46 protein-coding genes and 12 pseudogenes (1 of these 58 running past the window's edge) are annotated in these 57671 nt (G+C 58.7%); 20 read left to right on the forward strand and 38 right to left on the reverse strand.

The window, feature by feature from the left end:
- From RI103_RS38340 to RI103_RS38360, 5 genes and pseudogenes are all read right to left on the reverse strand, one after another.
- Positions 1–376, reverse strand: partial view of a hypothetical protein gene (locus RI103_RS38340; protein ID WP_310819421.1) — the 5' portion only. 362 nt of this gene lie to the left of the window's left edge; only the first 376 of its 738 coding nucleotides appear in the window; the start codon lies at positions 374–376; its stop codon lies off the left edge, out of view.
- A 283-nt stretch (positions 377–659) separates the two neighbouring features.
- A complete protein-coding gene (locus RI103_RS38345) occupies positions 660–1433 on the reverse strand; it encodes a 3-oxoacyl-ACP reductase family protein (RefSeq protein WP_310819422.1) in 774 nt (257 codons plus the stop codon).
- 103 nt (positions 1434–1536) lie between these two features.
- The gene (locus RI103_RS38350) at positions 1537–1977 is read right to left on the reverse strand and encodes a hypothetical protein (RefSeq protein ID WP_310819423.1); all 441 of its coding nucleotides are present in this window, start codon (positions 1975–1977) and stop codon (positions 1537–1539) included.
- Positions 1978–1985: 8 nt separating this feature from the next.
- The gene (locus RI103_RS38355) at positions 1986–2435 is read right to left on the reverse strand and encodes a DUF3331 domain-containing protein (protein WP_310819424.1); all 450 of its coding nucleotides are present in this window, start codon (positions 2433–2435) and stop codon (positions 1986–1988) included.
- A gap of 1165 nt (positions 2436–3600) precedes the next feature.
- Positions 3601–3993: pseudogene (locus tag RI103_RS38360) on the reverse strand (IS30 family transposase); the annotation flags it as partial.
- Positions 3994–4024: 31 nt separating this feature from the next.
- On the opposite strand from RI103_RS38360, the gene RI103_RS38365 reads away from it, so the two are divergent.
- Positions 4025–5566, forward strand: coding sequence for an IS3 family transposase (locus RI103_RS38365; protein WP_310819425.1), 1542 nt, complete (start codon positions 4025–4027; stop codon positions 5564–5566).
- Between the two features lie 52 nt (positions 5567–5618).
- Here RI103_RS38365 and RI103_RS38370 read toward each other — a convergent pair.
- The 4 genes and pseudogenes from RI103_RS38370 to RI103_RS38380 form a co-directional block, all read right to left on the reverse strand.
- A pseudogene (locus RI103_RS38370) lies at positions 5619–5960 on the reverse strand (transposase); the annotation flags it as partial.
- A 47-nt stretch (positions 5961–6007) separates the two neighbouring features.
- The gene (locus RI103_RS39885) at positions 6008–6334 is read right to left on the reverse strand and encodes a twin-arginine translocation signal domain-containing protein (protein ID WP_409077077.1); all 327 of its coding nucleotides are present in this window, start codon (positions 6332–6334) and stop codon (positions 6008–6010) included.
- Positions 6335–6402: 68 nt separating this feature from the next.
- Complete coding sequence (locus tag RI103_RS38375; protein WP_310819426.1) at positions 6403–7005, reverse strand: ankyrin repeat domain-containing protein; 603 nt, start codon at positions 7003–7005, stop codon at positions 6403–6405.
- Positions 7006–7121: 116 nt separating this feature from the next.
- Complete coding sequence (locus RI103_RS38380; RefSeq protein WP_310819783.1) at positions 7122–8615, reverse strand: catalase; 1494 nt, start codon at positions 8613–8615, stop codon at positions 7122–7124.
- A gap of 210 nt (positions 8616–8825) precedes the next feature.
- Between RI103_RS38380 and RI103_RS38385 the strand changes: the two are divergent.
- Positions 8826–8995, forward strand: a pseudogene (locus RI103_RS38385) (IS110 family transposase); the annotation flags it as partial.
- Positions 8996–9020: 25 nt separating this feature from the next.
- Positions 9021–9208 (forward strand): annotated as a pseudogene (locus RI103_RS38390) (IS3 family transposase); the annotation flags it as partial.
- A gap of 418 nt (positions 9209–9626) precedes the next feature.
- Here RI103_RS38390 and RI103_RS38395 read toward each other — a convergent pair.
- The 5 genes from RI103_RS38395 to RI103_RS38415 all read right to left on the reverse strand — a co-directional run bounded on the left by RI103_RS38395 (position 9627) and on the right by RI103_RS38415 (position 16568).
- Entirely contained in the window at positions 9627–11072 is a 1446-nt protein-coding gene (locus RI103_RS38395; protein ID WP_310819427.1) for a catalase, read from the reverse strand.
- A 39-nt stretch (positions 11073–11111) separates the two neighbouring features.
- On the reverse strand, positions 11112–11822 hold the full coding sequence (locus tag RI103_RS38400) for an HD domain-containing protein (RefSeq protein WP_310819428.1): 711 nt from the start codon (positions 11820–11822) through the stop codon (positions 11112–11114).
- 405 nt (positions 11823–12227) lie between these two features.
- Entirely contained in the window at positions 12228–15164 is a 2937-nt protein-coding gene (locus RI103_RS38405) for a winged helix-turn-helix domain-containing protein (protein WP_310819429.1), read from the reverse strand.
- Between the two features lie 119 nt (positions 15165–15283).
- Positions 15284–15421 carry a hypothetical protein gene (locus tag RI103_RS38410; RefSeq protein WP_310819430.1) on the reverse strand — a complete coding sequence of 46 codons (138 nt, stop codon included), beginning with the start codon at positions 15419–15421 and terminating at the stop codon, positions 15284–15286.
- Between the two features lie 418 nt (positions 15422–15839).
- The gene (locus RI103_RS38415; RefSeq protein ID WP_310819431.1) at positions 15840–16568 is read right to left on the reverse strand and encodes a nuclear transport factor 2 family protein; all 729 of its coding nucleotides are present in this window, start codon (positions 16566–16568) and stop codon (positions 15840–15842) included.
- 318 nt (positions 16569–16886) lie between these two features.
- Here RI103_RS38415 and RI103_RS38420 point away from each other — a divergent pair, with 318 nt between their 5' ends.
- Positions 16887–17861, forward strand: a complete 975-nt coding sequence (locus RI103_RS38420) for an IS5 family transposase (protein ID WP_310819784.1) — start codon at positions 16887–16889, stop codon at positions 17859–17861.
- A 124-nt stretch (positions 17862–17985) separates the two neighbouring features.
- On the opposite strand, the gene RI103_RS38425 is transcribed toward RI103_RS38420, so the two are convergent.
- Both RI103_RS38425 and RI103_RS38430 read right to left on the reverse strand, forming a co-directional pair.
- Entirely contained in the window at positions 17986–21132 is a 3147-nt protein-coding gene (locus tag RI103_RS38425; protein ID WP_310819432.1) for a winged helix-turn-helix domain-containing protein, read from the reverse strand.
- Positions 21133–21174: 42 nt separating this feature from the next.
- The gene (locus tag RI103_RS38430) at positions 21175–21894 is read right to left on the reverse strand and encodes an IS6 family transposase (RefSeq protein ID WP_310819433.1); all 720 of its coding nucleotides are present in this window, start codon (positions 21892–21894) and stop codon (positions 21175–21177) included.
- A gap of 240 nt (positions 21895–22134) precedes the next feature.
- Between RI103_RS38430 and RI103_RS38435 the strand changes: the two genes are divergently transcribed.
- Complete coding sequence (locus tag RI103_RS38435; RefSeq protein WP_310819434.1) at positions 22135–22599, forward strand: ATP-binding protein; 465 nt, start codon at positions 22135–22137, stop codon at positions 22597–22599.
- A gap of 19 nt (positions 22600–22618) precedes the next feature.
- Here the strand turns inward: RI103_RS38435 and RI103_RS38440 are convergent, their stop codons facing one another.
- On the reverse strand, positions 22619–23920 hold the full coding sequence (locus tag RI103_RS38440) for an MFS transporter (RefSeq protein ID WP_310819435.1): 1302 nt from the start codon (positions 23918–23920) through the stop codon (positions 22619–22621).
- 86 nt (positions 23921–24006) lie between these two features.
- A pseudogene (locus RI103_RS38445) lies at positions 24007–24200 on the reverse strand (MFS transporter); the annotation flags it as partial.
- A gap of 1077 nt (positions 24201–25277) precedes the next feature.
- Between RI103_RS38445 and RI103_RS38450 the strand changes: the two are divergent.
- The 5 genes and pseudogenes from RI103_RS38450 to RI103_RS38470 all read left to right on the forward strand — a co-directional run.
- Positions 25278–25693, forward strand: a pseudogene (locus RI103_RS38450) (transposase); the annotation flags it as partial.
- A 726-nt stretch (positions 25694–26419) separates the two neighbouring features.
- On the forward strand, positions 26420–26869 hold the full coding sequence (locus tag RI103_RS38455) for a DUF3331 domain-containing protein (protein WP_310819424.1): 450 nt from the start codon (positions 26420–26422) through the stop codon (positions 26867–26869).
- 8 nt (positions 26870–26877) lie between these two features.
- A complete protein-coding gene (locus RI103_RS38460; protein WP_310819423.1) occupies positions 26878–27318 on the forward strand; it encodes a hypothetical protein in 441 nt (146 codons plus the stop codon).
- A gap of 103 nt (positions 27319–27421) precedes the next feature.
- Positions 27422–28195 carry a 3-oxoacyl-ACP reductase family protein gene (locus tag RI103_RS38465; RefSeq protein WP_310819422.1) on the forward strand — a complete coding sequence of 258 codons (774 nt, stop codon included), beginning with the start codon at positions 27422–27424 and terminating at the stop codon, positions 28193–28195.
- A gap of 283 nt (positions 28196–28478) precedes the next feature.
- Positions 28479–29216, forward strand: coding sequence for a hypothetical protein (locus RI103_RS38470; protein WP_310819437.1), 738 nt, complete (start codon positions 28479–28481; stop codon positions 29214–29216).
- Positions 29217–29403: 187 nt separating this feature from the next.
- Here the strand turns inward: RI103_RS38470 and RI103_RS38475 are convergent.
- Positions 29404–30596: pseudogene (locus RI103_RS38475) on the reverse strand (IS701 family transposase).
- A 108-nt stretch (positions 30597–30704) separates the two neighbouring features.
- Between RI103_RS38475 and RI103_RS38480 the strand changes: the two are divergent.
- Positions 30705–31088: pseudogene (locus RI103_RS38480) on the forward strand (transposase); the annotation flags it as partial.
- 260 nt (positions 31089–31348) lie between these two features.
- Here RI103_RS38480 and RI103_RS38485 read toward each other — a convergent pair.
- Positions 31349–33094, reverse strand: coding sequence for an alkaline phosphatase family protein (locus tag RI103_RS38485; RefSeq protein ID WP_310819438.1), 1746 nt, complete (start codon positions 33092–33094; stop codon positions 31349–31351).
- Between the two features lie 105 nt (positions 33095–33199).
- Between RI103_RS38485 and RI103_RS38490 the strand changes: the two genes are divergently transcribed.
- Both RI103_RS38490 and RI103_RS38495 read left to right on the forward strand, forming a co-directional pair.
- Complete coding sequence (locus RI103_RS38490) at positions 33200–33436, forward strand: hypothetical protein (protein ID WP_310819439.1); 237 nt, start codon at positions 33200–33202, stop codon at positions 33434–33436.
- Positions 33437–33463: 27 nt separating this feature from the next.
- A complete protein-coding gene (locus RI103_RS38495) occupies positions 33464–33817 on the forward strand; it encodes a hypothetical protein (protein ID WP_310819440.1) in 354 nt (117 codons plus the stop codon).
- A gap of 727 nt (positions 33818–34544) precedes the next feature.
- Here the strand turns inward: RI103_RS38495 and RI103_RS39890 are convergent.
- From RI103_RS39890 to RI103_RS38520, 6 genes and pseudogenes are all read right to left on the reverse strand, one after another.
- Positions 34545–35102, reverse strand: a complete 558-nt coding sequence (locus RI103_RS39890; protein ID WP_409077078.1) for an HNH endonuclease — start codon at positions 35100–35102, stop codon at positions 34545–34547.
- Between the two features lie 13 nt (positions 35103–35115).
- A complete protein-coding gene (locus RI103_RS38500; protein WP_310819441.1) occupies positions 35116–35406 on the reverse strand; it encodes a DUF2471 family protein in 291 nt (96 codons plus the stop codon).
- Positions 35407–35938: 532 nt separating this feature from the next.
- Positions 35939–36598, reverse strand: a complete 660-nt coding sequence (locus RI103_RS38505) for a hypothetical protein (RefSeq protein WP_310819442.1) — start codon at positions 36596–36598, stop codon at positions 35939–35941.
- A gap of 51 nt (positions 36599–36649) precedes the next feature.
- Positions 36650–36712 carry a hypothetical protein gene (locus tag RI103_RS39895; protein ID WP_409077098.1) on the reverse strand — a complete coding sequence of 21 codons (63 nt, stop codon included), beginning with the start codon at positions 36710–36712 and terminating at the stop codon, positions 36650–36652.
- Between the two features lie 118 nt (positions 36713–36830).
- Positions 36831–37180 (reverse strand): annotated as a pseudogene (locus RI103_RS38515) (hypothetical protein); the annotation flags it as partial.
- 309 nt (positions 37181–37489) lie between these two features.
- Positions 37490–37900 (reverse strand): hypothetical protein, encoded by a 411-nt coding sequence (locus tag RI103_RS38520; RefSeq protein WP_310819443.1) that lies wholly within the window; start codon positions 37898–37900, stop codon positions 37490–37492.
- Positions 37901–38142: 242 nt separating this feature from the next.
- On the opposite strand from RI103_RS38520, the gene RI103_RS38525 reads away from it, so the two are divergent.
- Entirely contained in the window at positions 38143–38622 is a 480-nt protein-coding gene (locus tag RI103_RS38525) for a hypothetical protein (RefSeq protein ID WP_310819444.1), read from the forward strand.
- Positions 38571–39164 carry a hypothetical protein gene (locus RI103_RS38530; RefSeq protein ID WP_310819445.1) on the forward strand — a complete coding sequence of 198 codons (594 nt, stop codon included), beginning with the start codon at positions 38571–38573 and terminating at the stop codon, positions 39162–39164. Before RI103_RS38525 ends, RI103_RS38530 begins: the two co-directional genes overlap by 52 nt.
- 91 nt (positions 39165–39255) lie before the next feature.
- On the opposite strand, the gene RI103_RS38535 is transcribed toward RI103_RS38530, so the two are convergent.
- The 5 genes from RI103_RS38535 to RI103_RS38555 form a co-directional block, all read right to left on the reverse strand.
- Complete coding sequence (locus RI103_RS38535) at positions 39256–39909, reverse strand: energy transducer TonB (protein WP_310819446.1); 654 nt, start codon at positions 39907–39909, stop codon at positions 39256–39258.
- 96 nt (positions 39910–40005) lie between these two features.
- On the reverse strand, positions 40006–40416 hold the full coding sequence (locus RI103_RS38540) for a biopolymer transporter ExbD (protein WP_310819447.1): 411 nt from the start codon (positions 40414–40416) through the stop codon (positions 40006–40008).
- Positions 40417–40446: 30 nt separating this feature from the next.
- Complete coding sequence (locus RI103_RS38545) at positions 40447–41058, reverse strand: MotA/TolQ/ExbB proton channel family protein (protein ID WP_310819448.1); 612 nt, start codon at positions 41056–41058, stop codon at positions 40447–40449.
- A gap of 95 nt (positions 41059–41153) precedes the next feature.
- Positions 41154–42230, reverse strand: a complete 1077-nt coding sequence (locus RI103_RS38550) for a hypothetical protein (RefSeq protein ID WP_310819449.1) — start codon at positions 42228–42230, stop codon at positions 41154–41156.
- A 21-nt stretch (positions 42231–42251) separates the two neighbouring features.
- The gene (locus tag RI103_RS38555; protein WP_310819450.1) at positions 42252–45056 is read right to left on the reverse strand and encodes a TonB-dependent receptor; all 2805 of its coding nucleotides are present in this window, start codon (positions 45054–45056) and stop codon (positions 42252–42254) included.
- A 549-nt stretch (positions 45057–45605) separates the two neighbouring features.
- On the opposite strand from RI103_RS38555, the gene RI103_RS38560 reads away from it, so the two are divergent.
- A complete protein-coding gene (locus RI103_RS38560; RefSeq protein ID WP_409077099.1) occupies positions 45606–46313 on the forward strand; it encodes an IS6 family transposase in 708 nt (235 codons plus the stop codon).
- Between the two features lie 623 nt (positions 46314–46936).
- Here RI103_RS38560 and acpA read toward each other — a convergent pair.
- Positions 46937–48676 (reverse strand): acid phosphatase, encoded by a 1740-nt coding sequence (acpA, locus tag RI103_RS38565; RefSeq protein WP_310819452.1) that lies wholly within the window; start codon positions 48674–48676, stop codon positions 46937–46939.
- A gap of 366 nt (positions 48677–49042) precedes the next feature.
- Here acpA and RI103_RS38570 point away from each other — a divergent pair.
- A pseudogene (locus RI103_RS38570) lies at positions 49043–49729 on the forward strand (IS630 family transposase); the annotation flags it as partial.
- A gap of 222 nt (positions 49730–49951) precedes the next feature.
- Here RI103_RS38570 and tnpC read toward each other — a convergent pair.
- From tnpC to tnpA, 3 genes are all read right to left on the reverse strand, one after another.
- Positions 49952–51592 (reverse strand): IS66 family transposase, encoded by a 1641-nt coding sequence (tnpC, locus tag RI103_RS38575; protein ID WP_310819453.1) that lies wholly within the window; start codon positions 51590–51592, stop codon positions 49952–49954.
- Positions 51593–51681: 89 nt separating this feature from the next.
- Entirely contained in the window at positions 51682–52035 is a 354-nt protein-coding gene (gene tnpB / locus RI103_RS38580; protein WP_310819454.1) for an IS66 family insertion sequence element accessory protein TnpB, read from the reverse strand.
- Entirely contained in the window at positions 52035–52526 is a 492-nt protein-coding gene (gene tnpA, locus RI103_RS38585; RefSeq protein WP_310819455.1) for an IS66-like element accessory protein TnpA, read from the reverse strand. Before tnpA ends, tnpB begins: the two co-directional genes overlap by 1 nt.
- Before the next feature lie 111 nt (positions 52527–52637).
- Between tnpA and RI103_RS38590 the strand changes: the two are divergent.
- Both RI103_RS38590 and RI103_RS38595 read left to right on the forward strand, forming a co-directional pair.
- Positions 52638–53135, forward strand: a pseudogene (locus tag RI103_RS38590) (IS6 family transposase); the annotation flags it as partial.
- 122 nt (positions 53136–53257) lie between these two features.
- Complete coding sequence (locus RI103_RS38595; protein ID WP_310819456.1) at positions 53258–53755, forward strand: hypothetical protein; 498 nt, start codon at positions 53258–53260, stop codon at positions 53753–53755.
- 324 nt (positions 53756–54079) lie between these two features.
- Here the strand turns inward: RI103_RS38595 and RI103_RS38600 are convergent, their stop codons facing one another.
- The 3 genes and pseudogenes from RI103_RS38600 to RI103_RS38610 all read right to left on the reverse strand — a co-directional run.
- A complete protein-coding gene (locus RI103_RS38600; RefSeq protein ID WP_310819457.1) occupies positions 54080–54661 on the reverse strand; it encodes a helix-turn-helix domain-containing protein in 582 nt (193 codons plus the stop codon).
- Positions 54662–54955: 294 nt separating this feature from the next.
- Complete coding sequence (locus RI103_RS38605) at positions 54956–55663, reverse strand: IS6 family transposase (protein ID WP_409077100.1); 708 nt, start codon at positions 55661–55663, stop codon at positions 54956–54958.
- A gap of 583 nt (positions 55664–56246) precedes the next feature.
- A pseudogene (locus RI103_RS38610) lies at positions 56247–56432 on the reverse strand (LuxR C-terminal-related transcriptional regulator); the annotation flags it as partial.
- A gap of 95 nt (positions 56433–56527) precedes the next feature.
- Here RI103_RS38610 and RI103_RS38615 point away from each other — a divergent pair.
- Positions 56528–57247, forward strand: a complete 720-nt coding sequence (locus tag RI103_RS38615; protein WP_310819459.1) for an IS6 family transposase — start codon at positions 56528–56530, stop codon at positions 57245–57247.
- Positions 57248–57671: the final 424 nt, after the last annotated feature.

Consider the following 57671-nt stretch of genomic DNA (forward strand, 5'->3'; position numbering starts at 1 on the left):
CCTGAAAACTCAGATCTTCCTTGGAGCCAGCAAACGGCGCTCCTGTCGGGTGCACGCCTTCGTCTTGCGCATGCGCGGACGATGGTTGCCACCATCGAACAAAGTCGTCCGCGGATTCACCGTGAAGATCAACTGACGATGCGAGCAATTGCGACGCCTGATATACGCGTCGCTCGGTTAGTGTCGCGCTGTCACACGCCTCGTCGAGCGCGGAAGCTACTTTGCTGCCCAGCTCGCTGTGAAGCTCGGTCCAGTCTCTATAGCCGAAGACTTCCGAGGTCACCTGTCGCGCGTGGGATTCCTTTAGCGAAAGGCGATATTTGAGCCGATTGGCGGCCCGCGTCGGGATAGACGCGTTCTGAAAGCAGATACGCATGGCTTGGGTCCGAGTTTCCGTGCCAACGAGCCTCCACAGCCGGCACGGAATCGAAATGAACTGTGAGGCGGCGCAGGGGGCGTGATGCCCCGTCAAAAATACCGTCGGTTTCTCAGGCAGTCAATCCCCGTTCCAAGAGAGGGTGTTTTGCGCGATAACGCCAAATCTAAGCGCCAAGCGGTCTCCAAGGTAGAGTTTGGCACCTCGGATTTGCGATTGTCCATGAGCCTCCGCGTGATTCGTTCACGATACGGAGTGCCGCCCCTGGGCCCGCGGCCATCGGTCAAGCACTTGTGCCCCCATCGACCTTCAGACTGGTGCCGGTTATGAACGCCGCATCGGGGCTTGCCAGCCAGGCGACAAGTCCCGCAATATCGTCGCCTGATCCGTACCGGCCCAGTGCAATTGAACCCCGGATCTGGTCGGCCATCGGACCGTCGGCCGGATTCATCACCGTATCGATCCGTCCGGGCTGGACGTTATTGATCGTAATTTCCCGACTGCCAAGATCCCTTGCCAGCGCCCGCGTCATGCTGGTTACCGCGCCTTTCGTCGCGGCGTAGACGGACACACCCGAAATCGGCATGTAGTCGCTGCTGATGCTGCCGATATTGATGATCCTCCCGCCTTTTTCCATGAAGCGGAGCGATTCCTGAATGGCGACAAGCAGGCTCCTAACGTTGATGGCCAGCATCCGGTCGATGTCTTCCAGTGGGAAGTCGTCGATCAGACCGCGGCGGAACATCGCGGCGTTGTTCACGAGAATATCCAGTCCCCCGAAGCGTTTCGAGGTCGATCCAACCGCGGTTCTTACCGCTTCCGCGTCGGCACAATCCGCGCGAATTGCCACGCCTCGTCCCCCGGCGCGTTCGATGTCCTCAATGACGCGATGCGCGTCGGCACTCGAGTTCGAATAGGTTATCGACACGGCCGCGCCATCGCTTGCGAGCCGTCTTGCGATGGCCGCGCCTATCCCGCGCGAGCCCCCGGTCACGAGCGCCACTTTGCCAGTCAGCTGTCCCTCAGAAAAAGTCACGTTTGCTCCTTTCAATTGCATTCTCTGGTCGTTTCAGATCGGCTACGCTTGACTCGTATATCAGCAAGCGGGAAGCGTGTTCGAGCGGCGCAAAACTTCGGGCGAGAATTGCACTCCGACGCGCCTAGCGCCCACGCATTGGTGGCCCCAACACGCAGATAAACAATGCAAAGAACTTGATCAGGACTTCACCGGTCGATAAAGTAGCGCCAACTGGAGAGAAATGAAACTCGGTGGGTAGCATCGGCGTAATCCCCAGCACACTTGTCGCACAGATACCAACAAAAACGACAGTTGCCCACGCAGCGCCGCGTGCCATCGCCAGCACCACCGCCAAAAGTAACAGTTTGGCGCACGACAACGCCACAGCTTCTCGCCATGTTGTCGACACCCAAAGTTCCACAGGTAGCTCGATCAGCGCCCAACAAAACACCAGCCAAGCGGAGAGACTGGACCAGATGTGGTATCTACGTCCGATCTGAGCGCCAGATGTCAAAGACGAAGAATCCTGCGGTGTTTCTGCCCGCTCGCCCGCTGAAGCTTCACTCCGTAACGTAGCTTTCATTTGTCATGTCACTCGGCCTCGGTAGCAGCACATTGCAGCGCATGCGTGAGAATCATTGCGTCGGCGTTGGCCGCGACTCCGCGGATGCGAGCCGGATGAAAGACGTCGGCGCCGACCGGGATCTGGGCGCCGGTCATGGCACAAACACCTCCGTGCCGCGCCTTGAAGCGACACCAGTGCTGGTCCTCATAGCGGCAACACGTCGGGTCGTACCACCCAATGGTCGCGGACGATTCCGTCAGTTCACGCACGTTAATCGTCACACAAGCCTGGAAACCTGGCGTATCCAAAGAGGCCGGACCGTACCGCCTTCCGGTGTGGGCTCCTTGAGATCGCTGTGCGCTGATCATCTTTGTAATGGGCGACGCATGGCTCTCCGCATTTCCGCACGCGCTACATAGGTTCAGCAAGTCGAGAATCTTCGGCCAGGGGTCGGCTTTGGCGCTACCAGGATTCATAATTGTGGCTCCCTGAAGATGCGTCCGACGACATTGAAAGGCAGATGAAGCATGCCGCACTGTAAATGCACGTTGAACCTACACGCTGCCTCGGCCGTGCATGGTGCCACGCGTTGCACTACCGTCGAACAGCGTCTGTCCCGCATGCCTGAATGTCATGCCGCTTGGCTTCGGAGTGGTCACGATGGTATGAACGTCATGGCCAATCTTTGACGCAACTTCCAGCGAAACCGTTTCGTCACATTTCCAGCGTAAAGGTGGAACATGCGAGACCTGTTCGTTAAGACCTCCGACTGGACAATCCACTTGGGGCGGTTGCGTTTCCATACGGATGTACTACTCACCCGCGGGGCGGCGCAGGTTTTGTACACTGCCTGCGTAAAGCTGCTTTGCTGTGCTTCCGCCTGTGCGGGGACTGCGTTGATCAACTGCTTTCCAAGAACAGGCGTATCGTCAACATTGAGACAATTGCGGTTGGCTAAACCAACAGCAAAGCCCCGTCCCCGTTTTTCACGTCAAGTTCAGGATATTCGACGCGAGTTGAGGGGCGATCAGTCCGGCACTGCCGCGAAGCAGTGTTTCTTTTGACTGGAGTGATTATCTCCGCCCGACGTTATCGCGGACAAGTTAAGCGGTGTGAAGCAATGCTATTTGTTGTTGCAGACAGAGGAGCAGCGGATGGCGAACCCGTGCGCGCAGAATTTGGCATGTACACGCGGCGCACTAGACACTATAAGAGGGAAAGCCCGCGGGAGTTAAACGGGATTTCCAAACTTGTTTTCTCAGAAGGAGCGCGCAAAATGGATGCGACTTACACAGCCCTTCATGGGCAGAATACGACGGTGGGTGGCCGGCTGTACACGGCATTTGGACTGGGCGAGAAGAACTGGAAGCTCTCACTGGGTGGTGGCCGGCGCGCGCCGAGCCGGATTACGGTCGCCGCAGGTGATACCACGGCGGTCCTCACCGCCATCGCCAGGGCGCGCTGCCACCTCACCGCCGACACACCCGTCTACAGCTGTTATGAGGCCAGCCGCCGGCGAGTCCCTCATGCAATACGTCCAGTTCATGTTCCCACGCTTTAGCGATTTCATTCATAGCGTCCGTATTACAAAGTAGCAGTACTAACTTAGTATAGGAAAAAATAGCTACGGCTGTAGTGTTAAGGCAGATATTGACGAAGCAATCCGTTGGTGTTTTCGCAGGTCCCGCGCTGCCAAGGGCTGTGCGGGTAGCAGAAGTAAGCGCGCACGCCAGTGGCAGCAGCGAGTTCTTGATGCCGCGACATTTCTTTGCCCTGGTCGTAGGTGAAGGTTTGTCGCAACGGCGCGGCAATCGAGTTAAGTTTGGCAGAGAAGCCCGCTAACGCGGAGGCGGCGGTGGCGTCATCCATCTTGGCGAGCAGCACCAGGCGGCTGGTTCGTTCGACCACCACGCCGACAGTAGATTGGTTGGCGGCGCCCTTGATGAAGTCACCTTCCCAGTGACCAGGCAGCAGTCGGTCTTCGATTTCGGGCGGCCGCACATGAATACTGACCATGTCGGGAATGGGGGTGCGGACAAAATCCTGGACTACCTGGAGGTAGTTCATGTTTTCATACGAAGATCGCATTCGAGCGGTTCGACTGTACTTGAAGCTGGGCAAGCGCATCGGAGCTACCATCCGGCAGTTGGGCTACCCGACCAAGAATTCTCTCAAAGCCTGGCATCGCGAATACGAGGAGTGCCGTGATCTACGGGCTGGCTATGTCCGTTCTAGGCCCAGGTATTCGGCTGAACAGAAGAAGGTGGCCGTCGATCATTATTTGAGCCATGGCCGCTGTGCTGCCGCAACCTTGAGGGCTTTGGGTTATCCGAGTCGCGAGACGCTGGCGGTCTGGATCGAAGAGCTGTGTCCTGAAATAAGAAGACGTATTGTTGGCCGAGCCGTTGATAGCGTTCCAAAATCACGAAAGGTGAAGCAGGCGGCAGTCATCGAGCTGTGCACCAGAGAGCAAAGCGCGCGCGAGGTTGCCGAGAAAACAGGCGTGAGTCGGCCAACGCTGTATAACTGGAAGAATCAGCTACTCGGTCGAGAGGTTCCAGCATCCATGAACCGCAAAAAGAAGCCAGCGCCGGACCATGAGCGTGCGGAACTGGAACAACAGGTCGAATCGCTTCGACGCGACATCCGACAGTTGCAGCTTGAACACGATATTCTGAAGAAGGCGAACGAACTGATAAAAAAAGGAATGGGCATCAACCCGCAACTCCTGAGCAACCGGGAGAAGACGATGCTGGTTGATGCCCTGAAACAGACCTATACGTTGCCAGAGCTGTTAACCGCCCTGGGTCTTCCCCGCAGTTCTTACTTCTATCACCGTGCACGGCTGTTGGTTGCTGACAGGCATGCTGATGCGCGTCGCGTCATCGCGGACATCTTCGAACTCAATCACCGTTGCTACGGTTATCGTCGGATTCGCGCGGCATTGATCAGGCAACAGGTCGTCGTCTCGGAGAAGGTAGTGCGTCGTTTGATGCGACAGGAAGGTCTGGCCGCTGCCACGACCAGGCGACGTCGCTACGGCTCCTATCGTGGAGAAATAAGCCCTGCGCCGGAGAACATCATCAATCGCGACTTCTGTGCCGCCGCTCTTAATCAGAAATGGCTAACGGACCTTACCGAATTCCAGATCCCGGCCGGCAAAGTGTATCTGTCGCCGGTTATCGACTGCTTCGACGGTCTCGTTGTAAGCTGGTCGATCGGCACGCGGCCGGACGCCGAACTCGTCAATACCATGCTCGATTCGGCGATTGAGTCAGTGGCCGGCTGCAAGGAGCGGCCTGTCGTTCACTCGGATCGTGGTGCGCACTATCGCTGGCCAGGATGGCTGTCGCGAATGCAGAAGGCCAGACTGACTCGCTCGATGTCGCGCAAAGGATGTTCGCCGGATAATGCAGCCTGCGAGGGTTTCTTTGGGCGCCTCAAGACAGAGCTATTCTATCCTCGTGACTGGCGGGCCACGACCGTTGATCAATTCATCGAAGTCGTTGACTCTTACATCCGCTGGTACAACGCAAAGCGAATCAAGATCTCGCTCGGCTCTCTTAGCCCGATCGAATACCGGCAGAGTCTTGGAATCGCGGCATAAATCAGTCCAAGAATTTAGCCGCACCCCCTTCTGGGGAAATTACGGGCGGTATTGACACGCCCACCGAATGCTTTCCCTTCTTCGGAAAACCCGTATCGTCAATGATCCAATACAGCCCGCTTGACGGATTCATGTGCGGTAATACCCAGCGCCGAACCTGTTCGATCAATGCGGCGTCAGACCATTCGGACTTTGAAACGAAGTGATGCAGCGACTGGTGCCGCGCGCTCGCCCGATGCGGCTCGAGATGGGCCGCCAGCGGCTCAACACTTTTACGTGCAATCGGCAGCATCAACCCCTGGCAATAGCCCACCAGACCGGCGCGACGATCACTGTGTCCAATCGTTTCGCATAGGTGTTCAAGGTACTCGTCGAAAGATGTATCCCAGTCCATCGCTTCCTCATGCAAAGGATGAAGAAGCTCCTATAATGCCGTGAATTTTATGACACAGTAGTAATAGCCCAGAAGAAAACGCGATGCGAGTGGTTAAACAGTAAAGGCGTGCTGAACTCCCGGAGCATTCCCGTAGCTTCGCGAGTAATCTTACTGTCGGGAACTCCAGGTTGCACATGTTGAGTCTGCAGCGAGGGAGTCGGTACGGGCAAAATTACCTTGGGGCGTCTGAAGGTTGGTTCGGCACCGGACTCCTGCGCGAATGCGCTCTGGCTTAACTGACTACCGACAACAATCGCACCCGCAGCAGTCGTGGACTTTTTTATAAAGGAACGACGGTTCATATAGTCTCCAAAAATATGTAGCTTGTTCATAAAGGCAAAGGAATCAGGCTTACCAAAAGACCGCGCTAAATTATATTTCGCGGCAATGTCCCCCGGGATCAACGTGTTGCACCCACCTGTCTCAACGCCCGGACAGCCGCCTGGTTACCCTGGGCCATCACTGCCTCCATGGCGGTGTTACCCCTTGCGTCTGTATGGTTTGGATCCGCACCCTTCTTCACCAGCTCAGGCAGCAGATCAAATCGGCCAAAGAGCGCGGCAAAGGCAAGCGCGGTCTCGCCAGCATTGTTCGTCTGATTGATATCGCACGAGGTGTCCATAAGGGTGCGTACAATGTCAGTCCCCCCTTTGTATAACGCGCCCATGAGCGCAGTATTGCCGTTGCGGTCCCCCAGGCACGGGTTTGCTCCCGCTTCAATAAGTCGGTGGAGCATGTCAGGCTGCTCATCGTATGCAGCGAGTATGAGCGCTGTGTAACCTTGCGGTGTCGTTGCGTCGATCGGGAAGTGCGCTTCCAGAAGTGCCTGCGTAATGTCCCATCGACCAGCTCGCGCCGCATCGAACCACTCCTTGCCATACTTGCTGACGTCAACTCCGGCGGTCGGTGCGGACAGACGTTCCGACAGGGAGGCACAACCGGAGAACGCAACGGAAACCAAAGCCGCGACAACTCCAGCCAAAGCCCAAACAAGATTCTTCATTGGAACCTACGAGGCGTACGTTCAATAGAAGTTGCGCGTCCAGTTCGTGAAACAGCGCAGGCCATCAACCTGCCCTATACCTCGTTGCGGGAGGTATTTGGGCGTGGCCGTTCCAATTACTCGTCCGACAGTTTCGCCGACATCGCCTGAACGCGCGACGAGTCGGCACCAAGCGCCTTCACGAGGCGGGCGCCGAGGTCGCTGTCCGCCTTATTAAAGTACGAAATCACCGTGTATTTGTTCTGGTCGTTTGTCACATGACTCAGGTCGCCAGACAGTGCGGTGACGAGATCTGCCTTTTCAGACTCGGGCAACGAACGATAGAACACACCGGCCTGCTTGAACATCTGCTGCTTGTGGATGGCCATTTGCTGCGTCGTGCCCGACAGAGGCGTCTGCACATACTTGTACTTCGGGTCTTGCGAGATCTCGCCGATAGTGGACGGCTCGTAATTCACCTCGCCTGTCCGGCCACTGGAGTTCATCTTCCCGTCCTGATTGTTGTTATGGACGGCGACCAGCGGCCGATTAATTGGGAGCGAATTGAAGTTTGCACCGAGACGATACATCTGCGTGTCTGCGTAGGCAAACATCCGGCCTTGAAGCATCCGGTCCTCCGACGGTTCGATGCCCGGAACTAGACGCGACGGCGCAAACGCAACTTCTTCCGTGGTCTCAAAATAATTGTTGGGGATGCGGTTGAGGGTCATCGTGCCGACCTTCTGTTCCGGTACACCCAGCCATTCCTTCGTATCATCCAACGGGTCATAGTCGAACTTGCTCAGGTCCGACGGATTCAGCACCTGGATGTACAGATCCCATTTCGGGTAGTCCCCCTTCTTGATCGCGCCGTAGAGATCATTCGTCATCATGTTCCAGTCCTTGCCGATGGACGCAGGAATGTCCTTGGGGCGAATATTCTTGAGACCCTGGTCACTTTTCCAGTGGAACTTCACATAGTGAACTTCACCTTTCGCGTTGATCATCTTGAAAGCGTGAACGCCGAAACCGTCCATGTGCCGATACGAATCGGGCATCCCTTCGTTGGCGTACATGTGGGTCAGCATGTTCGTCGACTCGGGCGTGTGTGCCCAGAAGTCGAAGGCCAGGTTCGCATCCTGAACACCTGTCACAGCGCTCGGTTTGTTGGCGTGGACAAAGTCAGGGAACTTGATCGCATCTCGAATGAAGAATATGCCCTTATTGAGGCCGACGATGTCCCAGTTACCCTGCGCCGTATAGAACTTGATGGCGAACCCGCGCGGATCGCGGGCCTGCTCCGGCGAACCCCGGTAATTCATGACCGTCGAGAGCCGCACAAAGACTGGCGTCTTCGTACCAGGCTGGAAGACCTTCGCGATAGTTAGATTCGATATGTCCGAGCTGGGTACGAACTCGCCGAAGGCCCCAGTACCGCGCGCATGCACCACCCGTTCCGGGATGCGTTCGCGGTCGAAACGTTGGAGCTTCTCAATCAGATGCGAATCTTGAAGAACTACCGGACCTTCCTGCCCTGCCGTCTGTGAGTTCTGGTTGTCACCAACTGGCGATCCGTTGTCGCGAGTCATATCTGCCGCATAGGCAAACTGCAGCGACGCGACGCCCAGCATCACGGCAATGGCTGTTTTTTTGAAGACTGCGTTTTTTGTTTTCATTTTCTACTCCTGTAGATATTTGACGCGGGATGAGGGGCGATGGATCCTGCACTGTCCGGCAGTGTCGCGAAGTCGCGATCTTTTTTGGCTGGAGTGATTGTCTCCGCACGATATTTCCGCGGACAAGTTAAGCGGTGTAAATCAATGCGATTTGTTGTTACACCCATTGCGATGGTTCGAATGCGGAGTGGTCCACGTACCCGGATCTGGTGGATGGTCGGATGAAGGAAGGCGTGTCGAACAAGGAGATCCGCCGCTGCCTCAAGCGCTATATCGTCCAGGAACTGTACCCGCTCATCCTGGCTGATCTGGCCGATTCGACGCCGACTTCCTGACATAGGAGCGTCAACGCGCCGGAGGGAAAGTCTGTGGGGTTCGCTGAAGGTAGCACGCATGCATGGACGACACTTCGCCATGCGGCGTGCCGCCATAGATGATGTGATTACCTGGCTGAGCTTTAACAACGCACGCCGGTTACACTCGACGACGTCGTCCCCATGTCGTTCGAGAAGAACTGGCGGGCAGCCCAACAAGGCGAGGCCGCATAACCCCTCGGTTATGGGATTCGTCAAACAGGGGCACGGTCACGCACGCATAGCCCCGTTCCAGAAAATATTCGCAGTACCGCTCTGCAAACAGGGAAAGGACGCTGCGTCACAACTATGCCTGAGGTTGCGGTCGTAGAGGAGCCAAGCCGATCATTATGAGGAAGCCACTTTTTTATGTACAGTTTGCTGTAGCACACAAAGCTCATGGAGGTCCGTAGAACCGATCCATGTCGTGTTCCGTTCGATGCAACTCCGCATAATTCACGGCTAGGCATAACGCCTTCCGATTGTGAAGGCTCTTGAGTGGATGGTCGTCGACGTCGTAAGTGGTCAAGCAGGGCTAGACTTCGCGTGGCAAGTGGGCGTCGCATGTGGCTGGACGCCCCGTGTCGTCCAGCCTCTCCTGCCGCCCCCAGGCTCACTGCCCTTCAAGCTTGGCGATTGCCTTGGCAACGCCCGCGCCGTAGGCAGCATCCGCTTGGGCGCAGTGCTTGATATGTAATTGCTGGACCGGCTTCGATACGCCATTCAGCGCTCGTGCCGTGTTATCGAACAAGGTCTGCTGCTGCTCCGCCTTCATCATGCGGAACAATGCTCCCGGCTGCGAATAGTAGTCGTCGTCGAGGCGATGATTCCAGTGATCGGCCGAGCCCTCGATCGACAGCGGCGGTTCACGGAAGTCAGGCTGCTCCTGCCATTCGCCCCGCGTATTCGGCTCATAAGGCGTGGCGCCGCCTGCATTGCCAGTGACGCGCATCAGGCCGTCACGATGGTAGCTGTGCACGTACTTCGCCCCACGCGGCGCATTCACCGGAACCTGGTGGTGGTTCACGCTTAGGCGGTAGCGTTGTGCGTCGCCGTATGAAAAGAGCCGCCCTTGCAGCATCTTGTCCGGCGAGAAGCTGATACCGGGCACCACGTTGGCCGGCGCAAAAGCCGCCTGCTCCACATCCGCGAAATGATTGTCCGGATTACGGTTCAACTCCACCACGCCCACTTCGATCAGCGGGTAGTCACGCTTGGGCCAGACCTTGGTCAGATCAAACGGATTGATTGGATAGCTGCTTGCTTCCTTCTCCGGCATGATCTGCACGAAAAGCGTCCAGCGCGGAAACTCCTGACGTTCAATCGCTTCGTAAAGGTCACGGTGATGCGTCTCGCGATCGTGGCCGACAAGCGCCACTGCCTCCGCGTCGGTCAGGTTTTCGATCCCCTGTTGCGAGCGGAAATGGAACTTCACCCAGAAGCGTTCATGCGCGGCATTGATAAAGCTGAACGTGTGGCTGCCGAAGCCGTGCATATGCCGGAACGTCTTCGGAATGCCCCGCTCGCTCATGACGATCGTCACCTGATGCAGCGCTTCCGGCAGTTGCGTCCAGAAGTCCCAGTTGCTTTCCGCGCTGCGCAAACCGGTGCGCGGATCACGCTTGATGGCGTGGTTCAGGTCGGGGAACTTGAGCGGGTCGCGCAGGAAAAACACCGGCGTGTTGTTACCGACCAGATCCCAGTTCCCTTCTTCCGTGTAGAACTTCAGCGCGAAGCCGCGGATGTCCCGCTCGGCGTCGGCCGCGCCACGCTCACCGGCAACCGTTGAGAAGCGCGCGAACATCTCGGTCTTCTTGCCGACCTCGGAGAAGATCGCGGCGCGGGTGTATTTCGTAATGTCGTGCGTGACCGTGAACGTGCCGAATGCGCCGGAGCCTTTCGCATGCATGCGCCGCTCAGGAATCACCTCACGGTCGAAGTGGGCCAGCTTCTCGAGAAACCATACGTCTTCAAGCAGTGCCGGGCCGCGTGGACCGGCGGTGCGAATGTTCTGATTGTCGACGACAGGTGCGCCGAAAACGGTAGTCAGCTTTTTCATGAGAGATCCTCTATCAACGCAATTCGGCAAAGGCGGTCGTTATTGGGCCTGTGCCTTCGTATCCGTGTTGCAGCCGCAACCGGCGGTGTGAGCGTGACCGGCCTGGCTGTCGTCCCACGGGGAGCCCAGGATGATCTTGCAGAAGTTCAGGCGCTTGTACGACGGATCGCGAAGTTCGAGCACGTCGGCCTTGACGTTGCCGAACGTCGTCTCGGGCTTCTTGATAGTGCCCTTCGCGAACTCATTGATGATGCCGTTCTTGAAGTCCTTCTCGCGCGGATGCGCTGCCACCACCTGGATGCGTTGCTCGTCGCTGAACTCGTGGTAGGCCATGCCGAGCACGTCCATCTCGACGCCGGCAGTAACCAGCGCGACCACCGGCTTCAGATGTTCAGGCACGCCCGGCGTGGTATGCAATGCAATCGACAACCAGACCTGTTCGATGTCGTACTCATTCATGCCGTACTGCTTCATGAAGTTACTCGCGGCATTCGCGCCGTCCACTTCGAAACGGTAGCCTGCGCTGCTATACGCCGCTGTCAGGCCCATGTCGTGGAACATGGCACCGAGGTACAGCAGTTCCGGGTCGTACTTCAGGCCCTTGCGTTGTCCACTCAGGGATCCAAACAGGAACACCCGCCGGGAATGGTTGTACAGCAGGTCGGTTTCGGTATCGCGTACCAGGTCGGTGGCCGCGCGTGCGATTGCGCTGTTCGGTATCTTGATGCCTGCGATGATCGTGTTAGTCATTTCGGTTCCTTAGCTTATTAGTGTGCGGAGGACGCGCAGCCTATTCTGGATAGCGCACCACTGACAATGAAGTCGCCCGGTTCCAGCGTGAGCCTCGCTAATGATCAAGATCAACGAAGCCACATCGAACACCGTCTTCGCGAACGCCGACATGCGCGACGCCGTTCCGGAAAGCTTGGAGATCGCACTTGGCTCACTCCATGACGTCTCAGACTTACTCAGTAATTTTGGAAGGTCGTTCCATACGACACTATGATCAAACGCCGGCATCATGGCGCGTTAAACGTTGTGAGTAAATGCGAAGACATGTAAGCCGGCATGCCATCACCGTGACGTTTGCAGAACGCGTGAACTGTAGCGTCCACCGCCCGTTGCAAAGGGCTGACTACGCGCCTCGCTTGACGGTCAATCGACAGTGCAACTTAGATCGTCTAGAAGGCGCCTCGCTATCTTGAGATCGGACGTGTCGAATCCTTCTGTAAACCGACCATAAATTCCGGCGAGCATGTCATGCGCTTCCGTTGTGCGTCCTTGATCGGACAGCAACCGCGCGAGCGTCGTCGCTGTTCGCAGTTCCCAGCCGAGAGCCGATTGCTGGCGCGCCGATTCGAGCGAGCGTAACAGCCAGTCCTCGACTTCCGACGGATCTGATCGCGACACCGAAGCGAGGATCCATCCCTTGACGCGCAAGCTCTCCGGCATCTCGCTCGATCCTCCGTTCTCCGCGCTCATCACCAGCGCGTCATCGATTGCGGCAAGAGCCTCCTTGACCCGTCCCAGCGCCGCCAACCCTTCCGCCATGGCGCTGGCAATAATCGGCGTGAAGGCATGGTAGCGCCCGGCACACAGTTCTTCCAGACATCCTCGGAGCAACTGGATGCCGCCTTGCGCATCGCCATGCTTGATCGACAAAGCACCCGTCAAACCCCGGCTTATAGCCTGAAATAGCCGCAGCGAATGCCGTGCGGCGTGCGCGGCCAGCCGCTCGATGATTGCTTCCGCCGCCGTCCAGTCTCCGTTCCAGATGAACACAGACGAGGCCCCCATCAGTGCAACGCAGAGGGTGCCGGGTTGCTTGGACTCGTCGGCGTCGTGGAGCGTTTGACGTGCGACCTTCATGGCCTGGTCCGGGTAGCCTTGAAGCCATAGCGTTCGTGAGAGAGAGACCAGCGCATGGACACGGTGATCGCAGCCGAACTGGATCATGTTGATGCGCCGGGACGCGATCGCGCGAACCACCGCGGCTTCGCCGTGTGTCCTGGCGCTCGCCTGGTTCCCGATGACGTGATGCGCCACGCCAAGCATCCAGTCTGCCAATGCGGCAGCGGCCGGATCGGCCAGCGACTTGGCAACCACCTGGCTCTGCTGCGCAACGCGCAATGCGCCCCTGAAATCTCCGATTCGTGTCAGAAAGATGTTGAGACCGCCGAGCAGCCTGAGTTGATGGTACGGTTCATCGAGCGATTCCGCGAGTTCGAGTCCACGAGTCAAAGCTGAGCGGACCTCCTCACGACACGTGGTGAACATCGACGACAGTCCGAGCGACGCCTGCAATTCCATCTCGCGACGGCTCCCGCGACTGGCACAATCGAGTGCTGCCAGGGCATGCTCCGTCCAGCGCTGACACTCGCTTAGCAGTGAGAGTTCAAGGAAGAGAGGGGCCGACACGGCGGCTAGCGCGGTGCTGACGGACGGATCCCCGCGGTCCGAGAAACTCCACTCCAGCGCCGCGCGTACATTTCCGAGCTGCTCGACACACCCCACCAATCCGTGCGTCTCGCGACAGGTCGAATCGCCCGCATCAGAGCCTTCGAGAACCTGGCAGAAATAGATCGCGTGACGTTGCGCGATCGCGTCCATCTCACCGCTTTCCGCGAGTTTCTCGGTAGCGTACGCGCGCGTGGTGTCGAGTAGCCGGTAACGCATCGTCGCGTCACCGGCTTTCTCCGTCGACAGAAGGCACTTTGCAACGAGGCTGCCCACGGCATCCACGACCTGCGTTTCGTCGACATCTCCATCCGCCGCGATGGCCCGCGCCGCGTCAAGCGAAAACGGGCCAACGAAAATAGAAATGCGGGAAAGGATCGTTCCCTCGAAGGCGGTAAGCAGGCGGTAGCTCCAGTCGAGCATCGCGTTCAGCGTCTGATGACGGGACGGCGCCGTGCGTCGGCTCTGCCAGACCAATCCGAAGCGGTTATTGAGGACCTCCGCGGTTCCACGGATCCCGTACGCATCGACACGGCCAGCTACAAGTTCGATTGCCAGAGCGATGCCGTCGAGCTTGCGGCAGATCCCCGCGACGATAGAGGCATCCTCGTCGCTTAGCTCAAAGCCGCTGTCGCCGGCAGCTGCGCGTTCCACGAAAAGCAGCACGGCCGGGTATGCCAGTGCCTTCGCGGCCGTCAGCCCTTCTTCGTCGGGCGGGCTCTCCAGCGGCATCAACCGATGGACGTGCTCGCCCTCGACACGCAGCTTCTCCCGGCTTGTCGCGAGGATATGCACCTGCGGAGCGTCCCTGAAGATGCGTTCCGCCAACGTGGCTGTTGCCTCCACCACATGCTCGCAACAATCTATGACGAGTAGTAGCCGCCTGTCCTGAAGAAATGCCATAAGGCTCGGCAGCGGGTTGGCGGACTCAACCACGACGCCAAGTGCCGACGCAATCGTGGCGGGGACCAGCTCCGGTGTGGTAAGCGCGCCGAGGTCGACGAAGCATGCCGGAACCTCGAATTCCGCAACAAAGACATGGCTCACAGATACAGCGACGGTGGTTTTACCCATGCCGCCTGGCCCCACGATGCTGACGAAGCGCTGGCCGGCAAGCTGGCTTGAAATGGTCCGGACGGCATCTTCGCGACCGACCATGCGCGTCAGTTGGGCGGGAAGCTGGGTGTCGTAGCCGGAAACAGGCTTCGAGGCCGCGACGGGCTGTTCTGTTGTGGCCTGAAGCTGCACTGGCGTAGCGACACGCGAAACCGGAGCGACAAAACAGTAGCCTCTGCCCGGGACATTGGTCACATACCTCGCGCCGGCCTGTCCGTCGCCAAGCGCCTTGCGAAGGTTGACCAACTGCGCCCGAAGACTGCTCTCGTCAACGACGACGTCCGGCCAGACGCGCGCCATCAGGTCACGCTTGCTGACGACTTCGCCGGCACGTTCGACCAGCACGATCAGGATATCGAGCGCGCGACTGCCCAATCGAAGAGCAACGTCTCCCTGATAAAGAAGACGTTTCGCAGCAAGCAGGCGAAACGGGCCGAATAATGCGACCCCGATGTCGCCGACGTGCGCCGAGTCAAGCACGGCGCTCAGCGTCGATGAGACCTGCGTTGAAGTAGACATATTGCTTTCTTTCCTGATTGTGGTTCTTGAAAAGGAAAATGCGCTCCTACAGCATACGTAATGACGTGAGTCGTCGAACGACGGCGGCGCTTGTGTATGGCGGAATAGAGCGCAATAAATTATGAAACGAGCGTCTTGAGTTGCTGCCAGAACGCGGCGAATTTGTGCAGTTCGGGGGCGTCCAGGGCAAGCATGGCGTAGTGAACGCGTGATTCCTGGACGTGCGGCAGTTGCGAAAGGAGGAGGCCGACTTTCATGATGTTTCTCCGAGCGTTTGAGGCCGGGCGCGTCATGCGCGCCGCGACTAAGGTCTACTCGCTTTCCTCAGGTAAAGGTAAAGGTGAGCGGCATATGGGATAACTGTCACTGTCCGGCATCGCGGCTCCTTGTCGGCGTCTGGTACGCGCGTCTGCTACGCGCGTGTACGTGCTCGCGACACGTTGCCATGAGGACGGCCGCAATCGCTCCGTCCTCATGGCGCTAGTAAAGGTGCACGGAGATAGTGACTACGGCGCGCACCGTCTGCCTGCTGGCAGGACGGCGGCTGAAAGAAGAGAGTGCGGACGTCCTGCCGGTCAGGGCAGCGAAAATATATTACTGGAGGTGCCCAAGGCATCAGCCCCGTTGTGACGACTTTTAGATTTTAGACGGCACGATCCAGCATCGGAACGCGCGTCACGTGTTCCCTCTCCCTCCAAACAACGGCGCACTGGCCATCGGAGCTGACTGGTTGGGGAGAATGATGAGCTGGACGATCTTGTTGTCGGATATCGAGACGTACAAAGTGACCACCAAGGGCTCGGGCAGACCCCGTTTATCGTAGTCTCCGTCGACGTTGGCGGTGACGATGGTATGCCCGTAATGTTCGACGACCTTGACGACGTACAACGTCGTCCTGACGCCAATGAGTTCGCGGGCGGCCCATTGCCTGATGGCCTGAGTGCCCCAGACATCGTGCAACTGATCGTTGACGAGCGCATCATCAGCGAAGGTCGCTAACAACATGTCGAGGTCCAGGGTGTTGGTCGCGCGGATAAAGGCGGAGACCGGAACCGGGAGTTCCAACGCAGGCTCCTGGCTTACAGTCAACGCCGAGATCCTGCCCCCGGCGACGGTGAAACACCAGTCGAGTTGAAGCGGGTTAGAGGCACTGGTGCGATTGTCATCCCAGACGATCACCGTGACGATAGTCTTTCCATCGCGCCTAGCGACGTTGACGGCACGGATACCGGTGCATTGCAGGTAACGGTCGCTCCACCCTTTGATTTCATCGCCCCGATGTTCCTCGCCGCAGTCGTGCAAGACGGCGGCGCCGGCAAAAGCCGCGAGTAAGGCATCGGCATCGCGCGTCTGCACTGCGCGGAGAAACGCCGCGAGCGGTGCAGGCAGATTCGAGTATGTCATAGAAAGATGTCATAGAAAAAGTGCGGCTGTGTAAATGCCGCTCACTGCGAGTCGTTCTAGAGAACACTATGACTAAATGCCGGTATTGGCGCGTTATATGTTGTGAAGAAATGTGAAGGCATGTAAACAGGAGTGCCATAGCTGCGAAGTTCGCTGAACGGGTGGGCGTTGACGGACGGTGCGCGTCGCAAAAAGGCTAACCGCACGCCTCGCTTGACGGCCAATCGACAGGGCGACTTAGGGCAATGCTGATTAAGTCCACCGCTTGTGCGCGTCAAGCGTTATAGAGAGCACAAGCGACGAGAAAGGCAAAAGACAATGAAGCAGCAGACACTCGCGATGGCCGCGCATCAAGGTGCGGGGTTCGAGACCCGACGCAAACGCACGCGACGCGACGAGTTTCTTGACACGATGAACACGATCGTTCCGTGGACCGAACTGTGCGCGGTAATCGAACCGTATTACCCGAAACGCGGAAACGGTCGCCCGCCGATTGGTTTGGAGCGCATGCTGCGGATTCACTTCGTGCAGCACTGGTTCAATCTGGCCGACTTCGCTTGCGAAGAGGCTCTGTATGACAGCACCAGCCTGCGTCGCTTTGTGGGCATTGATCTGGGCTGCGAAGCCGTGCCGGATGCGACAACGCTGCTCAAATTCCGGCGCCTGCTTGAGAAGCATCAGCTGGGTGAACGGCTCTTCGCCGAGGTGGGGCGGGTGCTGCAAGCCAGCGGTATGAAGCTTGCCAGCGGCACCATCGTGGACGCGACGTTGATCGCCGCCCCCAGCTCGACCAAGAACAAGCAGCAGGCGCGCGACCCGGAGATGCATCAGACGCGCAAAGGAAAGCAGTGGTATTTCGGCATGAAGTTGCACATCGGGGTCGATAGTCAAAGCGGCTTGGCACATAGCGCGGTGGTCACGCCGGCCAACGTCCACGACAAACATCCGCTGCCGAAATTGCTGCATGGGCAAGAGCAACGGGTCTATGGAGATAGCGCCTATGCGAGCCAGAAAGCGCTGATCCGTGACAAGGCCCCCAAGGCGCGCGACTTCACCAATCAGCGTACGCGCCGTGCGGGCGAAGTTGACGAAGTAGCACGCGGCAAGAATCGCAACAAGTCGAAGATCCGTGCTCGGGTTGAGCACGTGTTTGCTGTCGTCAAGCGCCTGTGGGGCTTCACGAAGGTGCGCTATCGCGGTCTGGCCAAGAACGCCAATCGCGCCTTCGTCGCGCTGGCATTGACCAACGTCTATCTCTCGCGCAGGCAATTGATGGCACCGATCCGCCCGTAATGGGCGAAAAGCGGGCCACAGGCCCGTGCGCAACGCCCTGGTGGGCAGGAAATGCAGGCGGAAAGCTTCACTCACGATGAATCTGCCTCTGTTTGCGCCCGAATCGATGAATACAACGGCTTGTTCAGCGTTGCCTTAGATCGTCCAGCAGGCGCCTCGCTATCTTGAGATCGGACGTGTCGAATCCTTCTGTAAACCGACCATAGATTCCGGCGAGCATGTCATGCGCTTCCGTTGTGCGTCCTTGATCGGACAGCAACCGCGCGAGCGTCGTCGCTGTTCGCAGTTCCCAGCCGAGAGCCGATTGCTGGCGCGCCGATTCGAGCGAGCGTAACAGCCAGTCCTCGACTTCCGACGGATCTGATCGCGGCGCCGAAGCGAGGATCCGTCCCTTGATGCGCAGAATCTCCGGCGTCTCGCTCGATCCACCGTTCTCCGTGATCCTCACCAGCGCGTGATCGATTGCGGCGATAGCATCCTTGATGTTTCCCAGCACCGCCAAACCTTCCGCCATGGCGCTGGCCAAAGCCGGCGTGAAGGCGTGGTAGCGCCCGGCACACAGTTCTTCCAGACATCCTCGGAGCAACTGGATGCCGCCTTGCGCATTGCCGCGCCTGATCGACAAAGCACCCGTCAAACCCCGGCTTATAGCCTGAAATAGCCGCAGCGAATGCCGTGCGGCGTGCGCGGCCAGCCGCTCGATGATGGTTTCCGCCGCAGTCCAGTCTCCGTTCCAGATGAGCACGGATGAGGCCCCCAGCAGTGCAACGCAGAGGGTGCCGGGTTGCTTGGACTCGTCGGCGTCGTGGAGCGTTTGACGTGCAACCTTCACGGCCTGGTCCGGGTAGCCTTGAAGCCATAGCGTTCGTGAGAGACAGGCCAGCGCACGGACACGGTGATCGCAGCCGAACTGGATCATGTTGATGCGCCGGGACGCGATCGCGCGAACCACCGCGGCTTCGCCGTGTGTCCTGGCGCTCGCCTGGTTCCCGATGACGTGATGCGCCACGCCAAGCATCCAGTCTGCCAATGCGGCAGCGGCCGGATCGGCCAGCGACTTGGCAACCACCTGGCTCTGCTGCGCAACGCGCAATGCGCCCCTGAAATCTCCGATTCGTGTCAGAAAGATGTTGAGACCGCCGAGCAGCCTGAGTTGATGGTACGGTTCATCGAGCGATTCCGCGAGTTCGAGTCCACGAGTCAAAGCTGAGCGGACCTCCTCACGACACGTGGTGAACATCGACGACAGTCCGAGCGACGCCTGCAATTCCATCTCGCGACGGCTCCCGCGACTGGCACAATCGAGTGCTGCCAGGGCATGCTCCGTCCAGCGCTGACACTCGCTTAGCAGTGAGAGTTCAAGGAAGAGAGGGGCCGACACGGCGGCTAGCGCGGTGCTGACGGACGGATCCCCGCGGTCCGAGAAACTCCACTCCAGCGCCGCGCGTACATTTCCGAGCTGCTCGACACACCCCATCAATCCGTGCGTCGCGCGACAGGTCGAATCAGCGGCGTTAGCGACTTCGAGAAACTGGCAGAAATAGATCGCGTGACGTCGCGCGATCACGTCCATCTCACCACTTTCCGCGAGTTTCGAGCTAACGTACGCGCGCGTGGTGTCGAGTAGCCGGTAACGCATCGTCGCGTCACCAGCTTTCTCCGCCGACGCAAGCGACTTCGCGACGAGACTGCCCACGGCATCCACGACCCGGGCTTCGTCGACATCAACATCCGCCGCGACGGCCCGCGCCGCGTCAAGGGAAAACGTGCCAACGAATAGGGAAAGCCGGCAAAGGATGGTTTGCTCGAAGGCGGTGAGCAGGCGGTAGCTCCAGTCGAGCATCGCGTTCAGCGTCTGATGACGGGGCAGCGCCGTGCGTCGGCTCTGCCAGAGCAACCCGAAGCGGTTATTGAGGAACTCCGCGGTTCCACGAATACCATACGCATCGACGCGGCCGGCCACAAGTTCGATTGCCAGAGCGATGCCGTCGAGCTTGCGGCAGATGTCGGCGACGATAGAGGCATCCCCGTCGCTCAGCTCGAAGCCATTGTCGCCCGCGGCCGCCCGCTCCACGAAAAGCTGCACAGCCGGGTATGCCAGTGCCTTCGCGGCCGTCAGCCCTTCTTCGTCGGGTGGGCTCTCCAGCGGCATCAACCGATGGACGTGCTCGCCCTCGACACGCAGCTTCTCCCGACTCGTCGCGAGGATATGCACCTCTGGAGCGTCCCTGAAGATGCGTTCCGCCAACGTGGCTGTTGCCTCCACCACATGCTCGCAACAATCTATGACGAGTAGTAGCCGCCTGTCCTGAAGAAATGCCATAAGGCTCGGCAGCGGGTTGGCGGACTCAACCACGACGCCAAGTGCCGACGCAATCGTGGCGGGGACCAGCTCCGGTGTGGTAAGCGCGCCGAGGTCGACGAAGCATGCCGGAACCTCGAATTCCGCAACAAAGACATGGCTCACAGATACAGCGACGGTGGTTTTACCCATGCCGCCTGGCCCCACGATGCTGACGAAGCGCTGGCCGGCAAGCTGGCTTGAAATGGTCCGGACGGCATCTTCGCGACCGACCATGCGCGTCAGTTGGGCGGGAAGCTGGGTGTCGTAGCCGGAAACAGGCTTCGAGGCCGCGACGGGCTGTTCTGTTGTGGCCTGAAGCTGCACTGGCGTAGCGACACGCGAAACCGGAGCGACAAAACAGTAGCCTCTGCCCGGGACATTGGTCACATACCTCGCGCCGGCCTGTCCGTCGCCAAGCGCCTTGCGAAGGTTGACCAACTGCGCCCGAAGACTGCTCTCGTCAACGACGACGTCCGGCCAGACGCGCGCCATCAGGTCACGCTTGCTGACGACTTCGCCGGCACGTTCGACCAGCACGATCAGGATATCGAGCGCGCGACTGCCCAATCGAAGAGCAACGTCTCCCTGATAAAGAAGACGTTTCGCAGCAAGCAGGCGAAACGGGCCGAATAATGCGACCCCGATGTCGCCGACGTGCGCCGAGTCAAGCACGGCGCTCAGCGTCGATGAGACCTGCGTTGAAGTAGACATATTGCTTTTTTTCCTGATTGTGGTTCTTGAAAAGGAAAATGCGCTCCTACAGCATACGTAATGACGTGAGTCGTCGAACGACGGCGGCGCTTGTGTATGGCGGAATAGAGCGCAATAAATTATGAAACGAGCGTCTTGAGTTGCTGCCAGAACGCGGCGAATTTGTGCAGTTCGGGGGCGTCCAGGGCAAGCATGGCGTAGTGGGTTCTGGTGCAAATGGCTTGTCTGGCAGAGATGCTTCCTATAGATATCGATACCTTATCGATTGAACAGGACGGCATTCCAGACAGCGAGCGCAGCGGTATCTTTGAGCCTGAACGTGGAGAAGTTGAACTGACCCTTGCGAATGCGATGCATCAATTCGATGCCTGAAATCGTGGCCGCGGCATTCCTGAACCGTTTGAAGCCGAGCATCACATTCGTTCTGGACTTGATGTTTCGATGGTCCTGTTCGACCAGATTGTTGAGGTACTTCGAGGACCGGATCTTCGTGTCCTCAGGCAGCAGGCCATCGGCCTTCATCTCACGCACCGCCCGGTGTGAGGCGGCATACCCATCGAGCGTGGTCGTCTCTGGCGGCTGTCCCTGATGTTTGATTGCCTTGCTGAAAAAGGCTTTGGCCGCGGCCACGTCGCGCTTCGCCCTGAGCATGAAGTCCATCGTCTGGCCGGCTCGATCTACCGCACGGTACAGATAAACCCATTTGCCACGAATCTTCAGGTAGGTTTCGTCCACACGCCACGACCGCCCTGTCGGTACGCCAAAACGGTTCCAGCGCTTGACGAACTGCGGCGTAAAGCGCTTCACCCAACGCATAATCGTGGTGTGCACCAGCGACAAACCGCGCTCGGCCATCATCTCGACCAGATCGCGCAGGCTGAGCTTGTAGCGAAGGTACCAGCGCACGCAGAGAATGATGATCTCCCGATCAGAAGGTCGCCCATCAAACAACGCCTCCAGGCCTTTCCGCTTGCTCATCACCGACCACCAGATTGTTGGGCTGAATACTTTAACCGATTCGCCGAGCCTATTTGCACCAGAATCCTTCATAGCGTCTGGACTTGAAGATAAGGGGTGGGTCAGAGTTACCGTGAGATACGGTCTAGTCTGGTGTATGAGCGGTTGATGGCCGGCGACGTCAGGCGGCGAGTTTCTGCTGACCGGGTAGATCGTCTTGCATCGGTTCGCCGTCCTTGAAGGCAATGCCTTCCAGTTGCCGTGGAGGATACAGGGAAAGGACTCGATCCCTCGATAGCCGAGCGCATTCTCGAGCCATTCGCGACCACAAAAAGCGATGGTATGGGCCTCGGGTTGTCGATCTGCCGTGCGATAATAGAGGAGGCGCATGGCGAAGAGCTGAGCGTCTCCCCACGTTCGCCCCATGGCACGGTCTTCCAGTTCACCGTCCCGGTTGCGGCGAGCGGCGACTACTCTAACCTTGCCCCTTCGTCCGGACGAATCGCGGCGGTACTGTCAGCCCGGCGACGACGGAACAGCATTGCGAATGAAAAATCCGGTGACGATGCCGACGTGCGCGTTGGGCCTACTCATGATCGAACGCGCTGCGTGTTCCAAACCGCCCTGCGCAAAACGCACCATGCGACTGATATCCCGCCGAACGGTCTGACCGATGATGTCTTCGATGGGCTTGGATGCCATTGCCTGCACTTCCTGTTGAATTAATGGAGTGCGAGATCCGCACTCACACCGGAATCTTGCGTTCGTAGTCGATGCCAATCGAACACACCAGAAGACCCACCCCCATCGCGGCGAAACACTTCAACGCGAGGAAATATGAGCCGGTGTATTGAACGATTGCCCCGACGACGATCGGAATTGTCATCCCGCCGAGGTTTCCGCCGAAATTCAGCAAGCCGCCGAGCGCGCCGACCTTGTTGCGCGTAGCGAGCATCGCGGGAATCGACCAGTACAGCCCGCCCCAGCGGAGGAAGAAAAAGGTCGCCGACAGCAGGATGACAACCATCCTTGGATTCGTCGCATAGGCCACGCAAAACACCGAGATCGTGGCCACCACCCCGGCAATGCCGAACATGACTCGCATCACCAGGTTGGGCGCTGCACCGCTCGCAAGCCATTTATCGGCGATAAAGCCGCCCACCACTTCGCCGACGAAGCCGCACATAAATATCAGGAAGCTCGCATTCCCCATTTGCTGCAGGTCGAAACCATGGACCTTGTGCAGATAGGTCGGCATCCAGGTAAGGAGCCCGTAGTAAAGTGTCGTGCAGCACATGAAGCTGAAAAACATCAGCCACATGGACCGGAACCTGAAGAAATCAATCGATCGGCCTGACAGGTCCTTGGCCTCCCTGGCATGCTCCAGCGCCTGAGCTCGCTCAATATGGACCGCTTCCGCCTCGTTGACGCCCGCATGCTCGCGCGGCTGATTCCTGATATACCGCCATGCAACCATGCCGCACAGGATCGTGCCGATACCGGCTATCGCGAACGCGGAGCGCCACGAGTGCATGACCAGAATCAGCCATGCGATCAGTACCGAACCAAATGCTGCACCGAGCGGCGAGCCGCCATCCATCAGCGAAGCGCCGCGTACACGCTCGTGTTGCGTAAGCCATGCGGCGTTGAGCGCGCCGCCGGCCGAGGCAACGGGGGCCTCGGCAACGCCGAGACCGATCCGTGTCATCAGCAGGCCCGCCGAGCTGGTCGCAATGGCCGCCAGCGCCTGAAAGCCGCCCCAGAACAGCGTACAAAGCGCAAGGACGGGACGCGGTTTGAAGCGATCGACGAGTTGGCCGCCCGGGATCTGCATCAACGTGTGCGACCAGAAGAACGAACTGAGAATAAAGCCCTGCATCACGGGCGACAGCGAGAATTCCTTCGTGAGCAGCGGCATCGCGACCGATAGGGAGGCACGGTCGATATAGTTCACCGTCACGAGCAGCAGCATGACCAGAAAGATGTTCCAGCGCACTGACGTCTTCGGCTGCGCGTACGCTGCCGCCGAATCTATTGGTCTGCTCATTCCGACTCCTCGCTATCGCATGATATCCATCTAATGAACCGAATGTAGGATGCCGGAGATGTTGCTCATCAGGTGCACGAACCCAGGCCGCCGCCGAACGCAAAGATGGAACAGCCGAAGAAGAAGCTGCTGAACACGATGCCCAGTTCCGACGGCGAGAGGCTCAGTTCCTTGTTGATGATCGGCGCGACGACGCTGAGTGCCGCGCGGACCATTAATTGATGGCGCCCGCGACGAACAGCAGCAAGGTGACGACATAGCGATATCTACCGGTCTTCATTTGTCTCCAATCCTTTGGGAACCCCTTCCGTCGCTGTCAGCTAGTCGCATGGCTAGATGAAGTTGCCGACTGGACAGCCGCCGCAGTGCCCGCGATATGCACCGCCGTTCCGCCAAGTAGTCCTTCGTCGCGAGAAGAGTAGGTTTTTCCGAAGCGCGAATCTACTCTACGATGGGATAAGCCAACGCCCCGTTAGCGTAACTTGCTTATACGGGGGTATAAGCGGTTCTGCCGCATCAAGGCGGTGAAATATGATTTGCGTCGACAAAACGAATCGCATGCTCAATGAAACAACCCAGACCGGCTGCCGATAGACCGGCGACTTCTCTTTTCCGTAAACTTGCTCATGGTGGATGGTTTGTTGGTTGCTGGTTTCCGACTTCGACACTCAGACTCTCAGCTGAAACCTCCACCGCCTTCAATCTCCCGCCGAGGCAGCGCGCCTGACCGAGGTTATACGTTCGTATAACCAGGCAACGCTAACGCGGTATCGGCATATCCGACTGTAGAGTAGATTCGCCCCACGGCAAAACCTATTCTTCTCTCATCGAGAAAGCGCCCGTCGTTTGCGTGTTGACCCAATACGACTTCGGACATGCTGTCAGAGAATGGCTCTCACTTGCTTCGAGATAACAAGCATGTAATCCGGGGGACAGGATCGAGTCAGCGGTGGTCGACCGGAATGGGATCAACCCGTCCGGATCAGCGACGAAGGGCGCCAAGGCGCGTTGATAACGAGTGCCACAGGAGATTGCCATGTTCGTCTATTCGATCCGTTATCGCGCTGGGTGCGGCCGTTGGTCGGTGGCCTTCGCACAGGCCGCTTCACAGTCCGAAGCTGAAGCGATTGCAACCCGCCGTTATGGCGCTTTCCATTCCGTCAGCCGTGCCGCCTTGGTCCGAGTATAGAAAACGTAGTTGTGCTGGAGACAGCTATGGAATTAGACGCATTATCAGACAAGCCGAACGGGACGCCACGGTGGTCGACGCGCTGTACATCGCGCGTCACAAGCTGGCGACGTACCACGGTCTCATTGTCCATTCCCAACGTGAACAGTTGAAGATGGACGATGAGGGGTGTATCCAAACGCCGCCGGGATCGATGTGGGCGCGTCCAGCCACTGGGTCGCAGTCCCCCGGCCGGCCTGCGACCAGCCGGTGCGTGGGTTCGGCACGACGACCGGCGAGCTGCACGCGATGGCCGACCGGCTGCTTGCCTGCGGCGTCGACACCGTGGCGCTGGAATCCACCGGGGTGTACTGGACCCCGTCTACGAGGTACTCGAGCAGCGCGGCCTGACAGTCTGGCTCGTTGATGCGCGCCAGATGAAGTATGTTCCCGGCCGCAAGAGCGACGTGCAGGACTTTCAGTGGCTGCAGGAGCTGATGAGTCTCGGACTGCTGCGCGCGACGTGGCGACCTGCCGGCGAAGTCGGCGTGGTGCGCGCGGTAGTGCGGCAGCGTGAACTGCTGCTCACCGAACAGGGCAGCTTCTAGTGCGCCGCGTGTATATCCCGGACTCTGCGCGCACGGGTTCGCCATCCGCTGCTCCTCTGTCTGCAACAACAAATAGCATTGCTTCACACCGCTTAACTTGTCCGCGATAACGTCGGGCGGAGATAATCACTCCAGTCAAAAGAAACACGGTTTCGCGACAGTACTGGACTGATCACCCCTCAACTCGCGTCGAACATCTTGTAATTGACGTGAAAAATGAGGGCGGGACTTCGTTGTTGGTTTAGCCAACCGCAATTGTCTCAATGTTGACGATACGCCTGTTCTTGGAAAGCAGTTGATCAACGCAGTCCCCGCACAGGCGGAAGCACAGCAAAGCAGCTTTACGCAGACAGTGTACAAAACCTGCGCCGCCCCGCGGGTGAGTAGTACATTCGTATGGAAACGCAACCGCCCCAAGTGGATTGTCCAGTCGGAGGTCTTAACGAACAGGTCTCGCATGTTCCACCTTTACGCTGGAAATGTGACGAAACGGTTTCGCTGGAAGTTGCGTCAAAGATTGGCCATGACGTTCATACCATCGTGACCACTCCGAAGCCAAGCGGCATGACATTCAGGCATGCGGGACAGACGCTGTTCGACGGTAGTGCAACGCGTAGCACCATGCACGGCCGAGGCAGCGTGTAGGTTCAACGTGCATTTACAGTGCGGCATGCTTCATCTGCCTTTCAATGTCGTCGGACGCATCTTCAGGGAGCCACAATTATGAATCCTGGTAGCGCCAAAGCCGACCCCTGGCCGAAGATTCTCGACTTGCTGAACCTATGTAGCGCGTGCGGAAATGCGGAGAGCCATGCGTCGCCCATTACAAAGATGATCAGCGCACAGCGATCTCAAGGAGCCCACACCGGAAGGCGGTACGGTCCGGCCTCTTTGGATACGCCAGGTTTCCAGGCTTGTGTGACGATTAACGTGCGTGAACTGACGGAATCGTCCGCGACCATTGGGTGGTACGACCCGACGTGTTGCCGCTATGAGGACCAGCACTGGTGTCGCTTCAAGGCGCGGCACGGAGGTGTTTGTGCCATGACCGGCGCCCAGATCCCGGTCGGCGCCGACGTCTTTCATCCGGCTCGCATCCGCGGAGTCGCGGCCAACGCCGACGCAATGATTCTCACGCATGCGCTGCAATGTGCTGCTACCGAGGCCGAGTGACATGACAAATGAAAGCTACGTTACGGAGTGAAGCTTCAGCGGGCGAGCGGGCAGAAACACCGCAGGATTCTTCGTCTTTGACATCTGGCGCTCAGATCGGACGTAGATACCACATCTGGTCCAGTCTCTCCGCTTGGCTGGTGTTTTGTTGGGCGCTGATCGAGCTACCTGTGGAACTTTGGGTGTCGACAACATGGCGAGAAGCTGTGGCGTTGTCGTGCGCCAAACTGTTACTTTTGGCGGTGGTGCTGGCGATGGCACGCGGCGCTGCGTGGGCAACTGTCGTTTTTGTTGGTATCTGTGCGACAAGTGTGCTGGGGATTACGCCGATGCTACCCACCGAGTTTCATTTCTCTCCAGTTGGCGCTACTTTATCGACCGGTGAAGTCCTGATCAAGTTCTTTGCATTGTTTATCTGCGTGTTGGGGCCACCAATGCGTGGGCGCTAGGCGCGTCGGAGTGCAATTCTCGCCCGAAGTTTTGCGCCGCTCGAACACGCTTCCCGCTTGCTGATATACGAGTCAAGCGTAGCCGATCTGAAACGACCAGAGAATGCAATTGAAAGGAGCAAACGTGACTTTTTCTGAGGGACAGCTGACTGGCAAAGTGGCGCTCGTGACCGGGGGCTCGCGCGGGATAGGCGCGGCCATCGCAAGACGGCTCGCAAGCGATGGCGCGGCCGTGTCGATAACCTATTCGAACTCGAGTGCCGACGCGCATCGCGTCATTGAGGACATCGAACGCGCCGGGGGACGAGGCGTGGCAATTCGCGCGGATTGTGCCGACGCGGAAGCGGTAAGAACCGCGGTTGGATCGACCTCGAAACGCTTCGGGGGACTGGATATTCTCGTGAACAACGCCGCGATGTTCCGCCGCGGTCTGATCGACGACTTCCCACTGGAAGACATCGACCGGATGCTGGCCATCAACGTTAGGAGCCTGCTTGTCGCCATTCAGGAATCGCTCCGCTTCATGGAAAAAGGCGGGAGGATCATCAATATCGGCAGCATCAGCAGCGACTACATGCCGATTTCGGGTGTGTCCGTCTACGCCGCGACGAAAGGCGCGGTAACCAGCATGACGCGGGCGCTGGCAAGGGATCTTGGCAGTCGGGAAATTACGATCAATAACGTCCAGCCCGGACGGATCGATACGGTGATGAATCCGGCCGACGGTCCGATGGCCGACCAGATCCGGGGTTCAATTGCACTGGGCCGGTACGGATCAGGCGACGATATTGCGGGACTTGTCGCCTGGCTGGCAAGCCCCGATGCGGCGTTCATAACCGGCACCAGTCTGAAGGTCGATGGGGGCACAAGTGCTTGACCGATGGCCGCGGGCCCAGGGGCGGCACTCCGTATCGTGAACGAATCACGCGGAGGCTCATGGACAATCGCAAATCCGAGGTGCCAAACTCTACCTTGGAGACCGCTTGGCGCTTAGATTTGGCGTTATCGCGCAAAACACCCTCTCTTGGAACGGGGATTGACTGCCTGAGAAACCGACGGTATTTTTGACGGGGCATCACGCCCCCTGCGCCGCCTCACAGTTCATTTCGATTCCGTGCCGGCTGTGGAGGCTCGTTGGCACGGAAACTCGGACCCAAGCCATGCGTATCTGCTTTCAGAACGCGTCTATCCCGACGCGGGCCGCCAATCGGCTCAAATATCGCCTTTCGCTAAAGGAATCCCACGCGCGACAGGTGACCTCGGAAGTCTTCGGCTATAGAGACTGGACCGAGCTTCACAGCGAGCTGGGCAGCAAAGTAGCTTCCGCGCTCGACGAGGCGTGTGACAGCGCGACACTAACCGAGCGACGCGTATATCAGGCGTCGCAATTGCTCGCATCGTCAGTTGATCTTCACGGTGAATCCGCGGACGACTTTGTTCGATGGTGGCAACCATCGTCCGCGCATGCGCAAGACGAAGGCGTGCACCCGACAGGAGCGCCGTTTGCTGGCTCCAAGGAAGATCTGAGTTTTCAGGAGGCGCTGAGCACGTTGGCTCACGCCGCGCGCCATCCCGTTGGCCACTTCGAACAAGCGCTTACGACTGGCATACACAGAACGGAAAACGAAAGCTCGCTGAGGTTTGTAGAATCGATTGCGGATGAGCTGCTAAGCGGCAACCGAAACCGGGAACCCGAAGTGGCTCGTCACCTCCTTGAGGCTTTGGCCTCGCGAGGGCTGCCCCGCTCGATACTTAACCTGGCAACGAGTTTGACGCTTGGCGACGGCGGCCCGAAAGACGAAAAGAGAGCCGCCGACTTGCTTGAGCAGTTGGTTGACGCTGCTTCGACTCCTGATGATCTGAAGCGGATTGCCGAATCACGCGTGGGCACCGCCTAAGCACCTGGTATCCCGGGTTCTGATGTGATGGACGACTCCCTCCCTTGTATCTTGAAGTTCATGATTTTTATTCATCATGATAGTACTACTGTGTCATAAAATATGTTGAGTAACGCAGCAATACGGGCATCTCTGTAGTCGCCTGGAGATGTGAGCAGCAATTCGCCAGCGCAACGTTGCGATCGAGTCAGCTACGTGTCGCTGCATGCGCTGGGGAGCCGCGTGCGATGTAGTCCGTGGGTAAGGCAGATGCACTGCGGATTTCGAGGTTTTTTTTACTGCCTTCATTGAGGCGCTGTGCGACGAGAAATCCGTAGGCGGCGATGCATAGGGACGCGTGATGATGAAATCCACGCCACCCACGCCCCTCGAAGTGTCCAAGGCCGAACTCCTGCTTCAGATCTCGGGTTCACCAATGGACCACTCGATAAGCAGCCATTCCTCATCGCGAGGCGTAGCCCGCCAATAATCACGATGAGAGGCCCGCATGCGCAACGCCGCAAAGCGGGAACTCAAGGCGGGTTGCGTGCCTTCGCGCCACGAAACCGTGTGATAGCAGGATGTTTCGAGCGCAAGCGCAAGGTCTTTGACTGCGACGGGATTGTGTCCCGGTACCCGGCGCTGCGGGCTTCGTGGTCGGCCAGCCTTGCCTGGTGAGGATTCGGCAGGCAGTGGGGCGAGGCCCGGTGGCCACACACGGGTGCTCGACTGGATACCCACCGCGTATTGCAGTCCGAGTTCACCAACGCAGTCACGAAACGCCGTGTCGTTCCCATAACCAGCATCAGCCAGCACCACTCCGTTCGGGGCGCCGCTTTGCCTTGCCTCGCGCAGTTGCGCGATAGCGATCTGCGGCTTGGTTGCAAACTCAATTTCCTCGGGCACCCCGGCCAACTGCCGCCTTTCCGGATCGTCCGCCCACTCCTGCGGCAAGTAAAGCTGATAAGCGACGGGCGGGCTCGCCTCCGTGGTGGCTACCGACAGGCCTACGGCGACCTGGCAATTGTCCTGCTTACCTAACTGGCCACAATATTGCCGTGCCACGCCCACCGAATGCTTTCCCTTCTTCGGAAAACCCGTATCGTCAATGATCCAATACAGCCCGCTTGACGGATTCATGTGCGGTAATACCCAGCGCCGAACCTGTTCGATCAATGCGGCGTCAGACCATTCGGACTTTGAAACGAAGTGATGCAGCGACTGGTGCCGCGCGCTCACCCGATGCGGCTCGAGATGGGCCGCCAGCGGCTCAACACTTTTACGCGCAATCGGCAGCATCAACCCCTGGCAATAGCCCACCAGACCGGCGCGACGATCACTGTGTCCAATCGTTTCGCATAGGTGTTCAAGGTACTCGTCGAAAGATGTATCCCAGTCCACCGCTTCCTCATGCAAAGGATGAAGAAGCTCCTATAATGCCGTGAATTTTACGACACAGTAGTAATAGTAGGCTGTGGAGCTTGTGGGCGAACGTGAGCGCAGTGGGCAACGAGCGTAACGGGAGTTGGCAAGACAACGATTTCCACCCTGATCTGTGAGGTTCCCGAACTTGGCAGACTGTCTCGCCGCGAGATCGGCGCGCTGATTGGTGTCGCACCGATCAACCGCGACTCCGGCCATATGAGAGGAAAGCGCACGATCTTCGGTGGCCGCAGCGGCGTGCGGCATGTGCTCTATATGGCGACACTGTCCGCGACTCGCTTCAACCCCGTCATCAAGTTCTTCTATGACCGTCTCGTCGTGGCCGGCAAACCAAAGAAGGTCGCCATCGTCGCATGCATGCGCAAGCTCCTAGGCATCCTCAACGCGATGGTCAAAGCAGGAGCGCCCTGGAATGCATCGCTTCATCAGTCGGATCGCGAAAACGCTTGACGTTCAACACAGTTGCTTCGGGGACGCAGGGTCCAGCAGGAACGCGGAGGCCCTCCAGAACCGAACGGCATCAATATGCCAGAGTGGAGTTTCAACACGTCCACTTGAGGAACGGAGGTCCCACATGAATGCTACGACATACGTGATGGGCATCGTGAGGAAATCGGGCGTGCGGATATCACGTGTATCCACACGCCCAGGCTTCTACAATCCCGTGCGCTTGCACTCAACTATGAGCTAGCTGTCGTGCTTCCGTCGTTTCAGTCGCGGCGCTTGCCGTCGTCGCTGTCACCCTTGACGACCGCTCCGGTGACCTGATCGAGGATGAGAGGACGCAGATTCGGCTCGCGCTCGAAGTCGAACATGTTATCGAGCGAATTTGCATGCCGGTCGACGGATCCCGTACCTGCGGGAGGAGCAACTGGGCCATCGATGAAGCCGAGCTTCCAATTGTCCTCGATGAAACGAAGCACTGAGGCCTGCTGAGTCAGCGTGTGATCGACGAAGTTCGATTTCGCCCAGGGCGAAATCACCAGCAGAGGCTGGCGCGGGCCGAGACCGCAGCGCGCGGCGTCGGCACCGGGCTGCGGCGTGCCGCAATTACCGGGGCCGAACAGGAAGTCGATGTTGGTCGCCGACGGGGTCAAGAGCGGAGGCATGACGTGGTCGTACCAGCCATCGGAATCATCCCAAACGATGACGATCGCAGTGTCGTGCCAATAGCGAGACTGCTGGACCGCGTTGATTGTCTTTACAAGGAACGCTTGTTCGGCGAGCGGATCGGAGTTTTGCGGATGGCCGTATTGATAGACCGGCGCCTTCACGTAACTGACCGAGGGCAATGAGTTGTGGGACAGCGCCGTGTCGAAATCCGAGATGTCGTACTGGTGGTTGGCCTGGTCGGTCTTGCCAATCATTTCCGCCGAGCTCGGCCGCAGATGGTGTGGGTTGCGCGTGCTCGCATATTTCATGAAAGGAGTAACGCCGGTGCTGTAGTCGTTCTCGAGGACATGCACGTCCGGACCCGGGTTAACGCTCGGGTTCTGCACGTTATAAGTGACGCCGTTGATCTGCACTTGATGGGCGACATGCTGGGAACCGCAAACCGCAGGCGCAGACATATTGCCGTTCGCATCGAACTTCGCGGGCGTGGTGGGCAGGAAGCCGCCCTGGAAATAGCCCCAGGTCACGTTCTTCTCGTTCAGGAGATCGCCGACATTCTTGCCGGTCATTTCAAAAGTCCGGCCCTTTCCGCAATCGTCGAGATAGCCGGGAAGGTTGGCGTCGGTCAAGGTTATCGAATGATCCGTCGGATTGACGTAGAAGCCGCTGGTGTCGGGGTTCTCAGGGTTGGCGGGATCGTGAATGATGATCCCATGCGTGTTGCCCGAAACGATATTGGCATGGCCGGGCACAGTGGGGCCGTAGGTGGTGGAAAAGGAATTGTCGCTCATGGCGTAGTGCTGAGCGTAGTTCCACAGCGCCTGGACGGTGTTGCCGTCGTAATAATTCATGATGGTTGAGCCGTCCACGGCGCAGCCCGGGCCCTTGCCGGTGGCCGTCTGCGGGAAGCGATCCACAGCCCCGCCATCGTACGCCTGCTGCTCGGGTTCGTAGTTATGCGCCATATCGCAGGTGTAGGCGTCGGCGGGGCGAAGCCGCGTTGGGTTGGCGGGGCGTCCGGACAAGCTCCAATTCGGATTGCTCCGCAGCAAGTCCGGCGTCAGGACGTTGGCGGCCGGCGTGCCGGGGCGCGCCACGAATTTCGGCGCAGGCACACCAACCCAGCTTTGCTCGCCGGGAATATTCGCCGCGTGCGGATAAGTCCCGAAGAGATTGTCGAAAGTTCTGTTCTCGGGAATGATGACCACGATGTGCTTGATCGGTGTTCGCGTATCGCCGCGATGGTTGTCCAGATCACCATCAGCGGCGTGAACGACGGCGGATAAAAGCGCCAGCGACGCAGCCGATGAGAAAAGAGTTCTTCGAATATTTTGACGAAACACGGAATACCTTTTGAGGAGTGTCGGGAATAGCAAAGATCCGACTTGAACAAGTAAAGTTAATCTGAAGATTGCAGCTGTTCAGGCTGTAGTTTTAAGTACTCCTAGATGATGATCTACACGGAAATTTATGCTCACCCGCGCGGTAGGCTCAAACAAGCGATGATTGAAGCCTTGCATCAGGAGAAGCCCGCGCACAGCAGCCCGCGTATGAGCATTGCCCGCACGGGCTTTGTGCCCGAACAACTGCGCTTGGGATGCGCTCGAAGGCTTCACGCGCCAAATGAAGAAGATGCCTGCCTTGTTGCGCGAGAGCCTGACTTACGATCGCAGAAACCGAAATAACCTTGTCATGCCGAGCTGTCCAAGCGATTGAATCCCGATATCTGCTTTGCCGATCCGCATACACCTTGGCAACGTGGCAGCCACGAGAACACCAACGGCCTGCTGCGCGAGTTCTTACGCAAGGGCATGGACCTTTCGACGGTCACGCAGATCCGCTCAACGACATCGCTAAACTCCTCAATGGGCGGCCCCGTCAAGCCCTTGGATGGCACTCACCTGAGAAAGCCATGGCCAAAAGAATTGGAAGACGCCGCTTTAGCTAAACGTTTGCACTTGGCTCTTGACGCCACCGCCACAAGTTTCGGAAATGACAATCGCATCTTAGAAGCACCATATGACGCGCTCATTACTCCGAGTTTTCAAATAACTTTCTGGGTATGATCACGCTCCAAAACTCGACATATCGGCGCCATGGTGGCCAGCGTCGGATCGGCGCTCAACAGCAGACGTATTTCCCACCGACACGTACCGGTAAAGGTGCGGTCTACTAACTTGTGCACGGCGCTACGCATTTGCACAGACACAGCGAACTCGGCAGCGGAAACTAGACTAGGTGTCGACAAAAAAGGGCCAGCTAACCCTCGCCCGAACTAATTCTAGCTTTATGGCTATACGACGAAGCGCATCCCGGCGAAGGTGAGATCGGTCTCCTGATACCCCTTGGACGCGTTTATGACAGCCCTCTCGGATAACGTGGACGGCGCAAGCGTCGACGATAAAATGTGTACGAGCTATAAGACAAACGAATACGATCGTGTCTTTCTGAAGTCGTTCCATGTGCTTAGACTCAGGACGCCACATGCCGATCGAATTGCGCGATACGTCGAATCCGATTTGGTAAATCGTCGCCATCGCTTCATCCACTGTCGGGAAAGTCGCCGCGTTTTCATCCGAGGGATCAACGTTCTTCCGCGCGAGGGCTACGAGCGATTCGGTGTTACCCGTTTCCACAAGGAGGACGCACCAGCCTCCAACAATTCTTTGCATCATAAAATCGGAAATGAGACCACCGGCGCGCTGTGCGCTTGCGACCTCAACCGGAACAAGGCGAGTTTTTTTCCGTTGTGTCATAGGATGTGTTTTCCCGTGGCGTTAGCCGTCTGTTCTACTACGCGGCACGATTGCGCATGCCAGCGGCCAGCTCGGACACACCGACGCTATCAAGCATTCTGGCGTAGTCCTCCCTGTGCGTCTGGTGGGCCGCGTCGCCCATGCTCGGGTCCGTCGGGCTTTTCGATTGTCGTAGCCGCTCGCGGAGTTGCACCTTCCGGTTGACCGGCATATTAGAGGCCCTTGCGTTACAGTCCGAATGCGTCAAAACAAGATTTGACGGGTGATCCGTGCCCCCATCCGATTTGGCGAGGATATGTTCTATGGTGGTGTCGTCTTCAGGCATGCCAACGCCGCAATAGAAGCAATCTGTCCCATCACGGTCGCGTAATCTGGCGATTTGTCGGCGACGTTTTTTGTCTTGACTCCCGCACACTCCGCTAGAAGGTGATGGAGGCGAAGGATTGCCAATAGGCCGGGTGAGCCGGACGGTAAGCGGCACCGCGCAAACTTCGACTGCGTGCCCTTTCTTTAGCAGGACGTCTGCTCGCGCGTGCGTACAATTCGCGAGTGGGACGCCATTTTCGTCGTTCACCAATACGTCGGCACGTGGCATGTCTTTTCCGTCGTCAGTTGACGCGATTCCACTCGGCGTAACTCGCGCCGAAGACAGAGGGAACAACGTCGAGGCCTTCAAACGACACCGGTCGGTCGTCTTTTGGATAGCCCATCGCAGGAGACGCCTTCAGGATGCCGAGCATGCGAGCGCTATGTTTGCCTGAAGACGCTACCTCAGCGAGGACTTCTGACCCGATTTGATGGATCAGCGTCCAGGTCAGCGCTCCTGCCGCGCTATGACGTAGCACAGCGGCGGGCACAGCGTCTTTGAGATCCGCATCTGCGGCATACAACGCGTCCATTGTTTCTCCGTTTTCCTGTCTGGCACACGCGAAGCGGCGCGAGCGCTTTTCCTATGACTCACTGAGGTAGATTCGCCACATTCCCCGATAACCACCCTCGTTCCAAAAACCCTCCAAGATTGGACTTCCAGGTACCCGATGTAGCGAGGCGCGACCGTCCGCAGCGACGCAATCAAGATGGTAATGGCCCGGCGCTTCGGCCTTGCCGCGGTACGCGACCACTCCGTCGTCCTCGTACTCGACAACGATCGACTGATCGCCAATCCTGACCGAGCACGGCCACATTTCCGACGGTCTTGTGTCCCCATGGAACGTCTCCATGCGGCAATCGAGGTACAAGACAGGCGATGCTGCAATGGGCTGTTTGGTCATCATATTTTGCGGTGTCAGGTTGTAGGTTGAAGAGTCGGTTGGATGCGTCGCACGTCGTGTCCGTCGTTGTACAGCAATACGTTCCCTTCAAGTCGATGTTCGGTAGTCTCATCAAGGCTCGGGTTGAAATCCTTTCCCGGTGTCTCCGTCCATTCGGACTTCATGCAAGCTCATAGACGCCGTGGTCTACAACTCGCATGAGCGAGCGAAACCGATGCCGATACTCTTTCGTAAGAGCGACACTCAGCACAATCGCGTCCCCGACAGGCCAAGGAAGTGTGCCGTTCGCCTGCGCGACGCGGTTCATCATGCTCTGAGATACATGTCGTTGACCATGAGCCAACGCATTCCGTACGACGGCGGCCTCGACGAGGCCCGCTTTCTTGCTCTCCACCTCACTCCAGTCTCGACCTATGTCGTTCATTATCTGCGTACCCCACACCTCAACGCCCCCGTTCTTCACCAAATTGGCAATGCAATCGTTATTTGCGAGGTACTGAGTACGCAACGGAGTGTTCGCATGGGAAATCTTAGCTAACTCCTCATAGGCCTCTGACATTGCAACCTGCATTAAGCCGTATGAGTGAAGCAACACAACCGTGGCGAGCATATGGCGATCTGCAAGCACCGTCGCGAACCTGTCTCCTGTTGACTCGAACTTACAATCACCACTGCCGATACGAAGCTCAGCCGTTGCCGCATCTGCGAGGGGGAGACCGCTCCAAGCGCGTGCCTGTGCCCCGAACACGTGATCCGACAGTGCGAAGAACTCCGTGAGCTTTTTCCAGTCTTCCCATACGGGAAGTGTAAATTTTGCCATTGTGTTTTCCTGTTTGACTCGCACGACGGGCGCGAGCGCTTTTCCGTGGACTCAGGGTTGAATCACAAACTGTTCGCGCGACTGCCCTTTGATCCACAAGGGTTCACGTCCCATACCGCTCCATGTAGCACCGGACACCGGATCGCAATACTTCGCCGGTTTGGCCCCAGGCTTAAAGCCACCGAGTTCTGCGAAGCATTTCGCCACGCAAGCGCGAGTTGCAATAAGCCGTTCAGCGAACGGCCGCGATGGCCACCCGAAGGAGACTTTCGGAATTTCCCGTTAGTGGCCGTTCAATGGGAGCGTTAAAAGCCTTGGGGTTGTAACTCCGATGCCAACCCGAACTGTTCCAGTAACTCGGTAGCTTCGCGCGACAGTGGTTTCCTTGGTGGCTCGTATCTCGCAAGTCATTTAATAAGGTCACCGTCGGACCTGGGCAAGCAGATGAGCTCCGATCGGAGACCAGCGCATTTGTTGACGCTTGCACATGCGCTGATTGAGTACCTGATTGACTGCAGACTCGGCCGTGGCGGTCGAGATAGTTTTGCCGCAACGATGTCGCGCGCCGTAGTTCATCGTCGACCCGCCATTCGCTTCGACGTATTCAACAGGCTCGCGAGTCCGGTAGTCAAGCTGCGCCAGACTCTCTGCAATGCCCGGAGTTTCAGGCACGATCATCCGACAGAGAATCAGGATGCTCTGCATCCGGGTTTTCGCCTTATCGCGCTTCGCGTGCCAGAAGCACCAGCGCAGCTTGTCAACCCGGGAGATCAGCACACGTCGGGGCGCCTTTTCCGTTTCTGTCCGCGCACGCATGCCCTTGATGATTTGCTCGCGTATGGAACCAGTCCAGGACAGGTGTAGAAGAAGACGGCAATCACAACAAGCGATTTACTGGAGGCCATTTGCACCATCGGTGATGACCGAAAGCAGTTCCGCGGTCGCCCGCTCGGGGACGAATTCGGTCATCGGACTATACGGATACTCCATCTGGAAGGGCGTCTCGCACGGACAGCAAACGATCCGGGCACTCCGAAAGGGCACGGTACCAAACACCGTATCCACCTTGCGAATCCGCCGGTCCTTGAGCTCAAGGAAACGGTGGCAGCGGGTACAGAAGCGTCGCAGCATACAGACCTCTTCAGCTTGTGCCGCCACCACAAGCCTCTGAAGCCTGTGCGGCACATCTTTCCTTTCGGCCAGCGGCAGGCCGATCTTCTCCGGTTCAAGTTGGCGATAGGGACGTTCGAGCTCACAGATTTCGAACGTATCTGTTTCATCCCAATCGGTGGTGGATCTCAACGCGGATTGTGATTTTCATCCCAACCCTCCAGCGGCCACGGCTGCCGCAATCCTAGGCGCCCTGCGCTGAAACCCCAAGGTTTTTAACGCCCCCTTATCCAGTTGACCGCTTATGACGGGAGCCATTCACGGCACAGTGCCTCCTCAATGTCAAATCCGTAATCCGTTCGTCACGCTGTGGTAGCGAGTCAAACCTAGGATGAACCTTTGGATCCTGTTCCCTGACCACCCTAACGAAACTCATGCAGACTACTGCCCGGCTACTTGCCCTTGCTTGCCTTTGCGTGGCGTCGACAGCCTTTGCCGCAAAATCACCGACAGACCCGCTGAGGGTTCTTTCAACCACCCCGCTACCACACGTCACAGGTGGCGATTTCGACCATTTCGCAGTCGACCTGGCTCATTCCCGCCTGTATGTGTCAGCCGAGAAGTACGGCTCGATTGAAGTATTCCAGTTGCCCAATGGCGAGCATCTTGCGAGCGTTACGAACGTTGCGAAGTCTCCTCACAAGATACTGTTGGCACACAACGGTCAGGAATTGTTCATAGCGGATGCGGGCGACTCGAACGTCAAGGTCGTCGATACGAACAGCTTTCAAGTCAAGAAAGTGATTCCACTCGATCCGCAACCGGACTCCGGCGTAGCGGATAGCAAGAGCGGGATCTTTTTTTGGGTAACGGCGGCGCGAAGTCACTTCGTGAGAACGCGTATATCAGCCTGATTTCACTTGCTGACGATTCTGTACTGGGGAGAATCGATGTTCCTGCGGGACAGTTGAAGGCCATGGTCATCGACCATGCTACGCAGCGCCTCTTCGTGAACATGCGCGACAAAAACGAAATCGGCGTTATCGATCTGAACACCCGCAAGCTGATGAGTCTCTGGCATGTTCCCGGCCCAAGCCGAGATTCGGCTATGGCGCTCGATCCGAAGTCCGGGCGCCTGTTCGTCGGTTCGCGCAACCCCGGCAAGCTGTTCGTGCTGGACGCACGCGACGGCTCTGTGATCCAGTCTCTCGATATCGTCGACATCTCCGACGATATGACTTTCGACTCGCAGCATCAGCGCCTCTACGTTACCGGCGCAGAAGGACTCGATGTCGTCAAACAGGTCGATCCGAACCACTACACGATCGAGCAACACATCAACACACTGGGTGGCAAGACCTCGATCTATGTTCCGTCATTAAAGAGGCTCTACGTTGTTCACACGAAGGGTCCGCAGGCAGCGGAAGCTGGACTCCAGGTGCTCAGCGTCCGCTGAGTCCAGACATGGCGCGCCGGCGCAGTTCAACTGCGCCGGCGCGTGTCAGGTGAGTCGCGTACTCGCCTTCAGGCCGATTCCCTCAGGCAATCTAGTCGGTCTGCGTGAAATCAAACGATTGCTCGACCACGACCTGACCACCGCCGTCGACCTTGCATTGGTACTGAGCCATCGCACGTCGTACCGATCCGTCAAAAACCCCCGGAGGCGTCGACTTGACGATATCGACCCGGGCGACCCTGCCGCCTTCGATCGTCGCACGCGCCGTGACTTCGCCGGAGATTCCCTCGGCTAACGCCCGCGGCGGCATGTCGGGCTTCGCCTGCACCGGACACACAATTGCAATGTCGGCGGGTGCCGCAGCGGCAGCGCTCGTGTTGCTGGATCCCGCGGTTGAAGGACCCGACGCGGCTGGCGCAGCATGCGCCGTAGAAGGCGCCTCCTGTGTCGCGACGGGCGTCGGAACAACCGGCGCCGGTGCGGCTGTCGGCGTGGCAGCGTGACGTTGTACTGGGGCAGCCGGTCGTGCCACCGGTTTTGGCACCGGAAGATCCGATTGCTGCTTCACCACTTTCCTGATGACCGGCGGTGGTGGCGGAGGCGGCGGTGGCGTAACGGCTTTGACAATCCGCATCTGCATGACCGGTGACACGTGTGCCGGCTTCGGAGCGGGCATATGCACCGACATCATAGCCGCTATCAGCATCCCCTCGATTGCAAACGCAGCGAGAATGGCGATGGTCATTGCATTGCCGGACCCTGGCTGTGACGTCATGGTCGGCCACAGTGCTCCACGGGGTTTGCTCGAGATACTCATGTTCATTACGCTCGCCTCCACAGACTATTGCGCATCGGTCGCGAGCGCGACCGAACTGATCCCCGCAGAGCGCACCAGATCCATGGTTTTGATGATCGTCTCGTACTCGACTCCCTTGTCGCCCGCAATCGTCACATTGACCTGCTTCGTGGCCTCCATGTCCTTCAGGCGTGCAGTGAGTTGCGGCGCAGAAATGTCGTTCCGGTCGAGGTGCAGTTCTCCGTCCTTCTCCACCCCGACCATCACGTCAACCGTGTTGAGTTGCGTCGCGGTGGACGATTGCGGCAATTCCAGCTTGAGTCCAGTGCCCTGAATCATCTTGAGCATGACAAGCATGAAGAAAACGAGCAGAAACATCATGATGTCGATCATCGGAATGATCTCGATCCGTGGTTTCTCTTCATTGCCAAAGTAGTGAGCCCGATGGTTTCTCACGGTGTTCTCCGTATGTGAAGTGGCCGCGACTCAAGCGGCAAGCCGCGTGACGAGCATCGACTTGATGATGTCCATCTGCAGAAGAACCATTCGCACGCGCTTGTTCAGATAGTTGAGCGCCACGACGCCGACGAGAGCGATCGTCAGGCCGCAAGCGGTGGCGATCAGCGCGTGCGCGATGCCGCCGGAGACGGCCATCGGATCGCCGGTTCCCGACGAGCCCAGAATATTGAACGAGCCGATCATGCCGATAATGGTGCCCAGCAGGCCGAGCAACGGCCCGAGGGTCACCGCGGTATCCAGCACCCACAGGTTACGGTCGAGCTTTCTCATCTGTAACATGATGCTTTCTTCAACTTCGCGCTCGAAGTCTTCCACAGGTTGGCCCTGCGATTCGATCGCGGACCTCATCAGTTCGCTTTGCACCGATCCCTGGTAATGTTGAACGAGTTTCTTCACATCGTCGGCCTTGGCGCGGCCTACCTGCTTGAGGTCGTATTCGAGGCTGACGCCGCTGCGCACGGACGTGCCGAAGAAAATCGCGCGTTCGATGATGATCGCGAGCGCGGCCACAAAGATCACTGCCATCAAGGGCAACAAGCCGAATGACTGAAGCGATGAGTCGATAATGATACGAAGCATGATGCTACCTTCCAGGTGGTGTCTTGAATCTGCCGCCGGCCGGCGTATCGCGGTTGCGATGCCGCCAGCGGCGCGGTTGAGGTGACGGCGCTACGTTACTGGCTGCTTTGCGGCATGCGCTGCGCGACCAGGACGTTGAACGTGCCGGGCACGATGCTCGGATGCGGATGCGGATTATCGGCAGTCGCGGCGGGCGTCGAACCGAACTTCGACGAGACCAAGTAGACGCGATGAGCATCGCCGTCGAGAACCATCGACTTCGCGCCCACTTCCGTCGGCACGTTCTGCAGCACGGTGTAGTGGTCCGCGTCGTCTTCGTGCACCACGGTCAGCGTTCCGTCTGCGCCGTTCGAGCTAAACGCGGTCTTGAGCACCGGATCGAACGCTGCGGCATCCGGGTGGCCGCCGATCGGCAGTTGGGCAACCTGGCGACCGGAGCGCGCATCGATCACCATCATCCGGTTGTTCGCGCAGACGGTGAAGAGCCGTTCCGACTTCGTATCGATCGCGAGTCCCGACGGCTCTTCGCAAGGCGCGATCGACCAGTGAGCGAGCACCTTGTTCGATTTTCCGTCCATCGCGACGATCTCTCCCTTGTCTTCGACGTTGACGAAGATGCGACCGTCGCTGTCAGCCGCCAGCGATTCAGGCTTGCCGCCGACCGGCATCGTCGCGACAACCTTGCGCGTAACCGGATCGATCGCGCTGACGCTCTCGTCATGGCCATTGCTGACATAGAGGCGCTTCAGTTGGGGCGCATACATGATGCCGTCCGGGTCCGGGCCGCCCGCCTTCATCGTTTCGACGGTGCGCAGCGTGTCTAGATCGACCACCGTGATCGTGTCGGCACGGCCGTTGGTGATGAAGCCGAGCTTCCGGTCCTGAACGAACGCGAAACCATGCACGCCGTCCGTGTTGGCGATCTCGCCCACCAGCTTGCCGGATCCGGTATCGACAACCTGGACATGATTGGCCCGGCTGATGAACAGGTGTTGACGAACCGCGTCATACCCGACGTAGTCCCAGCCCTCTGTGCCGCCCAACGCGTAGTGCTTCACGACTTCGAACTCACCGTGATTCGCGCCCGGTACTGCATGCGCCGTGCTGCCCAGTAGCAGTGTGGAGGACAGTGCCAGCGTAGTTACTGCCTGAACAATAGACTTGAGTTTCATGTTGATCCTGTTTTTTGCGGGTTATTCGTTGATCGTCAAACCAACCATCACGGTCGGGCCGTAGAACTCGCGCTGGATCGGACGATCCGGCGAGCCCTCGTAGAACTTCAGCGGCGTGTTCAGGATGTTGCGAACGTCGAGATAGATGCCAACATCCTTTCTGATCTGATAACTGCCGCCGAAGTCGAGCGAGAAGCGCGACGCCGTATAGACGTCGGTTGCAGCAGAACTGCCCACCGCCCACAGGCTCTTGCCCACATAGGAGGCCGACAGGCGCATGTCCAACGGACCACGCTCGTAGAACACGCTGGCGTTATACGAATTGCGCGGACCAGATGGCAGCGTGTGGTCGTCGCCCGGGCGAATATCCAGGTGCGAATTGGTCCATGTCCAGTTCGCGCCTGCGCCCAGGCCGCTCAAGAACCCCGGCAACTGCGTAAAGTGCTGCTCATAGTTGGCGGTGACACCGCGCACACGTGCCGACGAGACGTTGGCAAAGCTTACGAGCTTGATGGGGCCGGAATACCCCGGGAGATAAGGCGAGCTGAAGACGGTAGATGACTGGCCCACGACGTAGTCGGTCATCGACTTGTCGAACGCGCCGAGCGAAATGATCCCGCCATGCGGCAGATACTTCTCGAACTGAATATCGAAGTTCTGCGAAGTGGTCGGCTTCAGGTTCGGGTTGCCGGTGGTCACGGTTCCCGTTCCCGGATCGGCCATGACCGACGCACTACTCTGGGCAAAGCCCGGACGCGCGATCGTGGTCGAATAGATCGCGCGACCCACCAGCGTCGGTGTGAAGTCGTAGCGCAACTGCACGGACGGAAACAGATTGAAGTAGTTGTTCGCCGTCCGGTTTGGCGTGACCGAACTGCCGTTGATCAGATTGCCGTCGAAGCTATCCTGCGTCCATTCGCCCCGCAGCCCCGCGAGCACGCCCAGGCGGCCCCAGCCGAACTGATACTGGCCATACATGCTGTAGATGTTCTCGTTGATAGCCGAGAACGCGGCGGCGTCCTTCAACGGGTAGGCCGTGACGTTACCGTTGGCTGCAGCGGCACCATAGAGGCCGCTCATGACGCCATCGCTGATGGCCGGCCCGATGTTGTACATGCCGTTGTAGAAAACGATCGGAGCGCCGAACACCGCCTGCGACAGCGGGATTCCCGCGGCCGGCGCGTACGTGTAGTTGCTCTGCGCGCTGGCGAAGGTCATTCGGCGCAGGCCGGCACCGAACTTGAACTGCTCGTCCTCGGCACTCGTGAAGTGACTCGGCAGCGTGTAGTTGACGTTGGCCGACCACTCATTGGTCTTGACATACTGCGACGAGTTGACGATCTGGCCCAGCGTGTAGCCGGCGGGATCAGCCGGGTTCGGACCGGACACGATCGATTGCGTCGCGTAGTCAGAGCCGGGGTAATACGTCACCGTGGCCGGGGCGCCGTTGTTGAACGTCGAATTCAGGTCGTACGGTTTGTCGTAAGTGCCACTGGTGAAGCCGGCGCGATAATCGATTTTCCCGGGGCCGATGCTGTTTTCACCGCCTAGCGCAAAGAGTTGCGTTCGCAGCGTCTCCTTCTCGTCGCGCAATCCCTTCGCATAGGTCGCCGTATCCGTGAGCGTGCCGTCCGCATTCTGGACTGGATTGCCAGTGAAGTTGGTCTGCAGATCTTGCCGGTTCACGTTCTCCGTATAGCCGAAGTTGTAGTAGCGGAAATACCATTTGTTGTCGGCGTTAGGCTGAAAGTCCAGTTCGCCGCCGTAGCCAAGGCGCTTGCGATGATAGTTGTAGTAACGCGGGTCGGTTTGGGCGTAGGCCTTGTTCGGAATGCCCGGCGCATCGACATAGGCGTTTTCTTCGTCATCGACGCCGCGATGGTCCTGGTTGTAGGCAAAGGTACCGATGAAGGTGAACGGCGCGTCGGAATATGACGTAATGCCCGAACCGAGACCGGCAATGCCTTGCGCGCCGAAGCGAGCACCCGCTGTCATCTCGACATCCTGAATTGTGCTACCGCGCAGCGTCTCGACACCTGAACCGAGCCTGGCGTCCAGGAACGGCTTGCCCGACGGGGGCAACTTGCGAGGCGAAATGTCGATCGTGCCGCCGAGCGCATCCGCATCCTGCTCCGGCTTGTTGGTGTAGGTCACGAGGATCTGCCCGATCATGCCGGCCGGAATCGTATCGAGCGCGACAGCACGCCCGCCGTTCTGGGCTGAAGCCGGGTTGGTCGGCGGCAAATGGATGCCCGCAAAGCTCGTGCTGTTCAGGTTGGTATCGAGACCTCGAATGTTGACGTACCGGCCCTCACCCGAATCCGTTTCAAGCGACACGCCCGGCGCGCGAGCAACCGCTTCCGCAGCACTGACGTCGGGCAATTTGCGGATGTCGTCAGCAGTCTGGATGTTCACCATGTTCGCCGCGTTCTGCTGGGTCGCCCGCGCGACAACGTTTGCGCTGCGCCGCGACGTGACAGTTACGCGGTCGAGCGAGGGAACGGCTGCGTCCATGGTGAGGTCGTCGCTTGTCGTGGCGTTCTCGCGCACCACCACAGTCCGTTCGACGGCGGCAGCGCGAGTCGGCGTGATGACCAGTGTGTATTGCCCTGCCGCAAGACTGGCAAAACTAAAAGCGCCATCAGACGAGGTGGTGGTGCTCGTCCCCGTCTCGCGAATCTGAATCCGGGCGCCGGCGAGCGGACGCTTGTTCGCGCTCGACAGCACGTGACCCTGCAACGTCGCCGTATCCGCCGCATACGCGCCGCTCATTGTCGCGCCGCTCACCAGTCCCACCAACAGCCCTGTCATATGCCTGTTCGGCATGTTTATTCTCCGTCAATCGTTGCAAACATCCTGACCCGGATACACCTGTACCTGGTGTCAGGTATGCAGAAATTCAGGCGGCCTCCACGAAGCTGCGCGACTTAGTGAATCAGATAGGATCACTAATGATATGACACTATTTATCGCACAGAATCCCATCGACGGTACCCGGATCGATGTCATGCGTCGCACCTCCCACTTCCCTCGTGCATCGCCTTCGATGCGGAAGACGTTTTACGGAACTACTGTGACGCCAAAGTGTCAATTTTGACAACTTAGCGACAGTTCATCGTCATTTGAAGATAAACGATTACGAAATATCACCGACATTGCTTCAACAATACGTAAGTAAATCAACTCGTTAGGTTCGTTCGCGCGTGGCTCGTCCTGAAACATAAATGGGATTTAACTTTTATATCGTCATCTGACGACATCTGACGGATGACGTCAGGCTTCGCAACATGCATGGAGGGGCTCTGGTGCAAATAGCGCGGGGGCGAATCGGTTAAGGTGTCGGTCTGAACGAATTGAGAGCCGCCGATGAGCAAGCTGAAGAGTCTGGAGGAACTGTTCGCGGGCCGTCATTTTGACCGCGATGTGATCATTCTGTGTGTTCGCTGGTACCTGCGCTACGAGCTTAGCCTGCACGATCTGGCCGAAATGATGGCGGAACGGGGTCTGTCGCTGGCGCACACGACGATCCTGCGCTGGGTGCGTCGCTTTGCGCCGGAATTCGTCAAACGGTGGAACCGCTTTTGCAGGCCCACCGGCCAGTCGTGGCGTGTCGACGAGACTTACCTCAAGCTGCACGGCAAGTGGGTCTATCTTTATCGGGCGGTGGATCGGGCAGGTCAGACGGTCGACTTCATGCTCAGCGCCAGGCGTGACGTGAAGGCGGCAAAAGCGTTTTTCAGGAAGGCAATCAAACATCAAGGCCAGCCGCCGAAGACCATCACGCTTGATGGCTACGGCGCCTCGCACCGCGCCGTGCGCGAGATGAAGGCCGATGGCTTGCTGCCGGAGGACACGAAGGTCCGATCCTCGAAATATCTCAATAATCTGGTCGAGCAGGACCACCGCAACATCAAGTCCCGGACGAAAGTCATGCTCGGCTTCAAACGTTTCCGGAACGCAGCGATCACTCTCTCAGGTATTGAACTGGTACATCGTATTCGCAAGGGCCAATTCAGCCTCGCGAAACTCCGCCTCAAAGATACCGCTGCGCCCGCTGTCTGGATGGCCGTCCTGTCTGCCTGATCAGGTATCCTTGATATAACAAAATATCTCGTCCATATCGACTATTTGCACCAGAGCCGTTTGCAGCCCCCCAGATATTCGCAAACCACGTCCGATCTGGGTTCGAAGGCGCAATCCCCCAGCCGAAGGCGCAGGCAGCGAACCGCACTACTGACTCGCTGGCAACGATTGGGGTCGTCAGGCTTAAATGTGCCGGTTTCATAGCGGTCACCCTCCAGACTGATAGTAGACGAATTCGATTCGTCCACGGCAGACGTTCCTTGCCTTGTTGTCGGCGATGCCATCCGGCAATTGATGACTGGCAAAGTCCGGCCAAGACTCGGCGGCTCGAAGTAGATTTTCGACGGTTCGTTGGCCCTCAAACAGGAGCCACTCGAGGGGGGATGCCGCTCAACGGTCGCTCGATGTGCAGCGCCAGAGTCACGCACTCGACCGACCCGTTAGGTTGACTGACGGACGCTCTCACTGGCGCATCCTTTCAGCGGCCAATCAATCGGCATGCTTCGTTGCGGCATCGATCGGCCGTCAACCTGACAGAGCCGGCGCGGCGGCAGGCACTGAACGGAACGATGCGCGTTGCAACGGAGCGCGGCTCGGTCGCGACGGCACCGCCTTCGCTCTCACTACGCGCCGAACGTGAGCGCATGCGTGAGATCGCCCATCGGCATCTGTCCGCGTGCGCGCATCGCGTCGTCGCGCAGCTTCAGACCGTCGAGGGTCTCGAGCCCGAACACTCGCGTGACGAGGCGCAGGATCGAGCCCGTGTCGTAGACTGTGTGGTCGACATAGCCCTTCTTCGCGAACGGCGAGACGACGAGTGCGGGCACGCGCGTGCCCGGGCCCCACCGGTCACCCTTCGGCGGCGCGACGTGATCCCACCAGCCGCCGTTCTCATCGACGGTCACGATCACGACCATGTTCTTCCACTGCGGGCTGGCGCGCAGCGCCTTGACCGCATGCACGACGTGGCGGTCGCCCGAGGCCACGTCGGCATAACCCGCATGCATGTTCAGGTTGCCCTGTGGCTTGTAGAACGTGACGGCAGGCAGACGCCCCGTGCGCGCGTCGGCGAGGAAGCGGTTTGTGCTCTCGTCGTCGCCGAGGCCGCCGTCGCGCAGACGCTTCGTGCGGGCCCTGGTGCCCGGTCCGAGATTGTGAAAGTAGTTAAACGGCTGATGGTGATACTGGAAGTTCGGGATCACGGGCGTGCCGTTCGTAAGGTTCGCGCCATAACGATCGAGCGTCTCCTGGAAGGCACCCGCATACCACGCCCATTCGACGCCGCGCGCGTCGAGCTTGTCGCCGATGTGCTCGTGGGTCTGCGGCGGCACGGCCATCGCGTTCGCATCCAGCCGGAAATCGACGACGCCGTCCGGCCTGGGCGTAAGCGGCGTCGGCGCGTACGGCGGCATCATCGTGTTGACAGCGTAGCTCAGCGTCGAGCCGTTGGCGAGCGTCTCCGGCGGCGTGAGCGCGCTCGGACCGAACTTCGGGATGCCGTTCATCGCGCTCGCGGGCGAACCCGACAGCGGCTTCAGGTTCGGGTCGTCAGGGCGTCCGCTCATGGTCTCCGCAATCTGAAACTTCGCGATGCTCTCGCGCGGATTCGCATAACGCGGCGGCGTGGCCGCGGCGAGATAATGGTGATTGAGAAACGACCCGCCGAACGCGCCCTGGAAGAAGTTATCGCACAACACGTATTCGCTTGCGAGATCCCACATGCGCAGGTCGTAGCTCGTGTTTGCGTAGTGACCCATCGTAAAGCCAGCGGAATCCGCCCAGGCGACGAACATGTCGTTCCGGCCGCCGTTGATTTGCATCTGGTTCTGATAGAAGACATGCCACAGGTCGTGCGTGACGAGCGAGAGCGGCAGATTTTCCCCGCCCGGCCCCTTGAGCGCGAACGGCGCGTTCGGCAGGTTTGTCTGGTACTGCTGCCCGGCAGAGTAGGTGACGCCGTCGGCGACCTGATCCTTGAGCAGCCAGCCGCCCGGCACGGGCGGCAGGGACGGCAACAAGGTCTTGCCGTCACGGTCGCGCTGCAGGAAGTCGGCGGGCTTCAGAGACGAGAGCGGCTTCTCGACGCCGGGGAAATCGCCGAACAGGTTGTTGAAGCTGCGGTTTTCGGCATAGATTACGACGATCGTCTTCACGTTCTCGCGCAGTGCGGCATCGAGTTCAGCGCCGGCGAGGCCGCGCGCGGTGCGGCTCTCGGGCGCCGCGCAGCCGGCGAGGCCACCGCCAACGGCGACTGCCGCAAGCCCGCCGAGAAAGGTGCGCCGGCCGGGATTGGCGGCGGGCGGCGTTTGCCCCGCTTCCGTCGATTGGGAGGATTCGACGGACGAGTCTTCCTTTTTTGTCATGAGATTTCCATTTTGCGTGATTGAGATCAAGCCGAGGCGCGCATCGGGAAAAAGCGCGGGCCTGGCTCGGGCGATTGGCAGCATGCGCGGACGGATCGCCGGGGCCGGGGCCGTCCGCGCCATGTGCCGCCTCGGATGGTAGCGTGTAGGTGGTGCGGTTGAGTTACGGATCGATGACAGGACATCCGCGCATGGACCACAGCACGAAAACCCGCAAGGCGCATGATCGTGCGAGTCACGGTGATTAGGACCAGTCGCATCCACAGTTGCCGACCGAGTCCGGTAGTCCGCTAATGTTCCGTCCCTGCAATAACTTGTCGTAAATTTCGATTGTTCTATGATCAATCTAGGGAACAGGAGGCGACCATGGGACGCAAGGGAATCGAGGTTGTGGTGTCGGAACTGGAAAGAGAGCAATTGCTATCTATGAGTCGATCGCGTTCGCTGCCTCATTCGCTGGTCCGCCGGGCAAAGATTGTCTTGATGGCCGCAGACGGTCATACAACGCAGGACATTGTGATGCAGTGCGAAGTAACGCCGCCGGCGATCACGCACTGGAAGAAACGGTTCGTCGCGCGTGGGCTTGCCGGTCTGCATGACGAGGCACGCCCCGGGCGGCCGCGTGCACATGACGATGAGGCGGTGGCAGAACTGCTGGCGAAGGTGCTGCATGAGAAGCCGGATGGGACGACGCACTGGAGTGTGCGTTCCGCTGCTGCACAGACCGGAATTTCGAAGAGTTCGGTGGCCCGCTATCTGTCGCTGTTCGGAGTGCAGCCTCATCGTTCGAAGAGCTTCATGCTTTCTACTGACCCGTACTTCGTGGAGAAGGTGCGCGATATTGTCGGGCTGTACCTGAGCCCGCCGACCAATGCCCTGGTGCTGTGCGTCGACGAGAAGAGCCAGTGCCAGGCGCTGGAGCGTACACAGCCGATGTTGCCGATGGGATTGGGATACCTCGAGGGCGTGACGCATGATTACGTGCGGCATGGCACCACGACCTTGTTCGCTGCGCTCAATGCCGCAACAGGAGAAGTCATCGCACAATGCAGGCTCTGGTGCAAATGGCTTGTCTGGCAGAGATGCTTCCTATAGATATGGATACCTTATCGATTGAACAGGACGGCGGTCCAGACAGCGGGCGTAATGCATCGCATTCGCAAGGGTCAGTTCAACTTCTCCATGGTCGGGCTCAAAGATACTGCTGCACACCGAACGGAGAGTCGTGCAACTGAGGGTCGTGCGTAGGGGCACCGCCGAGGAGCGCCGGGTGTATCAGCCGTCCTGTGCCCTGGCCTCTTGATGCCGCGCATAGTTGAATGGCAAGAGGTCCGTCACGTCGGCGTCCGGTGGACGCTGCGGCAGCTCCTTGAGTACGTGCAACAGGTAGTCGTACGGTTCGACACCGCAGGCACGGCACGTCAGCATGAGACTGTAAATCGTGGCGCTCGCTTTTGCGCCGTCGACCGTGTCGCTGAACAGCCACGACTTTCTCGAAGTGGCGAACGGCCTGATGTCCCGCTCGCAGATATTGTTGTCTATTGCGGCTCGCCCGTCAGTGACGTAGCGGCTCAGATATTCCCACTGGTTACGCGCATAGGCGATGGCCTTACCGAGCAGGCTCTGGGGCGTCACCTTCGGCGCCAGTTCGTCAAGCCACGCTTTGAAGGCATCGAGCACCGCCACGCTGTGTTTCTGCCGCAGGTCGTATGTGTAGTCGGCACGTGTCTGGCCGGCAGGCAGATCGCCTTTGGCCAGCGCCTCGACACGGTACAGGGCCTGGAAGTATTCAAGCGCCTTTGCCACACGAGCATTCGGCGGCTTCGGTTTTGCGCCATCCCCTTTCTTCTGCGCTGCCTTGTCCGCCTTGACGAACAGCCTGCGCGCGTGCGCCATGCAGCCCAAGTGCGTTGCCTTTTTCAGCGTGCGCCACGCACTGTATCCGTCGCTTACCAGCATGCCGCTGTAGTCGCCGAGGAACTTCTTCGGATGCTCCTGGCCTCGCCCCGGCTGGTACTCGAACAGCACCACGGGTTCGGGGCAGTCTTCGGCGCTGCGGTAGACCCACGCATAGCTTTTACTCTGGGCTGATCTGCCGGGTTCCTTGAGCACCTGAAGCGTGGTCTCGTCGCCGTGGATCAGCGACTGCGACAGCAATGTCCTGTACAGCGCGTCGTACAGGCGGGTGTAGTGCAATTCGCTGGGGCGGATGACCCAGTGTGCCAGCGTGCCCCGGCTCACCGGAATCTGCCAGCGGGCCATGGCGGCCTGCATCCGGTACAACGGCATGCCGTCGACGTATTTCGCGGTCGCGACCGTCGCGATCACCGACGCATCCGCATGGCTGCCCGGGAGTGGCTGTACCGGCATCGGTGCGAGGACGACCGGCGTATGTTCGGCGTGACGCTCGCAGTGCCGGCACGCGTACTTTGCACGCACGTTCTGGTGAACCGTCCATTTGAGCTCGACATGCAGCTGTTCGCTGATGTCCTCGCCGATGCGATGCATCGGATTGCCACAACACGGGCAACCTCGCTGCTCTTCCGGCAGATCGTACTCGACGCGTTCGCGCTTCAGGTACGCCGGCAACGGCTTGCGTCCCACCTTGCGCCGCTCAGGCTTGCCGGCCGGTGGCAAACCGGTGTCAGGCAGCGCCGGCTGGATACCTTCGTCTTCCTCGTCGCATGGTTCGCTCCGGGCGATCTGCTCGGCTTCGTCGAACACGCGATCCTTGCGTTTTTCGCTTTTCGGCGCGTAACGCTCAGCCGTAAGCAGGCGAACCTGTTCCTCGAGCTGCCCGACGCGCTGGTTCAGTTCGTCGATGTGTTTCGCGTCGCCGGCTACCCGAGCTTCGAGCGCGTGGATATAGCCCTGGACAGCCCGGGGTACGCGCTTGAGGTCAGGTGCATTATTCATGCGCTCCAGGATAGCGAAGCGCGGTGCGCCGTGGGTTTACGTCAATTTGTAAAAGGCGCCCGGCCGTTGTTTACGTGCAACGTACCGCGCTAGCTGGCGTGCTCGTAATGGCGTGCAGCATGACGGCGAAGCGCGTCGATGTCGATGCCATCGAGCAGCCAGTGGAGCTGCTGCGTCGTCAGCTCGATCACTTCCTGATCGCGTCGCGGCCACACGAAACGGTCTTGCTCGAGGCGGCGCAATAACAGCCAGAAGCCGGTGTGCTCGTACAGCAGGAGCTTGATCCGGTTGCATTTACGGTTGCGAAACGCGTACACGGCGCGCGCGAGCGGATCCAGTCGCATCGAATTCTCAACCACGGCGGCAAGGGTATTGATACCGCACCGGAAGTCGACCGGCTCGCGATGCAGATAGACCCGCAGGTCGTCAGCGAAGCGCAGCATCACCGGCTCCTCAATGCGTCGATCATCGCTGTGAGCAGCGCCGTGTCCTGTTGCATACATTCAAGTTCGAGACTCACCCCGTTGGGCAACTGCGCCATCAGGCGTGACGGCAACGGCGGGCGTTGCGATGGACGCATCGGTTCACGCCGTGCAGCAGCCGGCTGGGCGTCGGGCAGGGACGGCATGTGAGGCAAGTGCACAGGTTCGGCATCAACCACTTCCAGAACAGGAACAAATGCCGGCGCACTGGCTGGTGTCGGCTGCCGTTCAGTTCGGGAGCGTGTCTTTTTACGCTCGACGCCAATCCACTTGCGAAGCTGGTTGGCGTTCACACCAGCCTTCAGTGCCAGCCCGGCAACGGAGGCCCCCGGCTTCTGGCACGCTTCGATCAGCTTGCGCTTGCCATCACGGTCGTACCGGTTCTTGCCGTCGGCCGATTTACCGATCACCCGCAATGGCAGGAAGTCAAAGTCAGTTTGTAGGTCAGTCATAAGCTGCGTCCGCAATGTGGTGGCTGCGGACGCAATCTTGTTCCTTCTCATACACCGGTTCCAGATGAGTCGGAACTACCGCTTACCGTCAAACGGTGGAACCGCTTTTGCAGGCCCACCGGCCAGTCGTGGCGTGTCGACGAGACTTACCTCAAGCTGCACGGCAAGTGGGTCTATCTTTATCGGGCGGTGGATCGGGCAGGTCAGACGGTCGACTTCATGCTCAGCGCCAGGCGTGACGTGAAGGCGGCAAAAGCGTTTTTCAGGAAGGCAATCAAACATCAAGGCCAGCCGCCGAAGACCATCACGCTTGATGGCTACGGCGCCTCGCACCGCGCCGTGCGCGAGATGAAGGCCGATGGCTTGCTGCCGGAGGACACGAAGGTCCGATCCTCGAAATATCTCAATAATCTGGTCGAGCAGGACCACCGCAACATCAAGTCCCGGACGAAAGTCATGCTCGGCTTCAAACGTTTCCGGAACGCAGCGATCACTCTCTCAGGTATTGAACTGGTACATCGTATTCGCAAGGGCCAATTCAGCCTCGCGAAACTCCGCCTCAAAGATACCGCTGCGCCCGCTGTCTGGATGGCCGTCCTGTCTGCCTGATCAGGTATCCTTGATATAACAAAATATCTCGTCCATATCGACTATTTGCACCAGAGCCATGGTTGAGAAGCCCTGCAACCGTAGGCGCAGTGGCTCCTTCGCCGCGTTGTCTCGCCGATGCCATGGCGGACGGCGTTGAGGCGTTCGAGGCGATCGTCGAGGTGGGAGCCGGCACCGGAGTCGTGACAGACTCCCTCGTGCGTCGACACCCGTCAGCGCGGCTGATCGTATTCGAGCTGGGAGATCAACTGGCCACCGAACTGAGGGGGCGATTTCCACAGGCCCATGTGGTCGGCGGCGCATTCCCTGAGAACGTTTCGGTACTGCGAGAACTGCCACCGAAGACTATTATTGTCTCGGGACTGCCGTTTCGTTCGCTTTCGTCTGGCGTTGTCGAACCAACGGTTGCGGCCTTCGCCGAACTCCTCTACGCGGACCGCGCTCGACGTCTTGTGCAATTCACGTATCAACCGAGAGTCCCATTTACGGCCCCAATAGGCTTGCGTTGGCATCGCATCAAAACTGTCTGGCTGAATGCGCCTCCAGCGAACGTCTGGCATCTCAGCAGCAAGACCGATTGCCGATGTAGCGACGCGGCGCATCTTGTCGCGTCGCCCTGACCCCTTCAGCACGATAGAACGCGACGCGTGCCGTCTCACCAGTGGCATGCAAGCATGGTTATTGAGGTACGTCTTCGCGCCGGGCCGCGTCTCATAGCCTCAAGTGTAGAGCGTCAACTATGAAGTCCAGCCGTGCCCCCCTTGCGGCTCTAGCCCGGCACCAGTGTGAACAAGCGTGGCGACGGCCCCGTGGGGGGCTGATTGTCGGATCCCCGGCGGCTTCGGTCAATTCGGACGGTGCAGCAAAGCGGTCCACCCCACGCGCGTTCGCGCGTCGGTCGATGGTGATTTTCCGCGCTGGAGGACGCCGCCAGCGCGTCACGCTCAGGAGTGTTCCAGCGCCGGAAGCAGCGCGGGCGCGCTCGTGAGGAAAGCGCGCACGTGCATCGCAATGACCGCGTCGCTGGACATGGTGTTGTCGTTCGAATAAATACGACGGCGAATCGCAAGGTGGGATACCGCGCCATGCAGAAGCCAGCCGACCTCGGTCAGATGAGCCGGATCGGTCGGCACGCCGCATCCCAATTCGTGCGCGGTCTCCGTGACAATGATCTCAAGGGCATGCGTCACAACGGCGTTCGTATACGTCGGCGCCATTTGCAGATCTTCAAGCGAAGAGTAAAGGAACAGGCGCAGCCACTGCCGCGTCAGCAGCGTGTCGTAGTACTCGCGATAAAAATTATTGAGCCTCCTTTCAATATGCATACTGCGATCTTTCAGCTCAACAAACCACATTGCCTTGAAAGTTCCAACAATTTCGCGCTTGTATACTTCATCGATCAACGCAGCCTTGCTTGGAAACAGGCTGTACAGCAGGCGTTGCGACACGCCACAAGCCGCGGCAATCGCGCGAGTCTGCGCATTCAGTCCGTGCTCAGCGAAATACTCGGCGGCCTTCTCCAGCACGCGCGCCTGACGCTCGGTGCGTGGCAGACGCTGCGGCGCTTTCTTCATCGGCCGCTTGGACGGCGCGCGACCCGCCACGGTCTTGCTGCCCGGCTCTGAAACATCCTTGAGTTTGGCCTTCATGACGCTCCTGTGCCCATCACTTCGGAAAATACGTCTTCACGTGACGACTTATGATTTGATAGAGTATATCGTCCGGGTACGAAAAGGCGTTTCGCCAGGCACCCGGGCGGCACGGCTCTGGTGCAAATAGTCGATATGGACGAGATATTTTGTTATATCAAGGATACCTGATCAGGCAGACAGGACGGCCATCCAGACAGCGGGCGCAGCGGTATCTTTGAGGCGGAGTTTCGCGAGGCTGAATTGGCCCTTGCGAATACGATGTACCAGTTCAATACCTGAGAGAGTGATCGCTGCGTTCCGGAAACGTTTGAAGCCGAGCATGACTTTCGTCCGGGACTTGATGTTGCGGTGGTCCTGCTCGACCAGATTATTGAGATATTTCGAGGACCGGACCTTCGTGTCCTCCGGCAGCAAGCCATCGGCCTTCATCTCGCGCACGGCGCGGTGCGAGGCGCCGTAGCCATCAAGCGTGATGGTCTTCGGCGGCTGGCCTTGATGTTTGATTGCCTTCCTGAAAAACGCTTTTGCCGCCTTCACGTCACGCCTGGCGCTGAGCATGAAGTCGACCGTCTGACCTGCCCGATCCACCGCCCGATAAAGATAGACCCACTTGCCGCGCAGCTTGAGGTAAGTCTCGTCGACACGCCACGACTGGCCGGTGGGCCTGCAAAAGCGGTTCCACCGTTTGACGAATTCCGGCGCAAAGCGACGCACCCAGCGCAGGATCGTCGTGTGCGCCAGCGACAGACCCCGTTCCGCCATCATTTCGACCAGATCGCGCAGGCTAAGCTCGTAGCGCAGGTACCAGCGAACACACAGAATGATCACATCGCGGTCAAAATGACGGCCCGCGAACAGTTCCTCCAGACTCTTCAGCTTGCTCATCGGCGGCTCTCAATTCGTTCAGACCGACACCTTAACCGATTCGCCCCCGCGCTATTTGCAGAGCCCTTGCCGGGACAGGCGGCGGCGGGTGATTCATGAACGCAAAATTCTGTGCAATCGCGGCGTTCGATTGGTCAGGATTCGACTGCGCGAAGACAGAAGTAACGCATAAAAGGCACACAATGCCTGGCGCGAAAAAGAGTCGATTCATTTGCCGAACCTGTGATTGTCTTGTCGTGTTCAAGGTAGCCCCGACCGTCAGGTACCGGCACGGGCTTGCTATCTTTTATAGCGTGACCGCTCATACCGATGCCGATACCAACGGCAGGCGCTGCGTAATAGCCGGGCGCGTGCACGTAGCTGTGAGCGGGCGCCGGGGCATAACCATACGGTTTGTTCTCAATCGCTCCTACTGTGCAGCAGTGCAAACGAAAAGTGGCCCATCAGCGGAGCCGGGGCAGACCTGAATCCCTAACAGATCGCCTCAGAGCTCAGAAGCAGGAACATTGTAGATCGAGCCGCCTTGAGGCAGATCTCACTGGCGATTACACAGCCTTACGCGATATGACTGCGGTTACCGGATGTCGCATCGAAAATTCATGTGGCCGCCCGTTCCTTGTTCCTTGCGGAAAGCCGCCTTGTCCGCGAGGCGAAGCAACTCTAGGAGCGAGCGGGCTCTCATTTTTAGCATGACGCGCCTACGATGGATTTTAATCGTCGTTTCGGCGGCGCCCAATTCGCTTGCGACCTGCTTGTTGCTAGAGAATGGCGCTATGAGCCAGGTACTCAGTTCGGTTGTGGTGCAATTCCGGCGCGTCGGTCTGTTACTCTCGAGCTTTTGACGACCACAAGCCAATGAGTAAGCTGAATGATCTCGAATGGTTGTTCAACGGGCGTCATTTCGACCGCGAAGTCATCGTCCTTTGCGTGCGTTGGTATTTGCGCTACAAGCTCAGTCTGCGTGATCTTGTCGAGATGATGGCTGAGCGCGGCCTGTCCCTCGCCCACACTACGATCCTGCGTTGGGTGAAGCGCTACACGCCGGAGTTCGTCAAACGCTGGAATCGGTTGGCTACGACAGCAGGTCAATCGTGGCGGGTCGACGAGACCTACGTGAAGATTCGCGGCAAATGGGCCTACCTCTACCGCGCCGTTGACCGGGCGGGAAAGACGATCGATCTTCGCCTCAGCGCCAGGCGGGACGTGGCGGCAGCAAGGGCGTTCTTCGCAAAGGCAATCAGGACTCAGGGACGCGCTCCTGAGACGATCACGCTGGACGGCTACGCAGCATCTCATCGGGCGATCCGCGAGATGAAGACCGACGAGTCGCTACCCAGGCGAACGAAATTGCGATCCTCGAAGTACCTGAATAACCTGATTGAGCAGGATCACCGCTACATCAAATCGCGGGTGAACGCGATGCTCGGATTTAAGCGGTTCCGCAGCGCTGCCGTCACCCTCTCTGGCATCGAACTGATGCATCGCATTCGCAAAGGCCAGTTCGATCTCACCAGCATGCACCTCAAAGATACCACCTCGCCCTCGATTTGGATGGCGGTTCTTTCAGCTCGCTAAGGTATCCGAAGCAAGATCGATTTCTCGCCCGCCTACCGAGTTTGCACCACAACCGTTTGCTTCATCGCCGTTGCGGGTATGCGTCTCCGAACGAACCGACGTGCAATGTTTTCCGAAGCTCTCCTACAGAAAGGACCGCTTCTGAACGCATCGCGGACAGCTAACGTGCGGATGGCCACCGGCGAAAAGAGAGCACGCAAACTAAGGGCCGCCCCCATACTTCCCCCTTACCTGCGAGATATGCAGGGACATAGTGGCTGGCGAGTTTTTCGCGCATCGCTGCATGAGGTCCGCGACACCGTTGACTGATTTCGGGCCGAGCACAATAACAATCAAGCTCGCCGTCTGTGATTCTCCCGACTTGAACTCTGACACGCGCTTACAGATCCCCTGCTTTTGTCCGGCATCCTTATTACATGCGAGA

This window comes from Paraburkholderia sp. FT54 (assembly GCF_031585635.1).
Classification (GTDB): domain Bacteria; phylum Pseudomonadota; class Gammaproteobacteria; order Burkholderiales; family Burkholderiaceae; genus Paraburkholderia.

Bases quoted from the DNA above. Each gene is read 5' to 3' on its own strand.
- RI103_RS38440 (WP_310819435.1), bottom strand. From the start codon at position 23,920: ATGAGCAGACCAATAGATTCGGCGGCAGCGTACGCGCAGCCGAAGACG.
- RI103_RS38505 (WP_310819442.1), bottom strand. From the start codon at position 36,598: ATGGCAAAATTTACACTTCCCGTATGGGAAGACTGGAAAAAGCTCACG.
- RI103_RS38350 (WP_310819423.1), bottom strand. From the start codon at position 1,977: ATGAAAGCTACGTTACGGAGTGAAGCTTCAGCGGGCGAGCGGGCAGAA.
- RI103_RS38365 (WP_310819425.1), top strand. From the start codon at position 4,025: ATGTTTTCATACGAAGATCGCATTCGAGCGGTTCGACTGTACTTGAAG.
- RI103_RS39885 (WP_409077077.1), bottom strand. From the start codon at position 6,334: ATGAACAAGCTACATATTTTTGGAGACTATATGAACCGTCGTTCCTTT.
- RI103_RS38410 (WP_310819430.1), bottom strand. From the start codon at position 15,421: ATGAAAGTCGGCCTCCTCCTTTCGCAACTGCCGCACGTCCAGGAATCA.
- RI103_RS38490 (WP_310819439.1), top strand. From the start codon at position 33,200: ATGATGATCTACACGGAAATTTATGCTCACCCGCGCGGTAGGCTCAAA.
- RI103_RS38460 (WP_310819423.1), top strand. From the start codon at position 26,878: ATGAAAGCTACGTTACGGAGTGAAGCTTCAGCGGGCGAGCGGGCAGAA.
- RI103_RS38400 (WP_310819428.1), bottom strand. From the start codon at position 11,822: ATGACTAACACGATCATCGCAGGCATCAAGATACCGAACAGCGCAATC.
- RI103_RS38525 (WP_310819444.1), top strand. From the start codon at position 38,143: ATGCAGACTACTGCCCGGCTACTTGCCCTTGCTTGCCTTTGCGTGGCG.
- RI103_RS38415 (WP_310819431.1), bottom strand. From the start codon at position 16,568: ATGACATACTCGAATCTGCCTGCACCGCTCGCGGCGTTTCTCCGCGCA.
- tnpC (WP_310819453.1), bottom strand. From the start codon at position 51,592: ATGAATAATGCACCTGACCTCAAGCGCGTACCCCGGGCTGTCCAGGGC.
- RI103_RS38380 (WP_310819783.1), bottom strand. From the start codon at position 8,615: ATGCTGGGCGTCGCGTCGCTGCAGTTTGCCTATGCGGCAGATATGACT.
- RI103_RS38375 (WP_310819426.1), bottom strand. From the start codon at position 7,005: ATGAAGAATCTTGTTTGGGCTTTGGCTGGAGTTGTCGCGGCTTTGGTT.
- RI103_RS38405 (WP_310819429.1), bottom strand. From the start codon at position 15,164: ATGTCTACTTCAACGCAGGTCTCATCGACGCTGAGCGCCGTGCTTGAC.
- RI103_RS38470 (WP_310819437.1), top strand. From the start codon at position 28,479: ATGCGTATCTGCTTTCAGAACGCGTCTATCCCGACGCGGGCCGCCAAT.
- RI103_RS38465 (WP_310819422.1), top strand. From the start codon at position 27,422: ATGCAATTGAAAGGAGCAAACGTGACTTTTTCTGAGGGACAGCTGACT.
- RI103_RS38430 (WP_310819433.1), bottom strand. From the start codon at position 21,894: ATGAGCAAGCGGAAAGGCCTGGAGGCGTTGTTTGATGGGCGACCTTCT.
- RI103_RS38395 (WP_310819427.1), bottom strand. From the start codon at position 11,072: ATGAAAAAGCTGACTACCGTTTTCGGCGCACCTGTCGTCGACAATCAG.
- RI103_RS38550 (WP_310819449.1), bottom strand. From the start codon at position 42,230: ATGAAACTCAAGTCTATTGTTCAGGCAGTAACTACGCTGGCACTGTCC.
- RI103_RS38420 (WP_310819784.1), top strand. From the start codon at position 16,887: ATGAAGCAGCAGACACTCGCGATGGCCGCGCATCAAGGTGCGGGGTTC.
- tnpA (WP_310819455.1), bottom strand. From the start codon at position 52,526: ATGACTGACCTACAAACTGACTTTGACTTCCTGCCATTGCGGGTGATC.
- RI103_RS38345 (WP_310819422.1), bottom strand. From the start codon at position 1,433: ATGCAATTGAAAGGAGCAAACGTGACTTTTTCTGAGGGACAGCTGACT.
- RI103_RS38355 (WP_310819424.1), bottom strand. From the start codon at position 2,435: ATGAATCCTGGTAGCGCCAAAGCCGACCCCTGGCCGAAGATTCTCGAC.
- RI103_RS38545 (WP_310819448.1), bottom strand. From the start codon at position 41,058: ATGCTTCGTATCATTATCGACTCATCGCTTCAGTCATTCGGCTTGTTG.
- RI103_RS38615 (WP_310819459.1), top strand. From the start codon at position 56,528: ATGAGTAAGCTGAATGATCTCGAATGGTTGTTCAACGGGCGTCATTTC.
- RI103_RS38595 (WP_310819456.1), top strand. From the start codon at position 53,258: ATGGCGGACGGCGTTGAGGCGTTCGAGGCGATCGTCGAGGTGGGAGCC.
- RI103_RS39890 (WP_409077078.1), bottom strand. From the start codon at position 35,102: ATGCCACGTGCCGACGTATTGGTGAACGACGAAAATGGCGTCCCACTC.
- RI103_RS38555 (WP_310819450.1), bottom strand. From the start codon at position 45,056: ATGCCGAACAGGCATATGACAGGGCTGTTGGTGGGACTGGTGAGCGGC.
- acpA (WP_310819452.1), bottom strand. From the start codon at position 48,676: ATGACAAAAAAGGAAGACTCGTCCGTCGAATCCTCCCAATCGACGGAA.
- RI103_RS38500 (WP_310819441.1), bottom strand. From the start codon at position 35,406: ATGGACGCGTTGTATGCCGCAGATGCGGATCTCAAAGACGCTGTGCCC.
- RI103_RS38455 (WP_310819424.1), top strand. From the start codon at position 26,420: ATGAATCCTGGTAGCGCCAAAGCCGACCCCTGGCCGAAGATTCTCGAC.
- RI103_RS38535 (WP_310819446.1), bottom strand. From the start codon at position 39,909: ATGACCATCGCCATTCTCGCTGCGTTTGCAATCGAGGGGATGCTGATA.
- tnpB (WP_310819454.1), bottom strand. From the start codon at position 52,035: ATGCTGCGCTTCGCTGACGACCTGCGGGTCTATCTGCATCGCGAGCCG.